The sequence below is a fragment of the Haloferax larsenii genome (genome assembly GCF_024730625.1).
Classification (GTDB): Archaea; Halobacteriota; Halobacteria; order Halobacteriales; family Haloferacaceae; genus Haloferax; species Haloferax larsenii.
In genome coordinates this window covers 2,016,880-2,071,776 of the sequence record NZ_CP078063.1, presented here as the reverse complement: position 1 = coordinate 2,071,776, position 54,897 = coordinate 2,016,880, and the positions used below count along the sequence as shown (strand labels likewise).

The 54,897-nt window shown below is 61.7% G+C and carries 58 protein-coding genes, 1 tRNA gene and 1 pseudogene (1 of these 60 only partly in view); 31 read left to right on the top strand and 29 right to left on the bottom strand.

From position 1 onward, the window contains the following. Window positions 1–96, bottom strand: the start of a protein-coding gene (gene arlF / locus KU306_RS10805; protein WP_074792317.1) for an archaellum stator protein ArlF. It extends 345 nt beyond the left edge of the window; only the first 96 of its 441 coding nucleotides appear in the window; its start codon is at window positions 94–96; its stop codon lies beyond the left edge, outside the window. Beyond that, a complete protein-coding gene (locus KU306_RS10800; protein WP_258301924.1) occupies window positions 80–1,540 on the bottom strand; it encodes a flagella accessory protein C in 1,461 nt (486 codons plus the stop codon). Before KU306_RS10800 ends, arlF begins: the two co-directional genes overlap by 17 nt. Window positions 1,541–1,859: 319 nt before the next feature. Here KU306_RS10800 and KU306_RS10795 point away from each other — a divergent pair, with 319 nt between their 5' ends. Next, window positions 1,860–2,600 carry an RAD55 family ATPase gene (locus tag KU306_RS10795; protein WP_007539586.1) on the top strand — a complete coding sequence of 247 codons (741 nt, stop codon included), beginning with the start codon at window positions 1,860–1,862 and terminating at the stop codon, window positions 2,598–2,600. Between the two features lie 255 nt (window positions 2,601–2,855). On the opposite strand, the gene KU306_RS10790 is transcribed toward KU306_RS10795, so the two are convergent. The 3 genes from KU306_RS10790 to KU306_RS10780 form a co-directional block, all read right to left on the bottom strand. Continuing rightward, a complete protein-coding gene (locus tag KU306_RS10790; RefSeq protein ID WP_258301923.1) occupies window positions 2,856–3,476 on the bottom strand; it encodes an archaellin/type IV pilin N-terminal domain-containing protein in 621 nt (206 codons plus the stop codon). Window positions 3,477–3,485: 9 nt separating this feature from the next. Next, window positions 3,486–4,121, bottom strand: a complete 636-nt coding sequence (locus KU306_RS10785) for an archaellin/type IV pilin N-terminal domain-containing protein (RefSeq protein ID WP_258301922.1) — start codon at window positions 4,119–4,121, stop codon at window positions 3,486–3,488. A gap of 266 nt (window positions 4,122–4,387) precedes the next feature. Then, window positions 4,388–4,726 (bottom strand): ArsR/SmtB family transcription factor, encoded by a 339-nt coding sequence (locus KU306_RS10780; RefSeq protein WP_004043733.1) that lies wholly within the window; start codon window positions 4,724–4,726, stop codon window positions 4,388–4,390. 130 nt (window positions 4,727–4,856) lie between these two features. Between KU306_RS10780 and KU306_RS10775 the strand changes: the two genes are divergently transcribed. The 6 genes from KU306_RS10775 (at window position 4,857) to KU306_RS10750 (ending at window position 9,761) form a co-directional block, all read left to right on the top strand. Beyond that, window positions 4,857–5,519: a DUF7500 family protein gene (locus KU306_RS10775; protein WP_007539580.1), complete on the top strand. Its 663-nt coding sequence runs from the start codon at window positions 4,857–4,859 to the stop codon at window positions 5,517–5,519. 150 nt (window positions 5,520–5,669) lie between these two features. Beyond that, window positions 5,670–6,038: a chemotaxis protein CheY gene (gene cheY / locus KU306_RS10770; RefSeq protein WP_007539578.1), complete on the top strand. Its 369-nt coding sequence runs from the start codon at window positions 5,670–5,672 to the stop codon at window positions 6,036–6,038. After that, entirely contained in the window at window positions 6,035–7,222 is a 1,188-nt protein-coding gene (locus tag KU306_RS10765) for a chemotaxis protein CheC (protein ID WP_007539577.1), read from the top strand. The genes cheY and KU306_RS10765 overlap by 4 nt, the downstream gene beginning before the upstream one ends. A gap of 24 nt (window positions 7,223–7,246) precedes the next feature. Continuing rightward, window positions 7,247–7,756, top strand: a complete 510-nt coding sequence (locus KU306_RS10760; RefSeq protein WP_074792311.1) for a chemotaxis protein CheD — start codon at window positions 7,247–7,249, stop codon at window positions 7,754–7,756. 332 nt (window positions 7,757–8,088) lie between these two features. After that, on the top strand, window positions 8,089–8,589 hold the full coding sequence (locus KU306_RS10755; RefSeq protein WP_007539573.1) for a FlaD/FlaE family flagellar protein: 501 nt from the start codon (window positions 8,089–8,091) through the stop codon (window positions 8,587–8,589). Between the two features lie 104 nt (window positions 8,590–8,693). Continuing rightward, a complete protein-coding gene (locus tag KU306_RS10750) occupies window positions 8,694–9,761 on the top strand; it encodes an actin-like salactin (protein ID WP_007539572.1) in 1,068 nt (355 codons plus the stop codon). 30 nt (window positions 9,762–9,791) lie between these two features. Here KU306_RS10750 and KU306_RS10745 read toward each other — a convergent pair whose 3' ends face one another. Then, entirely contained in the window at window positions 9,792–11,882 is a 2,091-nt protein-coding gene (locus tag KU306_RS10745) for a histidine kinase N-terminal 7TM domain-containing protein (protein ID WP_258301921.1), read from the bottom strand. Between the two features lie 266 nt (window positions 11,883–12,148). Between KU306_RS10745 and KU306_RS10740 the strand changes: the two genes are divergently transcribed. Next, window positions 12,149–12,592 carry a FlaD/FlaE family flagellar protein gene (locus tag KU306_RS10740; protein WP_007539564.1) on the top strand — a complete coding sequence of 148 codons (444 nt, stop codon included), beginning with the start codon at window positions 12,149–12,151 and terminating at the stop codon, window positions 12,590–12,592. Between the two features lie 24 nt (window positions 12,593–12,616). On the opposite strand, the gene KU306_RS10735 is transcribed toward KU306_RS10740, so the two are convergent. Further along, window positions 12,617–13,759, bottom strand: coding sequence for an acyl-CoA dehydrogenase family protein (locus KU306_RS10735; RefSeq protein ID WP_007539563.1), 1,143 nt, complete (start codon window positions 13,757–13,759; stop codon window positions 12,617–12,619). 163 nt (window positions 13,760–13,922) lie between these two features. Between KU306_RS10735 and KU306_RS10730 the strand changes: the two genes are divergently transcribed. Together KU306_RS10730 and KU306_RS10725 are read left to right on the top strand one after the other, a co-directional pair. Then, window positions 13,923–14,360, top strand: coding sequence for a universal stress protein (locus KU306_RS10730; protein ID WP_258301920.1), 438 nt, complete (start codon window positions 13,923–13,925; stop codon window positions 14,358–14,360). A 38-nt stretch (window positions 14,361–14,398) separates the two neighbouring features. Further along, window positions 14,399–15,196: an RIO1 family regulatory kinase/ATPase domain-containing protein gene (locus tag KU306_RS10725; RefSeq protein ID WP_007539559.1), complete on the top strand. Its 798-nt coding sequence runs from the start codon at window positions 14,399–14,401 to the stop codon at window positions 15,194–15,196. 86 nt (window positions 15,197–15,282) lie between these two features. Here the strand turns inward: KU306_RS10725 and KU306_RS10720 are convergent, their stop codons facing one another. Genes KU306_RS10720 through KU306_RS10700 form a run of 5 tightly spaced genes read right to left on the bottom strand, consistent with a single transcriptional unit; the run spans window position 15,283 to window position 20,269 of the window. After that, window positions 15,283–16,020 carry an ABC transporter ATP-binding protein gene (locus tag KU306_RS10720; protein ID WP_007539557.1) on the bottom strand — a complete coding sequence of 246 codons (738 nt, stop codon included), beginning with the start codon at window positions 16,018–16,020 and terminating at the stop codon, window positions 15,283–15,285. Next, window positions 16,017–16,826, bottom strand: a complete 810-nt coding sequence (locus tag KU306_RS10715; RefSeq protein WP_007539554.1) for an ABC transporter ATP-binding protein — start codon at window positions 16,824–16,826, stop codon at window positions 16,017–16,019. The genes KU306_RS10720 and KU306_RS10715 overlap by 4 nt, the downstream gene beginning before the upstream one ends. Then, the gene (locus tag KU306_RS10710) at window positions 16,823–17,965 is read right to left on the bottom strand and encodes a branched-chain amino acid ABC transporter permease (RefSeq protein ID WP_258301919.1); all 1,143 of its coding nucleotides are present in this window, start codon (window positions 17,963–17,965) and stop codon (window positions 16,823–16,825) included. Before KU306_RS10710 ends, KU306_RS10715 begins: the two co-directional genes overlap by 4 nt. After that, window positions 17,962–18,903 (bottom strand): branched-chain amino acid ABC transporter permease, encoded by a 942-nt coding sequence (locus tag KU306_RS10705; protein WP_049918561.1) that lies wholly within the window; start codon window positions 18,901–18,903, stop codon window positions 17,962–17,964. The genes KU306_RS10710 and KU306_RS10705 overlap by 4 nt, the downstream gene beginning before the upstream one ends. A 52-nt stretch (window positions 18,904–18,955) precedes the next feature. Beyond that, entirely contained in the window at window positions 18,956–20,269 is a 1,314-nt protein-coding gene (locus tag KU306_RS10700) for an ABC transporter substrate-binding protein (protein ID WP_258301918.1), read from the bottom strand. 183 nt (window positions 20,270–20,452) lie between these two features. Between KU306_RS10700 and KU306_RS10695 the strand changes: the two genes are divergently transcribed. Beyond that, the gene (locus KU306_RS10695; protein WP_007539546.1) at window positions 20,453–21,292 is read left to right on the top strand and encodes a proline dehydrogenase family protein; all 840 of its coding nucleotides are present in this window, start codon (window positions 20,453–20,455) and stop codon (window positions 21,290–21,292) included. A 15-nt stretch (window positions 21,293–21,307) separates the two neighbouring features. Here KU306_RS10695 and KU306_RS10690 read toward each other — a convergent pair whose 3' ends face one another. After that, the gene (locus tag KU306_RS10690; RefSeq protein WP_258301917.1) at window positions 21,308–22,027 is read right to left on the bottom strand and encodes a helix-turn-helix domain-containing protein; all 720 of its coding nucleotides are present in this window, start codon (window positions 22,025–22,027) and stop codon (window positions 21,308–21,310) included. 175 nt (window positions 22,028–22,202) lie between these two features. On the opposite strand from KU306_RS10690, the gene KU306_RS10685 reads away from it, so the two are divergent. Then, window positions 22,203–23,726, top strand: coding sequence for an aldehyde dehydrogenase family protein (locus KU306_RS10685; RefSeq protein WP_007539543.1), 1,524 nt, complete (start codon window positions 22,203–22,205; stop codon window positions 23,724–23,726). A 451-nt stretch (window positions 23,727–24,177) separates the two neighbouring features. On the opposite strand, the gene KU306_RS10680 is transcribed toward KU306_RS10685, so the two are convergent. The 3 genes from KU306_RS10680 to KU306_RS10670 all read right to left on the bottom strand — a co-directional run bounded on the left by KU306_RS10680 (window position 24,178) and on the right by KU306_RS10670 (window position 25,133). Next, a complete protein-coding gene (locus tag KU306_RS10680; protein ID WP_007539540.1) occupies window positions 24,178–24,612 on the bottom strand; it encodes an SRPBCC family protein in 435 nt (144 codons plus the stop codon). Window positions 24,613–24,655: 43 nt separating this feature from the next. After that, window positions 24,656–24,880: a DUF7123 family protein gene (locus KU306_RS10675; RefSeq protein WP_007539538.1), complete on the bottom strand. Its 225-nt coding sequence runs from the start codon at window positions 24,878–24,880 to the stop codon at window positions 24,656–24,658. Window positions 24,881–24,950: 70 nt separating this feature from the next. Then, the gene (locus KU306_RS10670; protein WP_258301916.1) at window positions 24,951–25,133 is read right to left on the bottom strand and encodes a DUF7525 family protein; all 183 of its coding nucleotides are present in this window, start codon (window positions 25,131–25,133) and stop codon (window positions 24,951–24,953) included. Between the two features lie 120 nt (window positions 25,134–25,253). Between KU306_RS10670 and KU306_RS10665 the strand changes: the two genes are divergently transcribed. Continuing rightward, complete coding sequence (locus KU306_RS10665) at window positions 25,254–26,444, top strand: LEA/WHy family protein (protein WP_258301915.1); 1,191 nt, start codon at window positions 25,254–25,256, stop codon at window positions 26,442–26,444. A 225-nt stretch (window positions 26,445–26,669) separates the two neighbouring features. Beyond that, window positions 26,670–27,047: a DUF7528 family protein gene (locus tag KU306_RS10660; protein WP_007539532.1), complete on the top strand. Its 378-nt coding sequence runs from the start codon at window positions 26,670–26,672 to the stop codon at window positions 27,045–27,047. Between the two features lie 47 nt (window positions 27,048–27,094). Here KU306_RS10660 and KU306_RS10655 read toward each other — a convergent pair whose 3' ends face one another. The 7 genes from KU306_RS10655 to KU306_RS10625 form a co-directional block, all read right to left on the bottom strand. Next, window positions 27,095–28,126 (bottom strand): phosphate signaling complex PhoU family protein, encoded by a 1,032-nt coding sequence (locus tag KU306_RS10655; RefSeq protein WP_007539530.1) that lies wholly within the window; start codon window positions 28,124–28,126, stop codon window positions 27,095–27,097. Between the two features lie 143 nt (window positions 28,127–28,269). Next, complete coding sequence (locus KU306_RS10650) at window positions 28,270–29,334, bottom strand: ATP-NAD kinase family protein (RefSeq protein ID WP_258301914.1); 1,065 nt, start codon at window positions 29,332–29,334, stop codon at window positions 28,270–28,272. A gap of 282 nt (window positions 29,335–29,616) precedes the next feature. Continuing rightward, on the bottom strand, window positions 29,617–30,309 hold the full coding sequence (locus tag KU306_RS10645) for a competence/damage-inducible protein A (protein WP_007539524.1): 693 nt from the start codon (window positions 30,307–30,309) through the stop codon (window positions 29,617–29,619). A 69-nt stretch (window positions 30,310–30,378) separates the two neighbouring features. Beyond that, window positions 30,379–31,164, bottom strand: a complete 786-nt coding sequence (locus tag KU306_RS10640; RefSeq protein ID WP_258301913.1) for a DUF5803 family protein — start codon at window positions 31,162–31,164, stop codon at window positions 30,379–30,381. Between the two features lie 4 nt (window positions 31,165–31,168). Next, entirely contained in the window at window positions 31,169–31,846 is a 678-nt protein-coding gene (locus KU306_RS10635; RefSeq protein WP_007539520.1) for a DUF2110 family protein, read from the bottom strand. Between the two features lie 3 nt (window positions 31,847–31,849). Continuing rightward, the gene (locus KU306_RS10630; protein WP_007539517.1) at window positions 31,850–32,380 is read right to left on the bottom strand and encodes a transcription factor TFIIE subunit alpha; all 531 of its coding nucleotides are present in this window, start codon (window positions 32,378–32,380) and stop codon (window positions 31,850–31,852) included. Window positions 32,381–32,551: 171 nt separating this feature from the next. Next, window positions 32,552–33,094, bottom strand: a complete 543-nt coding sequence (locus KU306_RS10625) for a tRNA (cytidine(56)-2'-O)-methyltransferase (protein WP_074792263.1) — start codon at window positions 33,092–33,094, stop codon at window positions 32,552–32,554. Between the two features lie 99 nt (window positions 33,095–33,193). Here KU306_RS10625 and KU306_RS10620 point away from each other — a divergent pair, with 99 nt between their 5' ends. The 4 genes from KU306_RS10620 (at window position 33,194) to KU306_RS10605 (ending at window position 36,439) form a co-directional block, all read left to right on the top strand. Further along, complete coding sequence (locus KU306_RS10620; RefSeq protein ID WP_007539513.1) at window positions 33,194–34,090, top strand: SDR family oxidoreductase; 897 nt, start codon at window positions 33,194–33,196, stop codon at window positions 34,088–34,090. A gap of 66 nt (window positions 34,091–34,156) precedes the next feature. After that, window positions 34,157–35,104, top strand: coding sequence for an NAD-dependent epimerase/dehydratase family protein (locus KU306_RS10615; RefSeq protein ID WP_007539511.1), 948 nt, complete (start codon window positions 34,157–34,159; stop codon window positions 35,102–35,104). A 60-nt stretch (window positions 35,105–35,164) separates the two neighbouring features. After that, entirely contained in the window at window positions 35,165–35,911 is a 747-nt protein-coding gene (locus KU306_RS10610; protein WP_258301912.1) for a DUF2797 domain-containing protein, read from the top strand. 99 nt (window positions 35,912–36,010) lie between these two features. Further along, complete coding sequence (locus KU306_RS10605; RefSeq protein ID WP_258301911.1) at window positions 36,011–36,439, top strand: hypothetical protein; 429 nt, start codon at window positions 36,011–36,013, stop codon at window positions 36,437–36,439. Here the strand turns inward: KU306_RS10605 and KU306_RS10600 are convergent. Next, window positions 36,436–37,563: a glycosyltransferase family 4 protein gene (locus KU306_RS10600; RefSeq protein WP_258301910.1), complete on the bottom strand. Its 1,128-nt coding sequence runs from the start codon at window positions 37,561–37,563 to the stop codon at window positions 36,436–36,438. The two genes, KU306_RS10605 and KU306_RS10600, sit on opposite strands and share 4 nt — an antisense overlap. Window positions 37,564–37,660: 97 nt before the next feature. Beyond that, window positions 37,661–38,722, bottom strand: a complete 1,062-nt coding sequence (locus tag KU306_RS10595) for a glycosyltransferase family 4 protein (protein WP_049918565.1) — start codon at window positions 38,720–38,722, stop codon at window positions 37,661–37,663. Between the two features lie 106 nt (window positions 38,723–38,828). On the opposite strand from KU306_RS10595, the gene KU306_RS10590 reads away from it, so the two are divergent. The 3 genes from KU306_RS10590 (at window position 38,829) to KU306_RS10580 (ending at window position 40,380) form a co-directional block, all read left to right on the top strand. Then, window positions 38,829–39,107, top strand: a complete 279-nt coding sequence (locus KU306_RS10590; protein WP_007539501.1) for a ribonuclease P protein component 4 — start codon at window positions 38,829–38,831, stop codon at window positions 39,105–39,107. Window positions 39,108–39,226: 119 nt separating this feature from the next. After that, on the top strand, window positions 39,227–39,475 hold the full coding sequence (locus KU306_RS10585) for a YhbY family RNA-binding protein (protein WP_007539499.1): 249 nt from the start codon (window positions 39,227–39,229) through the stop codon (window positions 39,473–39,475). Further along, a complete protein-coding gene (locus KU306_RS10580) occupies window positions 39,472–40,380 on the top strand; it encodes a mechanosensitive ion channel family protein (RefSeq protein ID WP_258301909.1) in 909 nt (302 codons plus the stop codon). Before KU306_RS10585 ends, KU306_RS10580 begins: the two co-directional genes overlap by 4 nt. 62 nt (window positions 40,381–40,442) lie before the next feature. On the opposite strand, the gene KU306_RS10575 is transcribed toward KU306_RS10580, so the two are convergent. Both KU306_RS10575 and KU306_RS10570 read right to left on the bottom strand, forming a co-directional pair. Beyond that, window positions 40,443–41,255 carry an HD domain-containing protein gene (locus tag KU306_RS10575; protein ID WP_007539495.1) on the bottom strand — a complete coding sequence of 271 codons (813 nt, stop codon included), beginning with the start codon at window positions 41,253–41,255 and terminating at the stop codon, window positions 40,443–40,445. Between the two features lie 75 nt (window positions 41,256–41,330). Further along, on the bottom strand, window positions 41,331–41,837 hold the full coding sequence (locus tag KU306_RS10570) for a redoxin domain-containing protein (protein ID WP_007539494.1): 507 nt from the start codon (window positions 41,835–41,837) through the stop codon (window positions 41,331–41,333). 256 nt (window positions 41,838–42,093) lie between these two features. Between KU306_RS10570 and KU306_RS10565 the strand changes: the two genes are divergently transcribed. The 3 genes from KU306_RS10565 (at window position 42,094) to KU306_RS10555 (ending at window position 43,805) form a co-directional block, all read left to right on the top strand. Then, the gene (locus KU306_RS10565; protein WP_007539492.1) at window positions 42,094–42,357 is read left to right on the top strand and encodes a Sec-independent protein translocase subunit TatA/TatB; all 264 of its coding nucleotides are present in this window, start codon (window positions 42,094–42,096) and stop codon (window positions 42,355–42,357) included. A gap of 92 nt (window positions 42,358–42,449) precedes the next feature. After that, window positions 42,450–42,522, top strand: a tRNA-Arg gene (locus KU306_RS10560). 389 nt (window positions 42,523–42,911) lie between these two features. Beyond that, window positions 42,912–43,805, top strand: coding sequence for a DMT family transporter (locus KU306_RS10555; protein ID WP_258301908.1), 894 nt, complete (start codon window positions 42,912–42,914; stop codon window positions 43,803–43,805). 11 nt (window positions 43,806–43,816) lie between these two features. Here the strand turns inward: KU306_RS10555 and KU306_RS10550 are convergent, their stop codons facing one another. Further along, complete coding sequence (locus KU306_RS10550) at window positions 43,817–44,347, bottom strand: DUF8173 domain-containing protein (protein ID WP_007539488.1); 531 nt, start codon at window positions 44,345–44,347, stop codon at window positions 43,817–43,819. A 315-nt stretch (window positions 44,348–44,662) separates the two neighbouring features. Between KU306_RS10550 and KU306_RS10545 the strand changes: the two genes are divergently transcribed. The 7 genes and pseudogenes from KU306_RS10545 to KU306_RS10520 all read left to right on the top strand — a co-directional run bounded on the left by KU306_RS10545 (window position 44,663) and on the right by KU306_RS10520 (window position 53,100). Further along, window positions 44,663–48,187: an ATPase, T2SS/T4P/T4SS family gene (locus KU306_RS10545; protein ID WP_258301907.1), complete on the top strand. Its 3,525-nt coding sequence runs from the start codon at window positions 44,663–44,665 to the stop codon at window positions 48,185–48,187. Then, window positions 48,188–50,230, top strand: coding sequence for a type II secretion system F family protein (locus KU306_RS10540; RefSeq protein ID WP_007539484.1), 2,043 nt, complete (start codon window positions 48,188–48,190; stop codon window positions 50,228–50,230). Beyond that, window positions 50,230–50,307 (top strand): annotated as a pseudogene (locus tag KU306_RS19060) (DUF7287 family protein); the annotation flags it as partial. The gene KU306_RS10540 and the pseudogene KU306_RS19060, both read left to right, overlap by 1 nt. Window positions 50,308–50,326: 19 nt before the next feature. Further along, complete coding sequence (locus tag KU306_RS10535) at window positions 50,327–50,938, top strand: DUF7288 family protein (protein WP_258303393.1); 612 nt, start codon at window positions 50,327–50,329, stop codon at window positions 50,936–50,938. After that, a complete protein-coding gene (locus KU306_RS10530) occupies window positions 50,926–51,909 on the top strand; it encodes a DUF7261 family protein (RefSeq protein ID WP_258301906.1) in 984 nt (327 codons plus the stop codon). The genes KU306_RS10535 and KU306_RS10530 overlap by 13 nt, the downstream gene beginning before the upstream one ends. Continuing rightward, window positions 51,906–52,355 carry a DUF7266 family protein gene (locus KU306_RS10525; protein ID WP_007539467.1) on the top strand — a complete coding sequence of 150 codons (450 nt, stop codon included), beginning with the start codon at window positions 51,906–51,908 and terminating at the stop codon, window positions 52,353–52,355. Before KU306_RS10530 ends, KU306_RS10525 begins: the two co-directional genes overlap by 4 nt. Beyond that, window positions 52,348–53,100 (top strand): DUF7289 family protein, encoded by a 753-nt coding sequence (locus tag KU306_RS10520; RefSeq protein WP_258301905.1) that lies wholly within the window; start codon window positions 52,348–52,350, stop codon window positions 53,098–53,100. Before KU306_RS10525 ends, KU306_RS10520 begins: the two co-directional genes overlap by 8 nt. A 24-nt stretch (window positions 53,101–53,124) precedes the next feature. Here KU306_RS10520 and KU306_RS10515 read toward each other — a convergent pair whose 3' ends face one another. Next, window positions 53,125–54,624: a DUF7289 family protein gene (locus KU306_RS10515; RefSeq protein ID WP_258301904.1), complete on the bottom strand. Its 1,500-nt coding sequence runs from the start codon at window positions 54,622–54,624 to the stop codon at window positions 53,125–53,127. Between the last annotated feature and the right edge of the window lie 273 nt (window positions 54,625–54,897).

The following is a 54,897-nucleotide window of genomic DNA, read 5'->3' as shown; positions in this document are numbered from 1 at the left end:
CTCTGCGGCGTTTGACGTCGCCGTGTAGAGGGTCCCCGTGGCGATGAGGACGCCGAGGAAGATAATCGCCGTCGAGCCACTAACACCGAATCCCATCCAGACCCCCTCCGTAGGCAACCAACTCTTCGAACAGCTGTCTGTCTGGGCCGTCGTCGGCAAGCCGGCTGATGTAGGCGAGACTCGTCTGGTGGTCCTCGATGTGAAGGTCGGTCTCTTCGACATCGTCGATGGACGCCGCGAGTTGGGCGACGTGGGTGTTGAGTTCGTTCTCGACGGCGCGCGAAATCCAGTCCTGCTCCCTGTACTGGCGGAGCGCGCGCGACGCACCGAGTGCGCCACCTGATTCGACGAGCGTCTCGACCCATTCGAGGACGAGTACTTCCGAGACGTAGTTCGCTGGCAGACGGGTCAAGTAGGCATCGGACGCTGCCACGTCGGCAGCCGTAGACTCCGGCTCCGGTTCTGGTTCCGGCTCGGAATTGAGTTCCTCTTTCGCCATCGCAGCGGAGGCGTACTCCGCCTCCAGCTCGTCGAGCGTCTTCTTGACGTCGCCGATGTCGTCGGCGTCGTCGTCGGACTCTGCGTCCGTCTCTTCCACCTCGTCTTCCGGTTCGGGAACGAGTTCCTCGTCGACGAGTTCTGCTTCTTCTTCGGGTTCCTCGTCGACTTCTTCGACGACATCCGCTTCGGGGGAGTCGTCTTCGACTTCGTCGAGTTCCGGTTCGTCCGCAACGTCGAGTTCGTCTTCTTCCGCCTCTTCCTCGAACGCTTCTTCCTCAAGGGCTTCTTCCTCTTCTTCGTCCCAACCGCCTTCCTCTTCGTACTGCTCTTTGAGGTCGTCGAAGCTTGCGCCGCCCGCACCGCCGCCGCCGGCATCGTCTTCTTCCTCTTCGTCTTCCTCGGGCAGTCCGCCGTCCATCGCATCGTCTTCGAGCGCCTCTGCCGGGCTCATCCGCTCGGATTCTGCCAGTTCGTCTTCGGCAGCCCGTTCGGCTTCTTCTGCTTCGGCTTCCGCATCGAGTTCGCCGAAGTCGTCGTCGAAGAACGTCTCGGCGTCGGCACTCGCAACCTCGGGGTCGAGGTGCTCGTCGTCTTCTTCTTCGCCTTCGAACAGCCCGAAGGCTCCGCCCGCGTCGAGTCCGCCCATCTCTCGGGCGTCGTCGACAAACGGGTTGATTCCGCGAGTGACCATCTCATAGATGTCGAGAAGCTTCCGAATGGTATCGTCTAGCTCCTCGACGGTCTCGCCGATTTGTTTGTTCTCTTCGCGAACCGTGTTCATCCCGGACGAGATGGCGCTAACTTCGTTCTCGAGTTCGCCGATTCGATCCTCGAGCTCTGCGATTTCCTCGTTGTTTCCGTCGTCGAATCCGCCGAATTCGTCGTCTTCGAATCCGTCGTCGAGGTCGTCGCCGAAGTCACCAAACTCGTCGGAGAGATCGTCTATATCGTCCTCAAATCCAAGTCCATCATCTGATGACATAGTTTCCTCCTCGGTGTCCGTTTGGTCCCCGGCGTCTGCCTCGTCTTCGTCGTCCATCCACTCGATTGTGGTGGTTGCCGCACCTCCGCGTTGGGGGCTGGGTGACCCGCACCAGCAGGGAGCTGTCACCCTTCCGGTCGTCGGACAGGCCGGGACGGTCCGACACACTCGGGGGAGCAGGTAACATTAGTCCAACCTACGTGAGTTGGTACAAGAAAGTTCCCGTCCCGTTATCAGTCGAGATATTTTCTACTTGTGTATTTCTGTCTCAGTGGATTTGTAATAAATCCTGCGGCGACCAAACGAACGGTGAGAAGAATTATCCGGCGTCGGAACGGATGGTCGTTCGACAACCAGCACTCGCCATAACACAACCATGACAGAACTAGTCAAAACCGGTGTTGAAGGACTCGACTCCATCCTGAACGGCGGGATCGTGAAGAATGCCGCGGTACTCATCAGCGGCAACCCCGGGACGGGAAAGAGTATCCTGGGGCTGCAGTACCTGTATAACGGCGTCGACCAGTTCGACGAGGGAGGTATCTACCTGACGTTCGAAGAGACGGAAGACGACATCCAGCAGGCGGCTGAATCCATCGGCTTCGACCGCTGGCAGGAGTACGTTGAGTCGGGACGAATCACCGTCTACGACAAGCACGCACTCCTCCGAGACGGCGACTTCTCCTCGACACTCGACCGGATTCTCGACGACCTGAGAGACACCAACTACGACCGGCTCGTGCTCGACTCGCTTACGATGTTCCAGCTCTTCTTCGAGGACGAGAAGGACCAGCGCCAATACCTCCTGAAGTTCATCGACATCCTGAAGGACAGCGGCCTCACTTCGCTTCTGACCACCGAGCAATCAGCCATCTTCCCGGAGACGGACATCGGTCTCGAAAACTTCCTCACCGACGGGAACATCTACCTCATCCAGAGCCCGGCTGGTGCGACGAGCAACCGGTACATCTGGGTCGCGAAGATGCGTAAACAGAGCATCAAAAACTCGATGTTCCCTCTCGAAATTGCACAGGGTGGAATCAAAGTCTACGAGCAGGCGGCAGGCTTCTCGATGGTCGGGGAGTCCCCGCCGTGGTTCGGCGAAGAGACCGAATAACGTAGCGACTTATCTTTTGTATCCCCGCGCCCCGACAGTGACAGCTATTGCTCAGCGTGACTCGCTACCGGGATGTGTCAGGGGAAACTCGTCTGTCGGTGAGAAGCGGCGCTGATTCACTCGCGGGCTATAGCACTCGTGTGTGTTCCTCACTGAGCTCTGCCACCGAACCAGCATAGTTCAGCGTACTACCGAGTGCTGCCGCTAACCGGTGTGAAAATAGGAAAAGTTCGAACGGAAGTTCGTTAGTCGCGCTTAGAGCTTGACCGGCTTGTCGCTCTGCTTGCCAGCCAGCTGCTGCGGCATGGTCAGGATGACCGTGGTGGTGCCGCCAGTGCGCGAGGTGATTTCGAGGCGGACCGTCTCGCCCGTTTCGAGACCGTCGTTGTCGTCAGCTGGCGTCTCTGATTCGATAGCGCCAGCGTTGATGACGACTTCGTAGCGGTCACTCATGCTGTTGAGGACACCGAACGAGTTGTCGTCGTCGGTGATCTCGTTGAGAGCGAACTGCGTACCGTCCGCGGTTCCAGATGCAGAGTTGTTGGTCAACTGCTGGACCTCGGAACCACTGAGGTACTTGATCGAGGTCTCGTTCATGTCGACGCTGCTGGAACCGGCAGCCAGGCGAACGGACATGTTGATGTACTTGATCGTACTGTTGTTACCGACCACACCGTGGCTGTTGAGCACTTCGACGCGGTTCGTGACCTTGTCGACGGACTCTTGCCCGGCGTCTTCAGCAGTTGCCTGCAGGAAGCCCGCAGTGTTGACGAGCACACCGGCTGCGATAGCCGCAACGAGGACCATCGCGATGAAGACGATGAGCGTACCGATACCGACCTGACCGCGCTTGTCGTTAGTAATATTTTCGAACATTAGTTCTCCTTAGAGTGCAACTGGGTCGCCGTCAGACTTACCAGCCAGCTGCTGCGGCATGGTCAGGATGACTTGCGACGTTCCGCCGTTGCGGGACGTGATTTCGAGCGTGACGGATTCGCCAGTCTGGAGACCGTTCTTCGAGGTCCCCTCGACGACGGACGTGTTGATGACGACCTCGAAGCGGTCAGCCTGACCGTTGAGGATCGGGAACGAGGTGTCGTCGTCGGCGATCTTCCGGACTGCGAACTCGTTCGGCGAGGCGTTCGTCCAGTCGATATTGTCTGCCGTCACCGAGTTATTGTTAGTCAGCGTCGTCGCCGTGTCGGCGCTGAGGTACTTGATACTCGTATTATTCAGTGAAACAGAACCTGAACCGGCCGCCAGGCGGACGGTCAGGTTCACGTTGTCGACCGTCGACGGCGACGTAGTCGCGTTGACGACACCGTGAACGCTGACGACGTCAACGCGGTTGGTGACCTTGTTCACAGATTGCTGTCCGGCGTCCTCGGCGGTGGCTTGCAAGAAGCCAGCCGTGTTCACGAGGACACCCGCCGCGATTGCGGCGACCAAAACCATCGCGATGAAGACGATGAGGGTCCCGATACCGACCTGACCCCGGTCTTCAGTGATATTTTCGAACATGGGTTGTCGTGGGCGGTCCCCCTCTCGCAAGAGAGGGATGACCTTCGTCCAATCACTTGGGCAGGTGGTACATAACGGTACGGACCACAATATCAGAACTGATATCAGAATTTTGTATGAGCCTAATATCCTAATTCTTCGCACACGCACACACGTATGATTGTGTGCGTACCACTATCACGACAGGTATGTGCGACGGACTCTCACACGGGCGGACTACTGAGACGTCCGCAACGGCCACCCGAATACGGAGTCAAAAAAGTGAGTTAGTCCTGCGTAATCTTCCGCCAGACGTCGTCGAGCTTGTTCTTCACTTCGGGCCGCTCGGTGACGCTCACAGTGTAGTCGTCCCCTTCGAATCTGACCACAATCTCGTCGACTTCCCGCCGGTAGACGTTCGTACGCCGGTGCTCGTCAGAGAGAACCCTGTCGTGGAGTTCGAGTAGCCCCGCTGCCGTTAGTTCCTCGATGCGACGGTAGCACGTCGCGATAGGAATGTCGAGCATTTCACTGAACTCTTGTGCCGAGTGCGGCTCGTCGGCTGCCCGGAGGATATCAGGGTTGTACTCGTTTCCCAGTGCAGAGAGGGTCCTGTCAGACTCCATAGATAGAATTTTATCGGTACGCACGGCTTGTCAATGTGTTGGTTACTGAGTTGGCAGATTCTCAGTACCAGTACTGGGTCTCGTCGGGTGTGGCGATGGGATTATATTTCGCCGCATCGTCATTCCACCGATGGCCGACGACGAGCGTCCGCAAAGACACCCACGCGAGCAAGGAGTCGTCGCCGCGGAAGAGTTGGATATCGACCGCGACGAGCGGGTTGCTCGGCTCGAATCTGGGAGATACGTCATCGCCACTGGGGACGCTACAGCGCCAGACCCCGCCGAACTCGAATCGGAGACGGAGTCTGACTCGGACGCAGCGCCCGACCGTGATACCGAGGGTGACCACCCGGAAGACGAACCCGAGACTGACGACGCTGCACCTGTCGCGGGCGAGCAGCGTAAACCGACAATTAAGCTGCCAAAGGACCCGCGCAAGCGAGCAATTGTCGCGCGCAAGCTAATCGCCGAGCGAGTCGGTGCGGCCAATGCCGACCACGCATTCGCCGTAACTGCGCTCGTCGACGGGTCGGTCGAACAACACGAATCTGTTTCGAACGAGGTGACTGATGTGTTCAGGTCTCTCTTGTTGTGGTACGCCGAGGTTGTTGGCGACGACAGTACACCACTAGACGAAGTACTCGGTATCCTCCTTCTCGCCTCGGAGGTGCAGGTGACGTACCCCGGGCGAGCAATCGAAGCCCTCGCTGCTGCGAACGGACTCAAGCGAACTGACTCTATCGGAGACCTCCTCGACGCCGTCGACGAATCTGGCGCGTCGTTCCCTCCCTGACAACCTCGCTCCCGTCTCACTCGGCGGTGACAGTTGACATCTGTAAATCGCCCGACGAGAGGGATGTCGCCGACTCAACCCCCGCGTTTCGTATCAGGGATGATAATGGGGTGGAAGGGTTTATGGTGTGATTTTCGGAAAAATGGAGGTATGGCAAGCAAGGTACTGGTCGTGGACGACTCTGCGTTCATGCGGAACCTCCTGAAACAGCTTCTTGAGGGCGAACACGAAGTCGTCGGCGAGGCCGAAAACGGCGTCGAGGCGGTCGAACTCTACCGTGAACTCGAACCCGACGTCGTCACGATGGACGTCGTCATGCCGATTCGTAACGGCATCGAAGCGACTTCCGAAATCAAGTCTCTGGACTCGAACGCGTCGGTGATCATGTGTACGTCGGTTGGACAAGAAGAGAAGATGCGCGAAGCCGTCGAGGCGGGTGCTGATGGGTACATCACCAAACCGTTCCAGAAGCCGAACGTGCTCCAGGCTATCGCAGACGTCATTCAGGCTGAGGCATGAATCTCGACGTACGTTCGCTTCGAACGTTTAGTCGTCTGGCCCACTCGGGCGCTGAAAAAGCCGCTGGCTCGTTGACGACGCTCGCCGGTATCGACACGTACGTCAACGTTACCAAGGTCGAACTTGGAACGAAGACGGACGTCGAACAGGAGTTCGCCGAACGCGACCTCGTGAGCGTTCACATCGGCTTCAGCGGCGGATTGGATGGTCGAACCGTGTTGGCGTTCTCCCCCGAATCAGCCGAGCGTCTCGTCGACGCGCTGATGCCCGGGATGGACGGTGCCGAGACCGGGACCGAACTCGCGACCAGCAGTCTGAAAGAGGTCGCAAACATCATGCTCGGCGGGTTCATCGACGGGTGGGCCGACTACCTCGATACGACTATCGACATCACGACGCCCACGTACGTCGACGACGACAGCGACGGTCCGCTCGAAAACCTCGAATCTGACGGCTTCGAACACGAAAGCGACAACGAACACATCCTCGTGTTCCGAAACCAACTCGAAGCCGCCGACGACGCAATCGAGTTCGACCTCTACATGGTCCCGTCGCCTGACTCCATCGAAACCATCGTCGATGCCAGCGGACAGCACGGTGCGCTGCCGGTCCAGTCGTTCGCTGCGTTCTCCGATATGATCGCCGACGGTGCAGACCAAGCGTCGGCCGACATCACCGCGATGACTGGCATCGACACGACTGTCGAGGTGAGCCGGATGAGCTTCGTCCCAATCGAGGGTGTCCCGATGTCGTTGACGGACTCAGTCCGCCGTGGTGTTGTCTTGGAGTTCTTTGGAACGCCCAGCGGCTACATCGCCATCCTGTTCGACGAACCCTCTGCCGATAACATCGCAAGTTCGCTTCTCCCGGGCATGGAAGGCGACGAAGCGATGCGACAGAGTGCAATCCAAGAGATCGGGAACATCGTGACGTCAGGCTTCCTCGACGGGTGGGCGAACACGCTGGGGACGACGATAGACATCTCGCCCCCGAAGCACGTCCACGACATCGGTTCGGCCATCGTTGACCCGCTGGCGACCGAACTCGCTCAGTCACAGGAGTACGCGTTCCTCATCGATTCGACCATCCGAACGGACGACGACGAGTTCACCTGCGATATCTACGCGCTTCCGAACGAGGAAGAACTCAGGAAGGCGCTCGAACAACTCTCACCCGCGGTCTGAACTGCCGCGGAGGCACCCCAAGTTATGCAAGTATACACCACGGACACGACGTCCACCCACTCAGCCCGAATCAAAGTGGGAATCGCGGATTACGCCTTTGGTACCGACGGTAATACGTTGACCACGAGCGGCCTCGGTTCCTGTATCGGCGTCGCCCTTTATGACGCGGAGGCGGGCGTTTCCGGACTCGCACACGCGATGCTTCCGGAAGCAGACCCTGATGGCGACCCGGCGAAGTTCGCCGACACGGGTATCGAGGCACTTCTGGCCGAGATGCGAGACGAAGGTGCCGACACATCTCGTATCGTCGCCAAACTCGCAGGAGGAAGCGCGATGTTCGACTTCGAGTCGAGTAGCGGCGGGAAGTCGATTGGAGAGCGAAATGTCGAAGCGGCACGAAAGACATTGGAAAAACACGGTATCGACATCGTCGCGGAAGATGTCGGTGGCTCACACGGGCGCTCACTCGAACTCGACGGGAAGACGGGAGACCTTCGAGTCCGAAGCGCCAAGACTGGCGACCAGACGCTGTAAGGTACCGACCGGGCACCCGAACGCTCATTTTCATGTCAGTTCACGGGTTAGCGACGCGGTACTCGCGCGTACTGACGAGGCCGTGGACACATAGAGGGGCATGGAGACCAGAGTGCTCTCGTTTTCCGTCTCTCGAAGACTGTCATTCAGAAAAGAATTTCTGCCCCCACTATCATAATTGATATCAGATTGGGTAATTTTATATCGCCGCCTTCGAATCGGGTAAACGACACGGTACGACGAACGCGTGTGACATCACGGACGGCGCGCTGCGCCTTCCAACCCAAGTCGGGGGACTTGGGGGGTCGTACCGTCGCCGTACGAGGTAATCTATGTATCTGGACCCGGACGACTACGACGCCCACGAACTCCGACGCATCGCCCGTGACACGCAACGCTCCCGTAATCGGAGCGACGGCCACCTAGACGACCGTAGCCCATTCCGATTCGACAATCCGCTCTTCGACAAGGGTCGACGACCGGCGTCGGAGGCACTTCGTTCGAGTCAACTCGAACAACTGCTACTCCACCAATCGCGTGGGGAAGACGACAGCGTCACGAAACCCTACCTGAAGTCCCTGCCAGACAAATACGGCGCAGAGCGCGTCGTCTTCGACTGGCTGGAGTTCCTCGTTCTCAAAGGCGGGTTCAAGCGCGCGATGGACGCGTTGCAGTACTACCAGACTGTCGGCTGGCTCACCGACGACGTCGAAGAACGGCTCCGTGACTACCTCCTTGGGTTCTCTGCGGAGGTCGAAGACCCCACTGAACTCGACGTCGACGACCACCTTCTCAGCCTGGTGTACGTCGCACGGCTCGCGTCGATGGTCTGAGTTACTGGACCGGGCCCAGTGTATTCCCTCGTCCAAATAGATAGCAATCTATCATTTTTCGGCTCACCGATACATCTTTGACAGTTGCGTCTGGGTGATAACGTATGCCAGAGGAATCCGAACAATCTGATGCATTCGACACCGAATCGGGACCGGTCCCAATCGGTGTGAAACTTGGAAGCACGCGAACTGTGCTCGCCTACCCCGACGAAGACGGGGAAGTCGAGACAGTTCGGACACTCACCTGTCTCGCGACGTACGAGGATGCGCTCACCGGCGACGAGCGCGTCCTGTACGGCGAGGAGGCAGCACGGCAGTACCCAGACCGCGTCCAGTTCATGCTCCGGTCTGGACTCCCAGAGGACGCCGACCGGGCGGAACTCACGAAGCAGTTCTTCGAAGAACTCTGTCGCAGTCGGGACCTCCCAGAAGACAGCGCGGTCGTGTACGCGATTCCGACTATCGACAACGCGCGCGGCCTCTCGAACCTCAACGACGTCATCGAGGGGAGTAGCATCGGTGGTGCGCTCGTCCGAAGCTTCCCCGAATCGCTCTGTGGGGCCATCCCCGCGATGGGCGATGACCTCGAAGCGGTCGACGAAATCTTCATCTCCGTCAACCTGGGTTCGACCAACCTGGAAGCGTGCGCGTACCGTCACGGCGAACAGCTGTCTCCCTTCGTCTCCGGGGCGGCGACCGGAAACGAGGTCGACCGCCAAATCGCGAATGCGGTCGAAGAAGAGACGCAAGGTCGCGTCAACATCGACCGCACCACGGCACGGGAGTACAAAGAAGAACACGCCGACTTCAACTCGTTCGAGGCGTTCACCGACATCATCCAACAGCCCGGTGGAGGCTCCCACGAGTTCACCATCGAACGGAGTGTCATGGAGCCGCTCGACGACTACCTCGACCAGGTGGTCGACGAACTCGCCAACAACTTCCTGTCCGAACTCGCCAACACCCACATGAAGCCGTACCAACTCGCGCTCTCTCGCCCAATCGTCCTCACGGGCGGGATGACGTGTATCCCCGGCCTCGTCGAAGAGTTCGAGACGCGCCTGAGCGAGGAACTGGGTCGCGACATCGACGCGACCACCGCGGAGCGTCCCGACCTCGCTGCGGCCGATGGCGCGTACCGTATCGCGGGGCAACTGGCTCGGAACCGCTGACACCGCGTCTCTAGGGACCCCGATTTTTCACTAATCAGACTCGACCGACGCCGTTTCCCGTACCGTCGCCTTCCCGTCGACGCTCCGGAGGCTGACGATGGCGACAGTGCCTCTGGGTTCGTTCTCGACGAACCTGAGTCGCCCGTGAGACCGGTCGACGATCCAGCGAACGAGCCACAGGCCGAGGCCGCTGATGTGCTGAAGCGGCGTCTCGATTCCCGATTCGAGCACCGAGAGTTCGGCGTCGGGAATCCCTGGGCCGTTGTCTTCGATGTGAATCTCGACGAAGTCGTCCGACGGCGCTGCCGGCTCGACGGAGACACTCACTTCCGGGAGCACCCTATCGTTGTGTTCGATGGCGTTGTCGATGAGGTTCTTGATGGCCGACTCGATGAGGTCGTCGGCGTAGACCCACTGCTCGTCGGGGAGGTCCCGATGTACGATTGCCCGCGGGTAGTTGGCGTCGATGCCGTCGAGTTCCTTCTCGATTCGTTGGATGACCTCGACTTGTTCGAGTTCAGCGGTTCCACGGTCGAGCGTCGTGTCGATGTGCCGCGTCTGCTCGCCGAGTTCGACCAGTGACGACGCCTTTCGCTTTATCGTGCGGGCGTGGTCTTTCGACTCGGCGGGGATGCGCTCGTCGAGCAGCAAGTCGGCGTGGCCGAGGATGACGTTCATGTCGTTCCGCAGGTCGTGGCGAAGCACACGGTTGAGCACGCGGAGACGCTGTTCGTACCGATACCGGTTCGTCACGTCACGCGAGTTGAGAACGATTCCGTTGACCGAGGGGTCGTCGAGGAGGTTGACGCCGACCGTCTCGAACCGTCGCCACGTGCCGTTTTTGTGGCGAATACGGAACTCGGAACGGACGGGTGAGTCGCCCTCCATTACTTGTTCGAAGTCCTCTCGGACGTGCTCTCGGTCGTCGGGATGGACCAGAGAGAACACAGGCTCACCGACGAGTGACTCCGGACAGAATCCGAGGACGTCTTCCATAGACGGGCTCGTGTACTGCCGAACACCATCCTCGTCGAGAACCGTGATGATGTCCCGCGAGTTCTCGATGAGCGCGCGGAACTCCTCTTCGGTCTGCCGCCGTTCGGTCACGTCGTGGAAGACGAGAAGTTTCGCCCGGTTTTGCGACTGTTCGCTCACCGCCCCGGAGCGAATCTCGAAGTAGCGCTTGTCTGTCCCGTCGCCGACCGCGGCTTCGAGTCGGTCACGCCCGTCGAGGACCTTTTGGACCACGTCGGGGCTCTTGATGACGTCGAGGACGGGTTGGCCGATGCACTCGGCTGCGGGGTGTTCGAGGACCGACGCCGCGGACCCGTTCGATTCGACGACCCTGTGGTGGTCGTCGAGGACGACGACGGCATCACGCATCTCGGAGATGATGGCATCCCGGGCGATGGGCGTCACGTCGAAGAGGCGGTACCGATACAGCGCCCACAGGATGATGCCAGCGCTGACGCCGAGTGACAGCGGAACCGGGTCGATTGGCAGCGATGGGTCCCAGAACAGTTTCCACGCCAACGCGAGGAGCGGAATCACGCCCGTCCCAACGAGAATCGCTGCTTGGCGTTGGTGGACGCCGTCGCTGCTCAGGAAGGTCTTTCCGATGACACTGACGCCGATGATGGAGGCCGCGGCGACGTAGCTGACGTGTCCGACCAACAGTGGGTCTGCATCGGTCGTGAGTCTGACCAGCATGCCCGAGCGAAGCAACTCGGGCGGGACGAACAGCCCGTGTGAGTCGCTCGTCAAGGCGAGCGCGATAGCCAGTGCCGGTTCGACTGACAGGAAGGCGACGACTCGACGCGTGAGCAGTTGGTCTTCGCCCGCGTAGACGAGCGAGAACACGAGCCAAAACGTCGGAAGCGTCGCTGCGCCGACCCAGGCGATTCGCGCGTAGAAGAGTTCACCCGCCGGTGACGTCGAAAGCAACTGGAATCCGTACGCAGTCAGCCAGAGCGCACCAGAAAGAGAGAGGAGGGCAAACGGTATTCTAACGCGACGAGAGTACAGACGGAAGCGCCCCAACACGACGATAGTGACCACCCCAGCGAGGACGCCAGAGGTGAACAGTGCGTACAAAAATGGCGACTGTTCGAGGTTGGTCATGGGTGGGTCGTGCGATGCATAGCAGTGTCTGGTACGATTTCGATAATCCGGTGTACCTCACACCGGGACGATATCGAAGCTGTCTCTAGAGTGTGACTTAAGCGGTTCGCCCCTAGTCTCAAAATTGATATCGACTCATTCGACAAACAGCGTCGGCTTTGCATCACGTTCGGCCACGTTCGGACGTGAGAACCGTCAACGAGGCGTCGAAACCGCCACTCGCGGTAGCCCGAACGCTTAATTCGGAGAAACGCACATCGACCTGTATGCCGCTCGACCCGCGTCGATATAATGTCAACGAACTCCGTCACGCCGCTCACGGTCGGAACCCAGCGGAGTTCGATTGGGTCGACGCACCAGTCGACAAGGAGTGGAACGACGTCGCGTACCAACGACTTCTCGCAGCGACGGCAGAGGTCGCATCTGACGGTCGTCCGTATCTCGATTCGATACCGCACACCCCGAATGCGGAGCAGGTACTCCTCGATTGGTGTGTCCACCTCGTCGAACGACTCGGTGGGCGCGGCTCACTCGAAATGGTCTCGTACTACCGAGACATCGGGTGGGTCGGCGACGACGCCCACGATACGATTCGAGAGCGCATTCTCTCGTTTACGACTCCGACGGACTTCGAGGACGCACCGACAGAAGAAGACCACGTACAGAGCCTCTCGTACGTGGTTCGCTTGTCGTCGATGGACGACGAGTAAACCGAAGCGTGCGGTTCGAGCCGCCTAAAGGCCGAGGTTGCGGCCGATGACTAGATGCTGTATTTCGCTCGTTCCCTCTCCAATCTCCATGAGCTTCGCGTCGCGGTAGAACCGCTGCGGGGCGAAGTCCGTCGTGTAACCGTATCCACCGAGAACCTGCACTGCGTCTTCGGCGACTTCGCGTGCCGCCTCACTCCCGTCGAGCTTTGCGAGCGCGGATTCGAGTGAGACGCGCTCGCCTTGGTCGTACTTCGTCGCGGCCTTGTGGGTGAGCAGGCGGGCGCGCTCGGTCTTTCGGTACATCGAGACGAGTTTGTCGCGGATGGCGTCGAACTCGGAGATAGACTGCCCGAACTGCTCGCGCTCTCCGGCGTACTCCTTTGCGTGGTCGTACGCACCCTGTGCGAGGCCGACCGAAAGCGCCGCGATGGAGATACGGCCGCCGTCGAGCGTCTTCATCGTCTGCTTCCAGCCTTCGCCTTCCTCGCCGAGGAGTCTGTCTTCGGGAATCCAGCAGTCGTCGAACGACAGTTCACAGGTCGGCGAGCAGTTCAGACCCAGTTTGTCCCAGACGGTCGTCACCTCGAAGCCGTCGTCGTTCTCCGGGTCGACGATGAACGTCGAGATACCGTCGTACCCCGCGCCGGGTTCGGTGACCGCCTTCACGAGCACCGAGCCCGCGACGTTCGCGTTCGTGATGAACTGCTTCGTTCCGTTGAGGACGTAGCCGTCTCCCTCGCGCTCGGCGACGGTGTCCATGTCGCTCGCGTCGCTGCCGGAACCGGGTTCGGTGAGTGCCCACGCACCCATGTGCTCGCCCGTCGCGAGGGGGCGGAGCCACTTTTCTTTCTGTTCCGGCGTCCCGAACATGTCGAGTGGCTTCGACGCGAGGCTGACGTGGGCGGCGTAGGAGAGACCGATACCGCCGGAGACGCGGCCCAGTTCCTCGACGACGAGCGCGTACATCAACTGGTCGCCGCCGAGCCCACCGTACTCGGCGTCGACGGGGACACCCATGACGTCCAGTTCGGCCAGCTGGTCGAAAATCTCCTGTGGGAACCGGTGTTCGTCCTCGATATCCTGTGCGATTGGGGCAATCTCCTCCTCACAGAACTCGCGGACGGTGTCACGAATCATCCGGTGCTCGTCCGGAATGTCGAAATCCATGGTGGCAATTTTCGCGTCCGAGACATAAAGTAATCGAACGACCATGTAGGATTCCGAGGACGTCCACGCTCGGGACCGAGTGCGCTTCGACCAGTCGGGCAGTAAGTCCCACTCCGTGGGAACGGCCAAATGGCTCTTTTGAATCACTCCCGGATGTACTCGTATGTACGACCACATCCTCTTTCCGACAGACGGGAGTGACTGTGCCGACGAGGCGCTCGGACACGCAATCGAGCACGCACTCCAGTACGATGCAACGTTGCACGCACTCTACGTCGCCGACGTCCGCGAGGTCGGACACACCGCACCCGCGCTCTCACCCGACCGAATCAAAGACGCGCTGTACGACACAGCGAACAACGTCCTCGAAGACGTCGCGAGCAAGGCGCGAGCCGAGGGCGCGGACATCGAGACCACAATCGCCGAGGGGACGCCGGCCAGCGTCATCCTCGACCACACCGAGCGCGACGAGGTCGACCTCGTCGTGATGGGGACCCACGGCCGGAGCGGACTCGACCGATACCTGCTGGGCAGCGTCGCCGAGCGTGTCGTCAGAGGGTCTTCGGTCCCCGTGCTGACGGTGAGACAAGCCGACGAATAGCCCACGCTCTTAAGCCACCCCTCGTCTTACGAGGGTGCATGGACCTCCGCCGGCTCGTCCGCGGCCGTGTGGGGTGGCCCCGTCTGGAGGCGGTCGCCCGCGAACTCGCACGGCGGTACGACCGAGACACTCTCTCCATCCGCTTTCTGGAGGCGGACAACTGGCTTTCGACCCCGATGGTCGTCAACGACGAGTGGTTCGTGAAAGTCATCTCACGACAGAACTCGCTCGTTCACTCGCTTTTCACCACGGGGCGGAATCTCGGTGCGTTCTCCAGCGGGACAGAAGGCTTCTTCGAGCACTTCGGGACGCCCCTGCAGATGGCCAAACACGAACTCGAAGCGACGAAGCACCTCAGAGACATCGGCCTCCAGGCACCGGCTCCGGTCGAAGCCTTCGAAGTCGAGGGGTTGGGCGTCCTCGTCCTCGAATACCTCCCGAACTTCCACACCCTCGATTCGGCCCCGCGAGACGAGATTGTCTCGTTGGCTCCTGAGCTGTTCGCGTCGCTCCGCCGGATGCACGACAACCATCTCGCTCACGGCGACCTTCGAGCCGAGAACGTTCTCGTCCGCGACGATGGTATCTACTTCATCGACGCGACGAACGTCAACGACGAGGGGATGCACGACGCGCGGTCGTACGACCTCGCGTGCGCGCTCGCCGCGCTGGAACCGCTCATCGGCCCGAAGGAAGCGGTCGACGCGGCCGCAGCGTCGTACGGAACAGACGCGCTGCTCGATGCGGTCGACTTCCTCGATTTCGTCAACATCCGCCCCGACCACGACTTCGACGCCGCGGCGCTCAAAGGGCAGATAGAGACGCGCGCGTCCTGACAACTCGGGGGAGGCAGCAGCACGCATGTCTCAGTGGGAGCAGCACGCACGTCCGATAGAAAAAGTGGTCGCGGCCGGAACGTTCTCTACAGGTCTTCGGCGCCCTCGTAGTCCGCACCACCCATGTAGAGGCGCGAGACTTCGGGGTCGTCGAGGAGACCGTCTGCGTCGCCCTCGTAGGCGACCGTCCCCTGGTCGAGGACGTAGCCGCGGTCGGAGATTCCGAGGCCCTCGCGAGCGTTCTGCTCGACCATGAGGACCGCCGTCCCGAGTTCGTTCACCTTCTGTACGTCTTCGAACACCGACTGCACGATGTTCGGTGCGAGGCCGGCGGACGGCTCGTCGATGAGGAGCACTTCGGGTTCCATGACGAGCGCACGCGCGAACGCGAGCACCTGTCGTTGCCCACCCGAGAGCGTCTTCGCCTTCGCGGTCCGCTTCTCGTCGAGAATCGGGAACTGGTCGTACAGTTCGGCGATTCGCTCGTCGAGTCCCGAGGGGCGGGCGACGCCGCCCATCCGGAGGTTCTCCTCGATAGTGAGCGACGAGAAGACGTTGTCGACCTGCGGGACGTAGCCCATGCCGGTTCGGACGAGGTCCGCAGGGTCCTCGCCGGTGATGTCTTTTCCGGAGAGGTCGACCGACCCGGTCCACGGCTTCAGGAGGCCGAAGACGGTCTTGAGGACCGTCGACTTCCCGGCACCGTTCGGGCCGATGATACAGACGATTTCGTCGTCGTTGAGGTGGAGATTGAGGTCGCGGAGGACCTGCACTTCTCCGTACCCGCTGTCGACGCCGCTCACGTCGAGTGCTCGCTCCGTCATGGGCCAGCACCTCCGAGGTACGCCTCGATAACGCGGTCGTCCGTGCGAACCTCCTTCGGCGAGCCTTCCATCAGCACTCGTCCTTGGTCGAGGACGATGATGGGGTCGGCGAGGTCCATGATGAATGGCATGTCGTGTTCGATGATGAGGAAGGTCTGACCCTCCTCGTTGAGTTCGCGGATGAACCGCTTGATGTCATTTGCGAGCGTCGGGTTGACACCGGCGACAGGCTCGTCGAGGAGCAGGATGTCGGGGTTCGTCGTGAACGCCCGCGCCAACTCGACGAGCTTCAACTGCCCACCGGAGAGGTCGGTCGATGGCTGGTCGATGAGGTGGGAGATTTCGAAGCGTTCGAGCAGTTCTTCGGCCTGTTCGATGTTCGCACGCTCTTCTCGGGTCACGTCGTCAGCCGAGAAGAAAAGCGGGAGAATCGACTCGCCGGTCTGTGGACCGGGGCCGACGAGCATCGCTTCGCGGACGCTCATCCCTTCGAGGCGACGTGGCGTCTGGAACGTCCGAACGAGCCCTTCGTGGGCGCGCTCGGGCGGCGTCATGTCGCTTACGTCGGTCTCGTTGACGAACACGCTGCCCGCGTCAGCCTCGTAGAACCCGGAGATGAGGTTGAACAGCGTGGACTTCCCCGCGCCGTTCGGGCCAATCATCCCCGTGATGGTTCCGCGCTCGATTTCGATGGAGACGTCGTCGGTGGCGACGAGCCCACCGAACGCCTTCTCCAAGCCTCTCGTCTTCAACACCGGGTCGTCTTTGTCGAGGTGTGCACCCTCGTAGACGCCGTCGTTGCTCATTGGTCCTTCCCTCCGTCGGACGGTCCGCCCGACGTGGTGCCGTCTGTGACGACACCTCCGTCGGACGCCGCGGCACCGCGGCTAGCTGCACTCGATTCCTTCTGCGCCGACGGCCAGATGAGTTCGTCCTTCGGTGGGAGGAGCCCATCCTGCCGGTAGCGCATGATGAGGATGATGAGGACGCCGACGAACAGCAACCGAAGCGGTGCCACGTCGAGTCCCAAGTTGCCGATGAAGGCGATGTCGTTGAGGAAGCGCGTCCCCTCGCGGATGGCGATGACGACGGCCGCGCCGACGACTGCCCCGCGGTTCGACCCGGTCCCGCCGAGGATGACGGCAATCCAGATGTAGAACGTCGTCAGGGGGACGAGGTCGGAGGGGTCGATGTAGAGGTTCAGATGCGCGTAGAACGCGCCGGCGATTGCCATGACGACGCTGCCGACGACGAACGCCTGCATCTTGAACCGGTAGGTGTCCTTGCCGAGCGCCTTCGCGAGGTCCTCGTCGGACCGGATGGTCCTGAGAACGCGCCCCCACGGCGACCGATGGATGCGCCGGAGGAACAGGTAGCTGACCGCGAGGAGGACGACGATGATACTCGCCGTCGTCGCGGCACCGGTCAGCGGAAGCCACTCGAGGAGTGACGGGATACCGCTGATACCGCTGGACCCCGCGGTCCATTGGCGTTCGTTCAGGATGATGAGACGGATAACCTCCGCCAGTCCGAGACTGGCGATGGCGAGGTAGTCCTCGCGCAGTCGGAGCGTCGGGATACCGATGAGTATCGCGACGAGTGCACTCACGACGATTGCCGCGAGGAAGCCGAAGACGGGGTGCAGTCCCATACCGAGCGGCGAGTTCGGTGCGGTCAACAGCGCGGCGCTGTAGGCACCGAGCCCCCAGAACGCGGCGACACTGAAGTTGATGAGGCCCGCGTACCCCCACTGGACGTTGAGGCCCAACGAGAGCAGCGCGTACATGCCAACCAGTGCGACCTGGAACAACAGGAACCGCGGGCCGATGACGCCGGCGAAGACGCCGACGACGAGCAGTGCCGTAATGACGGCGAGCGCCGCGAAGATGCGCCGCTCTGTCGGGTCACGCACGAGGGTGTCGTTCACCCAGGTTGCGACGCTCATCCGCTCTCACCCACGATTCCGCTCGGTTTGACGAGCAAGATTGCGACCATGATGACGAATGCAACTGCAGCGGCGTACCGCGACCCGACCGGGATGATGCCCCACTGGTTGAACAGGGGGACGAGTTCGTGGACCATCCCGATGACGAGGCCGCCGAGCATCGCGCCGTAGACCGACCCGATGCCGCCGAGGATGACTGCCGCGAACACGATGAGCAGGATGTCGAAGCCCATGCGCGGCCGGACGAGTTCTTCCAGTCCGAGGAAGACGCCGCCCGCGGCGGCGAGTGCGCCGCCGATGAGCCACATGGCGATGATGACCTCGTCGGTTCGAATGCCACTGACTCGTGCGAGGTCCGCGTTGTCGGCGGTCGCGCGCATCTTCCGTCCCAACGTGGTTCGCGTCAGCGTCAGGTGGAGTCCGGTCACGAGCACCGTCGCGAGGATGACGACGACGAGGTTCCGCGGCGTGACCGCGACGCCGAACGACTCGCGAATCCACGGAATCGGTCCCTGTCGGGCGACGCCGTAGCGCTCGGAGTCGGACCCGAACGACAGGAATATCGACGCCCGATAGACGAGCGCCACACCGATACTCGTGATGAGCAACCCGATGGACCCCGAGTCGTTCATCGGTTGGTAGATGATGCGGTCGGTGACGACGGCGATGACTGCTGCGGCGACCATCCCGAACGCGAGCGCGAGGAAGAACCACAACGGGAGGCCGAACAGACCCATATCGCCGAGCATGGGGCGGAAGATAGCCACCGAGAACAGTCCGGAGAACGCCCCGACGGTCATCAGGTCTCCGTGAGCGAAGTTCGCGAAGTCGGCGATGCTGTAGACTAACGACAGGCCGATGGCCGCGAGCACGATGATGCTCGAAAACACCACGCCGTTGACGATATACTGGAAGGGGCTGATTTGAAGTGGTATCACTGCGCTCCCCCTCCGACATCGGTCAGTTGGCGCTCGGTCCCTACGTGCATGTCTAGCTGGTGATGTAGTCGCCGAATTCGTACTTGTGGTCCGCGACGCTGTAGACCTGGTAGAAGCCCGGCGGGTCGCCGTTCTCGTCGAGGTCGACAGGACCGCTGACGCCCTGATAGTTGATGTCGCTCGCCGAGCCTCCGTCGCGGAGTACCTCGACGGCCTCGGCGAAGTTGAACACTTCTTGACCTTCTGGCCGGGTCACGTCGCGGACGACCTCTGCGAGTGCGTCACTCGAGAACTCGCCAGCGGCTTCGATGGCGAGTGCGGCGACGGTGACAGCGTCGTAGGCGTACGCGGACCACACCGTCGGCGATGCGTCGTAGGCCGACTCGAACTCGGAGACGAAGTTCTGGTAGTTGTCTTGGTCACTCGGGGCGCTCTCGGTGATACCCTTCATACCGTCCATGCTGCCTGCCGGCGTGTTCTCGATGATAGAGTCGGCGATGGTCGACTCGGCACCGTAGTAGTCGACTTGCGTGTTGTAGCCCTGGTCGAACCCTTCGTTCGCCATCACGGTGAACTCGTTCGCGTAGGTGATGAACACCCACGCGGAGGCGTCCGTCGAGGCCATCTCGGTGAGAATTCCACTGTACGACGACTGCCCCTGGTCGTGGGGTTGGTTGTATTCGACGGTCCCGCCGAGGTCGGATTCGAACGTCTCGGCGAACACGTCCGAGAGGCCGGTCCCGTAGTCGTTGTTGATCCACGTCACGGCGACGGTGTCGTGGCCGTCGTCGTTGACGAGGTTGGCGAGCGCCTGTCCCTTGGCTGCACCGGACGGACTCATACGGAGCAGCTCCGGGCGTGTCGTCAGTTCGGGACTCGTACTGTTCTGGCTGATTTGGACGACACCAGCGTCCTTCGCGACACTGTCGTGGATGGCGATGGAGACGCCGGACCCGACAGACCCGATAAGGAGTGGGACGCCGTTTTGGTTGACGAGCTTCTGTGCTGCGCTGACGCCGCCTTGATTCGTACTCTCGTCGTCCTCGACGGCGATGTTGAGTGGCGTCTCGTCTTCGCCGATACCGACTTCGTTGATGGCTTCGACTGCCAGCTTGCGACCACGCGTGTTCCGCTCACCATACGGTGCGAGCGACCCCGTGAGCGAGTCGACCATCCCGATGGTGTAGGAAGACATGCTTCCGCTGTCGTCGCTTGCGGTCGTGGTGTCCTCGCCGCCATCACTGCCGCCACCGCCACCGCCGCCGTTCGACTCGGTGGGTGTCGATTCCTCGTCGCTTTCGAGACAGCCCGCGGTTGCGCCGACAAGTGAAAGACCTGACAGCTTAAGCAGTGTTCTACGATCCATGTCTTGCGGTGTCATAACAAGGAGTTCTCAACGATTGTCGTAAATATACCTGTAACCGTCCATGGTCGGTACTGGCCGAAGCAGAGCTATGTCGGCCGATTACGTGTTTTGATTCGGTAATTTTCGGGCAGAATAATTTGGTAGGGTCACCCTTTAGGCACACACTCAAAGTAGACCGATTCGATGATTCCCCCCATCGCGAACAATTTCGTGGCGGGTGAGACGGCCGACGACGCGCTCTCGCACGTCGAGTCGCTGAACCGTGACGGTATCTGTGGAATACTGAACCTCCTCGGTGAACACTACAGTGTTCGCCAAGGGGCCGACGAGGACGCGGCCGCATACGTCTCGCTCGTCGAACAACTCGGAGCAAGTGACCTCGACGGTTGTATCTCCGTCAAGCCATCGCAGATTGGTCTGGACGTCGGCGACGACGTGTTCCGCGAAAATCTCGACCGCATCGTCGACGCCGCCGCGGCGGACGACGTCTTCGTCTGGGTCGACATGGAAGATTATACGACGACTGACGTAACGCTCGACGCGGTCGACGACCTCGGACACCAGACCGACGGCAGCGTCGGCGTCTGTGTGCAGGCGAACCTGAAGCGAACGCCCGACGACCTCGAACGTCTGGCAGACGTCCCCGGCAAGGTCCGCCTCGTCAAAGGCGCGTACAACGAACCGGCGTCGGTCGCTTACAAGAAGAAAGCGAAGGTCGACGAGGTGTACAAAGAACTGCTCGAATACATGTTCACCGAGTTCGACGACGGCATCGCCGTCGGCAGCCACGACCCATCGATGTTGTCGCACGCGCGCGACCTCCACGGCCAGTACGGAACGCCGTACGAGGTCCAGATGCTGATGGGCGTCCGCGAAGACGCACAGCGTAACCTCGTCGCCGACGACGTCGAGATGTGGCAGTACGTCCCCTACGGTGACAAGTGGTTCCAGTACTTCTACCGTCGCGTGCGCGAACGCAAGGAAAACGCGCTGTTCGCGCTGCGCGCAGTCACCGGTATTTAACCGGGCGAGCCGGCTTTACTGGGGGTCCAGTAACTTCGCTTCCGCTTTCCTGAGATGTTCGAGTAGCGTAGTCTTCGAGATGTCCATCTTGGACGCGAGTTCCCTGGTCGATATCTCGCGGGGCCACCGGTAGTATCCTTCCTCTCTTGCCAGTTCGAACGCCTCGCGCTGACTCCGAGTGAGCGTGTCTAATCGCCGACCCCGCTCGGGCTCTGCGCCTTCTGTCGAAGAGATGGAGTCGACTCGGATGTCGGCGTCCGTGCGGTCCATCACCTTGTCGATGCGACCCTGTATCTCGGTGCGCTCGCCGGCGAACCAGACCTGCCACTTCTCACGGCCGCCTTCGATTTGTGTGGGTGCGCTGTGGACGAACCCCTGTTCGAGGAGTCGCGGGCAAATCATATCGCTCGGGTCGTATTCGAGGAAGAACTCGCGCGCGACCGACCCGGGTGCGACCCGTCGGCCGCGGGGGTCGAACCGCTCTTGGAGTTCGAGAACGTCGCCCGTCAACTCCGAATCAGCAATCGTATCCAAGAGCGTCTCGACCTCGTCGATGGATTCGCCGTACGCCGTAAAGAGTCCGTTTGCCCGTTCGATTCCTGCTGTCGGTGCGTCGTAGATTGCGTGTGCCAGTATGCCGCCTCTGTGCTCTTCTGTGGCTTCTATCGCCCAACAGTTCGGATGCCAGAGGTCGAGCGTCAGGCGCGTGCCCTGCCCAGCCATGCGCTCGCTCATACGGCCGCATTGTAGACGGGGATGTAAGACGTTGTCTATGCTCAGGGAGGGCGAATAGTTGCTGAACGAACAGAACGCTCGTCGAACTATGGCGATAATACATCATAGTAGAAAACACTTCCCTCCCATGGACGGTGACGGGGTTATTAATGTAAGTTCCGCAAATATCACCACTATGGCGCAGGACGTATATCAACACTATATCGACGGCGAATGGGTAGACGGCTCCGGGGAGGAGACGTTCGAAAGTGAGAACCCAGCGACCGGTGAGACGCTGGCGACGTTCCGACGCGGCACACCGGAAGACATCGACGTTGCCATGGAGGCGGCCGACGAAGCCTTCGAGGAGTGGCGCGAACTCTCGCACATCGACCGCGCGGAGTACCTGTGGGACATCTACCACGAACTGCGCGAGCGAACCGAGGAACTCGCCGAAATCGTGACCAAAGAGTGTGGCAAGGAGATTTCCGAAGGCCGCGCCGACGTCATCGAAGCCTACCACATGGTCGAGTGGGCCGCAGGCGACGCCCGCCACCCCAAGGGCGACGTCATCCCAAGCGAAATCCCGAGCAAGGACGCCTACATGCGCCGCAAGCCCCGCGGCGTCGTCGGCTGTATCACCCCGTGGAACTTCCCGGTCGCAATCCCGTTCTGGCACATGGCCGTCGCGCTCGTCGAGGGCAACACCGTCGTCTGGAAGCCCGCCGAGCAGACGCCGTGGTGTGGCCAGATTATCGCCGAGATGTTCGAAGACGCCGGTATCCCGGACGGCGTGTTCAACATGGTGCAGGGCTTCGGCGACACCGGTGCCTCCATCGTCGACGACGAGCGCACCGACACGGTCCTCTTTACGGGGTCCGCCGAAGTCGGCCACGAAGTCGCCGCGAAGGTCGCCCAGCAGCCCGGCACGCTCGCCGCGTGTGAGATGGGTGGTAAGAACAACATCGTCATCACCGAGAAGGCAGACCTCGACATCGCGGTCCACTCCGCGGTCATGTCGTCGTTCAAGACGACCGGTCAGCGCTGTGTCTCCTCCGAGCGCCTCGTCGTTCACGAGGACGTCTACGACGAGTTCAAAGAGCGCTTCGTCGAACTCGCGAAGGACGTCTCCGTCGGCGACCCGCTTCGCGAAGACACCTTCATGGGCCCCCTCATCGAAGAGGGACACCTCGAAAAGGTCCGCAGCTACGCCGAACTCGCACAGAAGGAAGGCGTGAACGTCCTCGTCGACCGCACGGAACTCGACGACGACGAGATTCCCGACGGCCACGAAGACGGTCACTGGGTCGGCCCGTTCGTCTACGAAGCCGACGCCAAGGAAGACCTCCGCTGTACGCACGAGGAGGTCTTCGGTCCGCACGTCGCGCTCCTGAAATACTCCGGTGACATCGAAGAGGCCGTCGAGATTCAGAACGACACCGACTACGGTCTCGCCGGTGCCGTCATCTCCGAGGACTACCGCCAGATTAACTACTTCCGCGACAACGCGGAAGTCGGTCTCGCCTACGGGAACCTCCCGTGTATCGGTGCCGAGGTCCACCTCCCGTTCGGTGGCGTCAAGAAGTCCGGCAACGGCTACCCGTCGGCCCGCGAAATCATCGAAGCGGTCACCGAGCGCACCGCGTGGACGCTCAACAACTCCAAGGAGATCCGCATGGCACAGGGCCTCTCCGCGGACATCAAGACCAAAGACGACTAACACGGCGTTCACTCACGGCCCCGCACTTTCTTTCTTCGACGCTCGACGGCGAGTGACGACTCGACCGGAACGCCGACGCCAACTCACACGCGAGACGCGTCGCTCACCACAGAGACAGTACCGAAAACGACAGAGACGACATCGAAAGGGCGGAGGAGGAAGCCCTGTGGTCTCAGGTCACCCGTTGGCGAGGTGAGGTGAGACGAGGGGTGGGAACGCCCCCACCGGGCTTGGGGGCGTGAAACGACGTGGCCACGTCATTGGATGCCACAACGGACCCCGATACGTTGCGGCGGGTGCGGCGGATGTGGAGTCGCCGACGTCTGGCGAGAAAAGCGCCTGTTGCGTCGGCGAATATCGGTTAGGAGTGAATGTTGATAAACCCACCGCAACACCCCATCACGTGCCGCATGCCAATCCGTACCGCGTGAATTTTGCGGGTCGTCCGGACTCAGGCGGTCGCTTCGAGTTCCTCGCGGAGCGCCGCTTCGAGGTTCTGTAGCTCGCGGTCCAGGTTCCGCTCGAAGAACGTCTCGACGCCCGGCAGACGGCCGTCGACGACGAATTCGTTGACTAACCGGCAGCCGTCGTCGCCGTCGGACTCGATGGTGTGCTCGCCGGAGACGTGCATGACGCGCGACCGCCCGACGAACCGGACGTGGGTCGGTGGTTCGACGTCGACGTCTTCGGTCTCGACCGTCACCGTCGAGCGAACGAGGGGAATCGGAAGTTCGAGATACCAAGTCGCACGCCGACCGTCGTCGGAGATGTCGTACCGGTCGACGACACTTATCGAGCCTGCTCGCTTCGCGGGGTCGGAGATGAATTCCCACACGCGCTCACCGGGGGCGTCGAACTCGAACGTTCGTTTCACGCGGACGGTCATGGGTTACCCTCGTTACTCCAAAGTAAAAAACCGCGGAATCGACCTAGCTGAGGGTGACGCGCCACGTCGTCGAGCGGGCGCGACCCCACTTTTCGATTTCGACGTCTTCGGACTTCTCTGCGAGTCGCGGCAGCCGAACACCGACCTGTTTAGCCGTCAGCCCGATGGCCTCTGCGATGTTCTTTGCACGGAAGTAGCTCTCTCCGCGACTAACACTCTCTTGGAGGTACGTGAGAATGCGCTTTTCCTCGTCGGTGAACTCGTTCATCCTCGACTCGCCTAGGGAACGTGACTTCTTAACGATTACCCGTCAGAGCGACCGGCCGCCCGAATGCGCTTTACTTGAACATGTGGGCTCCCGCCACCGCGAGCGAGGCGGCGACGATAGCCACAGCGAATCCGGCTGCTTTGGTCAGTTGGTCGGGTCCAGCGACCATCAGCCCAGCACCGACGAGCGTGAGCACGCTGAAGAGTGCTGCAAAGCCGATGGACTTGTCCGATTGCACCGTCTTCGTCTCCATAATCCCGACGTTCGTGGGTGCCCACTTAGTTCATTCGACACTCCGTGCGTCGTGTGGGCACGGAGCAAATACGTCGTCGGCCGTTCGACCTTTGTACCACCGTCTGTGTGAGACAGTACAATGGGACTTGTGTCAGCAGTACTCGGCGGACGCATTCGTATCGTCCTCGTCGCGCTTCTCGTCGTCGCCGGCGGTATCGGCGGCGCGTACGCGATGGGAATCATCGGCGCACCGAGCGTCGACGGCGTCGACAACCGATTCGCCGGCGTCAACGAGACGGCGACCGTCATCGAGACCGACATCCGCGTCTCGAACCCGAATCCGATTTCGGCCAACCTCTCCGGGATTTCGGTCGACTACTCGGTGTCGATGAACGACATTCGAATGGCCGACGGCTCGAAAGACGGCGTCTCTATCGGGCAGGGAACGACCGCAGTGCCCCTCCGGACCGCGCTCTCGAACGAGCGCATCCCCGACTGGTGGGTGTCGCACATCCAGAACGGCGAGCACACCGACCTCGCGGTGAACGCCACGGTCACGTCCTCGACGCTCGGCCAGTCGTTCGAAGCACCCGAGATTACCCGGTCTATCGACACCGACCTGCTCTCGGCGTTCAACTCCACGGAGACGCGCGAGGTAAACGCGAGTGCGCCCGTCGTCTCCGACCCGGTGCTCTACATCAACGAGACGCGCGCCGAATGGGGCGAGACGACCGACGAGCAGACCGCACTCGACCTCACGTTCGTCGTCCACAACCCCAAGCCGTACCCTGTCGCAATCTCCGAACTCGGCTACGGAATCTCGATGAACGACGTGACGGTGGGCAACGGAACGACCGAATCCGAGTACGTCATCCCGCCCGAATCGACCGAGACAATCGAGGCGACCACCTACATCGACAACGAGAACCTCGACGATTGGTGGGTGACCCACATCCAACGCAACCAGACGACCGACCTCCGCATCGAGTTCGACGCGAAGATTGACGCCGCGGGCACGACGTTCTCTGTCCCGCTCGACGCGCTAACCTACGAGAAGACGTTCGAGACCGACATCTTCGGTAACAAAGCTGCCTCCGAGTCTGGCGAGTCGGCGACGACTGACTCGGAGACGACCGAGACGGGCGACTCGGAACAGACGACGACCGCATCGGAGGCTGATACGCAAACGACGACGGCCGAGGGGCAGACCACGTCGTCGCCGACTGACTCGCCAACTGCGACTCCAACCCCAACCACCGAACCGACGCCTACGGCGACGACCACGGAGTCCGACTCGGGAACGACTACGACTGACGACGGGTTGTTGTAACTCCCCTCGAATCGTCACACTCTCACCACTATCTCCGATTTGCCTACTATTCGTCGGCCAATCCTGTCCCGGTCGATAGTTCTTTACAGTGGGACGCAATAGCAGTGTGTATGACACGGAGTACCCACGCTCCTGATCGAGTTCTTCTCCCGTGATGAGAACCCCGTAACCGTCGAAAGCGACGACGAACGCATCGTCGTCTCCATCGATGGTCAGACCTGTGAATTGTCCCGAGACGCCGCTGCCGACTTGCAAGACGCTATCGGCTCGGCGTTGACAGAGAAACGAGAGTTCTTCCGAACTGCTGGCGAGTACCGACAGGACGGCAGCTACGTCGTCTCTCGGCGCGGTGCCGACTCGACTGGCAACGCGAAAGTGTTCGCGAGTTTCGAGGAACTGCGCCGTCTGTACGACCGACTGCCGGAGACGTTTACGGCCGAAGACGTCGGGCGAACCGGTATCACTGGCTCACGGCGGCACATGATAATCAGACACTTCGGCGAACACCCGGCGTTCGACTGCCGAATCGCCCGTCGAAATCCCCTGACCGGCGAGAAGGAGTCGCCGGAGCAAAATACCGAAGTCGAGTTGGTCGCTGACTGAGTCTGCGGCGGCCGAGTCGGTGACCGACTCGGCGACTTGCGACCGACTCAGTGAAGCGTCACGTGCTCAGACTCTTTGTTGAGCGACAGGTTCGCCGCGATTTCGGCGTTCCGCATCGCGTACTGTGCAGTCTGCTGGAGACTGACGAGGACCTCCCGAATCTGGAGAAGTTTCTGGTTTTCCATCTCGGGGAGGTCGTTGAGGATGTCGCGCTCGCGGTCACGAATCTCCCGGAAGAGTTCGCGACACTCGATGGTGAGGTCGTAGTCGCGTTCGACGACCGCGCGAACGGCGGTGGTCGTGATTTCGTCCACGTGGTCCGTGAACTCGCGGATGCGCCGCATGGTCGACTGGTCCACGTCGATACTGTGGCCCTCGGCGTCCATGACGATGTTCGCGATGTCCTCGGCGTTGTCGGCGGTCAGTTCGAGGTTCTTTGCCACCGACCGGTAGCCGATGAGCGGGAACCCGGAGTGGAGACCGACCGCTCTCGCGAGGTTGGGGTTCTGGTACGACGTGAAGATGAGACGGAGCAACAGGACGAAAATCTTGTTCGCCTGTCGCTCACGGTTGAGTGCGCGTTGTGCGAGGTCAGGATTCCCGTGAGCGAGTGCCTTCACGGCCTCGCCGCGCATCGTACTGCCCGTGTTCTCCAGTCGTTCGAGCAGGTTGTCGAGCGTGAAGTCCTCCGCATCGACCGAACACCGGATGGCGATTCGCTCCGGCGTCTCCTCGATGACGCCGAGTCCCATAAGCTGTGTTTCGGCTTTGTAGACGGCGTTGATGTGGTCTGAGTCGAGTGCGCCTTCGCTCTTTTCGATGTGGATGACGCGGCGTCCGAGTACGTACTGTGCGACGATAGCCCGTTCGAGCGCCTCCGCGTTGAGTTTGTCCGCTCGAATCGTCGCGGTCGAATCTTCGGTGCTCACCGACTCGGGAAGAACGGTCAGCGTTCCTTTCCCGCTCGTTCGTATGGAAACTTCGTCGCCTTTCTCGACGTCGTGTTCCCGTGCCCACTCCGCTGGGAGTGTCATCGCCAGCGTCGACGGCCCGAGACGCTGGACTTTCCTTGTCTCCATGCGAGTCATCACCCTTTCTATGACCTTAAACCCCACTATACGCCAACCTCGATGAATAATGTATGGGGATGAGATTGGTCAGCGTGAAATCGTCCTCTTTTCGCTCCCCTTCGGCACACGAAAAATCACTCTTCGGCCGGAATTTACACGATTTTCATCATCCGGCGCTCGACTCGGCCGACGCGAACTTTGGTCCACCCGTGGAGTTCCTCGTCGAGGTCGGGGTCGTCGGTGTCGACGCGGAGCACGGGTATCGTATCGAGTTTCGACCGCGAGGCGACGACTCGCACGTCACAGCGGCGAATCACGTCCGGTGAGAGCTGCGGGTTTCCGCGACCGAAGACGAATCCCTGCCCGCCGATTGGCGTGACGACGATGACGTTTTTCTCGCCGAGGTTCGCCAGAATCTCGGCCTCGGTGGCGTCGCGGACGAGCACCTCTCCGTCGCGATACAGGTCGACACCCAGCGGTGAGCCGTCGATTCCGAGTTCGGTTTTCACCGCGCCGACGGTGCTGCCGGGACCGAGGACGTAGGTGACTCCGTCGCCCCCTCGGATGTCGTCTGCGACGCCCGCGGCGAGTGCTTCGACCGTCCCGCCGCCGGTCTGTTTCGACGATTGGAGGTCCTCGGCGACCGGGACGTGCGCGACGGCCCGGAGTTCCGGGCGGACCTCGCCCGAGCGGTAGTCGTCTTCGTCGATGTCCATGACCTCTCGCGCTTCGGTTCGTTCGAACGTCGTGGCCGCGACGGCGGCATCCTCAGGTGAGACAGCAAAGACCGAAGAATAGACTTTCACTCCCGCCGGGACGCCGAGCATCGGAATCTCTCGACCGTCGAGTGCGTCTGCGACATCTGCTGCGGTTCCGTCGCCCCCGACGAACAGGACGAGGCCGACGCCCGCCTCGACGAAGGCTTCGACAGCCGCCATGGTATCGTCGGCGGTCGTCTCCTCGCCCGCTGGCTCGCCGAGCACGTCGGGGTCGAAGCCCGCCTCGCGCGCGAGTGATGCACCCATCGGGTCGCCCCACGCGAGGAGGGTCGTTTCGGGGGCGAGGTCGGCGAGGCGAGAGAGAGCGCGACGTGCCCGTTCGGGCGCTCTGGGCTCGGCACCGCGGGCGCGGGCCTCGTCGACCTTCCCGTCGGTCCCCTTCAGTCCGACTCGACCGCCCATGCCTGCCACGGGGTTGACGACGACACCGATTCGCATACCGGACCCAACGGCGGGGCGGAGAAAAATACCGCGATGCACGGTGGTCCGCGCTGTCGGCACACTCACTCGAAGTCGACTGTCGCCGGAACCTCACTGTTTAAGGGGGCCGCAGCGGCAACTGTCACGTATGATTCCGTTAGAAGCAGCCGAGCAGGTGTTACCGACCTCGGAGACGGCCGGTGTCGTCCTCCTTGCGAGCGTTGTCTTGACCGCTGGGTGGCTCTGGTACCTCCAGCGCTAACGCAGGCGACCGATTTTCGCGACGGACCACCCTGCCGACTACTCTTCGTGAGACTCTACACGCTCTTCGAGCCACGCGACCGCCGCTTCCACCGTCGATTCGTCTGTGGCTGCAAGCTTCACTCGGACGTGGTCGCCGGGGTAGCTGCCGACCCGCACGTCGAACTCGGACTGTAACGCTTCGAATCGCTCGATGAGTGAACTCTCGGGCTCCGACGTGTGGACGAACCGGACGTGGTTGGTTTCGCCAGCGAACTCGTCGGCGATACGACCGAACATGGTCTTCATCTCGTCTGGAACGCCCGGAAGCACGTAGACTGAGCCGACGACAGCGCCCGGCGCGACACCCGCCTCGTTCGGAAGCATCCGCGCCCCTGCGGGGAGGTCTGTCGTTCCCTTCACCAAGTCCGCCGCAGAGTAGCCACCGTTCGTTTCCAGCCACGTCGCTGCTTCCTCGTGGGGTTCCAACTCCCGACCGAAGGCGGCAGCGACAGCGTCCATGGTCACGTCGTCGTGGGTCGGTCCGAGACCACCGGTGACGATGACAGCGTCGTATTCGGCGTGATATTCGTTGACGACGCGGGCGATGGCGTCGACGCGGTCCGGGAGCGTCGTCACGCGCTCGACGGCGACGCCGCGCTCGGTCAACTGCGTACACAGCCACGTCGCGTTCGTGTCGACGGTGTCACCGGCGAGGAGTTCGTCTCCGACAGTAACCACAGCAGCCTTCATACCCCGCGGTAAGGGAGTGACGAGCAAAAAGGCGTCCGCCCCGGCGAGGGGTGGAGAAAGCGAGCCGTCTCAGCCCATTCCCGGCGGCGGCCCGCGTCGGTCGTCGTCGTCGACCTCGACGTCGAGACCGAGTTCTTCGCGCCGTTCACGAAGCGCCTCTATCTGCCGGCGGTAGTAGAGCATCCCAGCCCCGCCGACGAGTATCGAGACGGCGGCGATGACCGCGAAGATGCCGAGGTCACGCTGCAGGTAGAACTGCACGACGACGTTCCGCGTGGTGACGTTCGTCCACTCGATGTGGAGTTGGTCGCCGACGACTTCCGTCTCGTAGCCGCTCGGTTGGACGGAGCCGAAGATTGGGAAGTCGACGCGGCGGTTTGGCGGTAAGACCACCTCGTAGGACCCCTCGACGAGCACCGGGAGCGCGAACCGCTTCGGCGTCGACGACGAGGTGAACGCGAGCTTTCCGTCGCCGTTCGCATCTGCCGGAAGCGTGACGTTCGTGATGCGGTTGTTTCGCGTCACGTCGCCGCCGCGGGCGCGGAGTTCCGTCCCGTTGACGACGGTCCCATTTTCGTATCTGTACCGGAGTGCCTCGACCGACAGCGGCGTTCGACTGCCGAAGCCGTCGAACCGGTACAGTTCGAGCGACGAGGCGTTCACGTCGTAGACGGCGCGGAAGCGGCCGTTGTCTTGGACGGTGATGTGCGCGTCGGCGTCGGATTCCCACGCGTAGGTCTCGGCCGGATCTGCGTCGAGGCGGTCGCTCGCGACGCTACTTGTGCCCCCGAGACACCCGGCGGTGACGAGGAGGAGGGCAAGCCCGGCGAAACCGACGAGGAGTCGCTTGTTCATCGTCCTACTGGCCGATGACGCACTTGAGTTCTGCCGGCAGGTACGAGCCGATACTCGCGAGGAGTCCCGGCCCGTCCGTCTCGTCGCGGCAGATGATGCTCTGTTCGAGCAGTCCGAGTCGCTCGACGGTCACGATGTCGTTCGCGTGGCCGGCGCGGTTCACCGTGGCGCGAACCTCGCCGCGGGTGGCACTGTTGACGTTGACGCGGTCAGTGCCGCGTGTCCACTCGTAGAGGCGGTCGATTTCGTCGTCCGCGAGCCGCGAGGGTTCGTCCTCGCCGCCGTAGACGAACCGAAGCGGGACGTGCTGGACGAGTCCGAACCTGTCGCGGACCTGCGTCGCGGACCCGCGTCCGAGACCGAGTTCGTCGGTCGGGACGCGAACCTCTTGGCCCGCGTCGAGGACGATACCGTCGTCGTCCCAGTGTTCGAGCGTTCCGACGTACTCTTCACCCGCAGAGAGGTGTGGCGTCACCTCGCCCCACGTCTCACGCAGGACGTTCCGCGCGACAGTTGCGTCGTCGCCCGTGATGGTGACCGAGATGAAGTCGTCGTCGCGCACGCCGATGTCGTAGTCTACGTCGAGGTCGCCGATGTCGTTGGCGACGAGCGATTGGAGACTGTCGAGCGCACGGTTCCGTGCGTCGCCGTCGATGTAGCACTTCGTTGCGAGTACAACCATCGATTAGTTTGTACCCGTCACTTCGACGTTAAGCTCGTCTCGGAGTTCCGTGATTCGGTGCTCCATCGCGTCGACGAGGTCGTCGTTATCCATCGGTTCGAGCGGTGCGCCGGTCTCGGGACACTGGAAGCCGAGTTCCATTGCCTCGGAGAACTCGAAACGGATACCCGCCGGTTCGGAGAGGTAGAACTCGTGGTTCCGTTCGTATTCGAGGCGGTCTTCGAGCGCCTCCAGCAGGCGGTACATCTCCTCTTCGAGGTTCTCCGGGATGTTCTCGTAGTGGAAGGTCCAGAGATAGGTGAGCCACCCAGAGTCCTCGTCACGAACGCGCCGGTAGGAGGCGAGGTCGTTCTCGTAGAGAATAAAGAGTGCACGACGAACGTCGTTAAGCTCGAGACCGAGCTCTTCGGCGAGTTCCTCGTCGGTTACCTCACCGTCCGGGGGTGCCGCAGCAACAGGCATCCCCGTCGGTCCGACCAACTCGTGGAGGTACTTTTGGATGACAGGGTCGTTCAGCAGCTCCTCAAAAGCCATTGTCGAAATTGGCGTCAGGAACGCCATTAAGTCTTATCACTCCCCCGCACGCGTGGGACCCGCGCCGTGTGCCAATACGCCGACGAGTCGCCCCGTGCCGAACGCGTTGCACGCCGACGGTTCGTGCCGTGTGGCACCACCGGCGACTTACTCGGCTACTCGTCTACTCGGCTACTCGTCTTCGGCGGGAACGACCTTCTTGCCCGTCTCCATCGGAACGACGCGGTTCTCGGCGTCTTCCCACTCGCGGTCGAGTTCACGACCGTCGAACAGGCGGTCGAGGAAGACCGCGAGGCCCGCGACCTCGGAGTGCGGTTGGTTCGTGACGCCGACGTTCCAATCTGCTTCGTCGTACACTTCGAAGGGAACCTTCTCGCCACCGACGACGACGAGAAGCGGCTCTTCGGCGTGCGCATCGCGGATGTCTTTTTCGACATCCTGCACGCGTTCGCCGTACATCGTCAGGTGGACGATTTTCCCCGTCCAGTTTCTGATGACGCCGTTGAGGCCCTCGGTGAGTTCGACGTCGAACGGGCCGCCGAATCGCCCGGTGATGTCTTCGACTGTCTCCTGTGAGTGGCCGGCGTTGTCCGGGAAGATGACCCGGTCGGCACCGAGCGCGCGCGCAGTCAAGCCGACGTGCGTCGTCATCCGGTCGTCGCGTCCCGGCCGGTGCCCGTACCGGAGGACGGCGACTTCGGGTTCGTCTTGCATACTGTCCCGGAGATGGCCGAGGAAAGTGGTGCTTTCGGAACGCGGGCGCGGTGTTTCATCCTACTGAAGTTTATCACCGACGACGCTCCATCACCTCCCATGGGTCACAGACCGGAAGTCGAAGCCGGAGTCGAAGACTGCGACCTCACGGGGGAGACAGCTCTCGTCACCGGCGCAACCTCGGGTGTCGGCCGGGAGACGGCGCTCGCACTCGGACGACTCGGGGCGACCGTCTTCGTCCACGGGCGCGACCGCGACGCGGGTCGGCGCGTCGCCAGCGAAATCGACGACTCGGGCGGCGAGTCGGTGTTCTTCAGCGCCGACCTCGCCGAGATGGAGCGAGTTCACCGACTCGCCGACGAAGTTCGCGACCGAACCGAGCGTCTGGACGTCCTCGTCAACAACGCCGGTGGGCACTTCCCGACCGGAGAACTCACCAGCGACGGCGTCGAGAAGACCTTCGCCGTCAACCACCTCGCACCGTTCGTCCTCACGCACGACCTACACGACCACCTTCCGAGAGACGGCCGCGTCGTGACCGTCGCCTCGGAAGTCCATCGGCGCGCTGATGGCGCGTTCGACGTGACCGAAATCGGCGACTACGACGGCCTCGGCGCGTACGCCCGGTCGAAGGTAGCGAATATTCTCTTCACGAGGGAACTCGCGCGTAGACTCGACGGCCCGACGGCGAACTGCTGTCACCCCGGATTCGTCCCGTCGAGTGGTCTCTGGCGCGACGCGTCGCTTCGGGTTCGGCTGGGCGTCGGCGTGCTCGCTCGATTGCCGCGATTCCTCACCAGTGGCTTCGTAAACTCCCCTGCGGAAGGCGCAGAAACGTCGGTCTATCTCGCGGCGTCGCCCGAAGTCGACACCGTCCGGGGCGCGTACTTCTCGGCCTGCGAGCGTGCAGAGCCGTCTTCGACCGCCCGCGACGACACACGTGCTCGGAAGCTCTGGCAGTCGAGCGAGGACTTGACCGGAGTCTCGTGGCCGTGAGAGGCGAGTCAGTGTGAGCGAGAGGATGGGGAAACGGACTTACCACTCGGCAGACTCATCTTGGGTATGTCTCTGGAACTCTCCGACAAGCGCATCCTCGTGACCGGGGGTGCGGGTCTGGTCGGCTCTCACCTCGCGGCCCGCCTCGCCGCCGACAACGACGTTCTCGTCGCGGACGACCTCTCGAAAGGGACACGTGAGCGCGTCCCCGAGGGCGTCGAGTTCGCGCAGGCGGACATGTGCGACCCCGACGACGTGGCCGAAGTCGTCACCGAAGACCTCGATATCGTCTTCCACTTCGCCGCCTACACGGACACGAACTACGGGAACCCTCGCCAACTGTTCGAGGAGAACACCGAGATGACGTACAACGTCCTCGAACGGATGCAGGAAGTCGGCGTGAGCGAAATCGCCTTCACGTCCTCTTCGACGATTTACGGCGAGGCTCCGCGTCCGACGCCGGAAGATTACGCCCCGCTCGAACCCATCAGCATCTACGGGTCGTCAAAACTCGCAGACGAAGGCCTCCTCTCGACGTTCGCCCACTCCTACGACTTCACGGTCTACATGTACCGCTTCGCCAACATCGTCGGCCCGAAACAGCGCGGCAACGTCATCCCGGACTTCATCGAGAAGTTGCTGGAGAGTCCCGACACGCTCGAAATCCTCGGAAACGGCCGACAAGAGAAGTCCTACCTCCACGTCGAAGACTGCGTGGACGCGATGTGCCACGTCGTCGAGAACGCCGACCGCGAGTACAACGTCTACAACCTCGGCACGCGGACGACCACCTCGGTGACGACCATCGCGAACATCGTCGCCGACGTGATGGGTCTCGACCCCGACTACGAGTACACCGGTGGCGACCGCGGGTGGACCGGCGACGTGCCGAAGATGCGTCTCTCTATCGAGAAGCTGTCCGCGCTCGGGTGGGAACCGACCGCCTCCAGCGACGACGCAGTTCGTCGGGCGGCCGAAGAACTCTACGCTGAACTGCAAGCCGAGTACGAGTAGTCCGTACTCGAACCGGCCGCGAGCGAGCCATCTTTTTACCACCGATTCCTATCCCGTGTCGTGCAGGTCGTCGGCTACGATACCGGAACCCCCGCGCTGTTCGTGAGCACGAGCGACGGCCTCGATTCGGTGACGCTCGAATCGGGGACCGACCTCGACTACCGCCTCGAAAACCGCCACTGCGCGGGGACGATTCACGACGACCGCCACGTCGCCTGCGAGAACGAGGGCGCGCCGTACTGTCCCGACCACCGGAGCACGTGGGTCTGTGCGAAGTGTACCGGGACGTGTCTGAAAGACGAGATGGACTGCTTCGAGGACCACGCCGTGTATCTCGCGGCCTTCGCCCCCGATACGTTCAAAGTCGGCGTCACCCGCGAGTGGCGTCTGGAAACACGCCTCCGCGAGCAGGGCGCAGACAGCGGTGCTCACATTCGAACCTTCTCGGACGGCCGCGTCGCTCGGGAGTACGAAGCCGAACTCGCGTCGGAGATTCCCGACCGAATCCGCGTCCCGACCAAAATCGACGGCCTCGGTCGACGGGTCGACGCCGAGGCGTGGGACGCGCTCCTCGCGGAGTTCGACCCTCTCGATACCTACGACTTCGACTACGGGGTCGACCTCCGGGAGGCCCCGGTCGCCGAAACCATCGCCACCGGAACCGTCCGCGGCGTGAAAGGTCGCGTCCTCCTGCTCGACAATGGGGGCACGACCTACGCGGTCGACATGCGCGACCTCGTCGGTTACGAACTCGCCGAGGGCGGGACCGAACGGGCACTGCAGTCGAGTCTCGGGTCGTTCGGGTGAGAGACCGGCAGACGCCGGTCGGGTGGCTCGCGTCCGACTCTCGTCTCGGAATCTTCAGAGACCGTCAGCACTTTCCGCGTGGACGGCCAATCCGCCCCCATGGCAGACGACGAACCCGCAGACGAGACGCAGGCTCCCGACGAGGGTGAAGAGGGCGAAGAAGAAGAAAAGTCGTTCCGCGAGCGGGTCGAAGAGATTCGCAAGCGTCGCGAGAAGGAACGAGAAGAGGGCGACCGACCGAGTCCCGAAGAGATGATGGGCGGTGGCGGCCCCGGTGGCATGGGCGGCGGCGGCAACCCCTTCGCACAGATGATGAGCGGTATGATGGGCGGCGGCGGCGGCCCCGGCGGAATGGGCGGCGGCCCAGGCGGTATGGGTGGTGGCCCGAGCGCCGGCCCGCGCGACCCCGAACAGGGAAGCGGCAGCGACGAACAGCTCGTCCGCGAGGTTCGACAGCTCCGAGACGAAGTTCGTGACGTGAACCGCGAACTGCGCCGCATCGCCGACGCGCTCGAAGACCGCGACTAACGCTTTCGACGCGCCTTCTTATTCGCCGTCAACCGGTCGTAGAGCGTCGCCAGTCGGTCGACCGAGTGTTCGACGCTCACCTCGTCGCGCCGGTCGAGACAGTTCGAACTGAGTGTCTCGCGCTCGTCGAGTGCGCGCCGAATCGCACGGCTGAACCCCTCTGTGTCTCCTTGCTCGTAGTGGTAACCAGTCCGCCCGTCCACGACCGTATCTTCGAGTGCGCCGGCGTCGACGCCGACGACAGGAGTACCGCAGGCGTTGGCCTCCAGCGCGACGAGTCCCTGTGTCTCGACCGGGCTCGGGAAACCGAACACGTCGAGCGCGGAGTAGAACGCCGGGAGTTCCTCGCGGTCGAGGAAGCCGAGGAACCGCGCGTCAACGTCGAGGTCCGCGGCCAACGCTTCGAGGTCGTCGCGGGCGGGGCCGTCCCCACCGAACACGAGCGTCGCGTCGAGGTCGGCTGCTGCGCGGACGAGTTCGTCGAGTTCCTTCTCGTAACCGTGTCGCCCGGTGTATCCGACGAGCGGGCCACTGCCGAGGTCGTATCGCTCGCGGAAGTCGTCGCCTGCGACCGGCGAAAACTGTTCGACGTCGATGCCGTTCGAGAGGACGACCACGTCGGAATCGACGCCGAGGACGTGACGGAGGCGACGCTTCGCGTCCTCACTCGGGACGATGACGGCGTCCGCGCGGTCGAAGAACCAGCGTTCGTAGCGCTCTGCCGTCCGTTCGACACCGCGCTCGATGGCCCCGATAGAGCTGAGATACTCGGCGTACTCGGCGGTGGGCGTGTGATACGTCGCAACCAGCGGGATGTTCTTGCGGCGAGCGAGCCGTAAGCCTGCCAGTCCGAGTCCGAACGGCGTGTGCGCGTGCACGATATCGGCGTCCTCGACGGCCTTCGGGACTCGCGGCGCGCCGATTCGGAGCCCTTCGTAGAACGGGAACGGAAGGCTTCGAACCCCGTACTCGCCGGATTCTGGCGTGTACTCGTCGTCGCGCGGGAAGACGACGTCCATCCGACCGCCGCGACGGTGCCACCGCTCGCGCCACGTCTGAATAGTGTAGGTGACGCCGTTGACGGTCGGCAGGTACGTGTCGGTGAACGCGGCGACCGACTGCATAGCGGGTTCTGCTACCCGAACGGGATAAACCGTTGTGACTTCCCGCCAGTATGTCAGTTTGTGACACGGCCGGCTAAAAGCGACTGCCGACAGCGAATCAGTTCGCGAGAGTGCCGTCGAGAAGTTCCTCGTACGTCTCGACGAGGCGGTCGCCGACGCGGTCGAGACTGTGCTCTGCGGCCGTCTCCTTGGCGTTCTCTCCGAGACGGCGGCGGAGGTCCGGGTCGCGTTCGAGCAGTTCCAGCGCCCGCCGGAACTCCTCTTTCGTTGAGCACTTCAGGCAGTCGTGGCCGTGGGTGTAGAACTCCTCGAACACGGGGATGTCGCGGATGACGACCGCCTTTCCGCACGCCATCGCTTCGAGGACGGCGATGCCCTGATTCTCGTTTTTCGTCGGGAAGAGATACACGTCGCCAGCACCGAACGCGCCGCGGATGTCGTCTATCCACCCGGTAAACGTGACGTTCTCCGGTGGGTTTTCGACCCAGTGTTTCACCGTCTTCGAGGCGTGCGGGCCGGTGTCGTACGGGCCGAACCACGCGAAGTCGAAGTCCGTCTCTTGGGCGAGTGTACAGAACGTTGTCAGCCCCTTCCGCTCGAAGACGTTTCCGACTGCGAACACTGTCATTCCGTCCAAATCGTACTTCTCGCGATATTCGTCGCGGAAGTCCTCGAAGCCGTCCAAGGAGTCGATGTCGACGCCGTTCGACATCGGCCGAATCGGCGCGTCGACGGGGTACGATTCGAGGACGCCCTTCGTGTACTCCGACGGGCAGAGAACCACGTCGGCTTGCGAGTAGAACCACTTGAGGTACTTCCCGAGGGCGGGTGCGACAGCGTTCGATCCACGGAAGCTCTCGGCGAAGTCCTCGCGGGTGACGTGCGAGTGGAGGACGAGTGGGATGTCGTTTCGCTTGGCGTGCCGCGCGACGGCGACTGAGCCGGGGCCGATGAGGTTGCAGTGGGCGATGTCGTAGTCGCGGAAGACGCCCCCACCGTTGGCCAGCGCTGCGGCCGCGTCGACTGGTGAATCCGGCCACGGCGAGGTGACAACCTCGACGTCGGTGGTCGCCAACGCCGCTCGCTGTTGGTCGGTCGCGGTCCCGATGCCGCTCCGGTCGAGCTGCGAGGCGAGTTCGAGGTAGTTCAGTACGCGCACGGTCGGCGTTTCTTTCGGGTGGGATTTGACGCTACCGGCTTCTCGGTCGTCTGATTCACTCCTGGAGTTCGGAACGTCTTTGTCTCGCCCCCTCTCCCCACCTATCATGACCATCGCGGAAGAGCGCATCGAGAGACTCCACCAACTCGCCAGCGAGGCGGCCGCCGAGCGCGACACCGACCTCGCGCGCGAGTACGTGCGTCTCGCTCGCCGTGTCGCAGAGCGTAACCGATGCGGCCTTCCCACGGAGTTCCGCCGATTCACCTGCGACGAGTGCGACGCCTATCTCCGGCCGGGCGTCGACGCCCGCGTTCGGACGCGAGCAGGCGGCCACGTCGTCATCCGGTGTGAACACTGCGGGGCGACGAAACGCTACCCGTACTGATTCCGACCCACCCGAGCAGCCCCAAAATCGGCCGAACCGTCCGCAAATCGTGGTTCGGATACCCATACGGCCGTCAAAGCCTTACTATTGAAGGTCTCTCACACGTAGTAGAGTCCACAATGGACACCCAAGAGCTGCGGAAAGAAGCTCACGACCTCGACGTCACCGTCTGGGTTGGCAAGAGTGGAATCGAAGCCGTCACCGGCGAACTGAACGACCAACTGGCCGAACGGAACCTCGTCAAGGCGAAGTTCCTCCGCGCGGCCCTCGGGGGCACGACTATCGACGACGCCGCCGCGGACCTCGCAGAGCGAGTGAATGCCGACCTTATCGAGACACGAGGGAAGACGGCCGTCTTCCATCGATGACCCTCGCTGCGCTTCCACTCCAACTGCAGGGAGACGGTGGCGCTATCGGTCGCTTCCTCGCGGAAGCGAACATCCCGTACGCACAGCTTCTTGGCTCGGTTCTGAGCTTTTTCGTCACCTTCCTCGTCGTCTACATCGTCGGGAAGGTCGTCCTCTCGTCGGTCGTCTCTCGGTATCTCGACCGGCGCGGGGCCGACGAACACGCCAAGAAGCCCCTGATGAAGCTCGTCACCGTCGTGGTCGCGTTCGTCGCTATCGCGGCCGGGTTCAGGATGGCGGGCTTTCCCAACATCCTCCAGTCGCTCGCGACGATTGCGGCGGCCGGGACGCTGGCGATTGGCTTTGCGATGCAGGATACCATCTCGAACTTCGTCGCTGGTATCTTCATCTTCACCGACCGTCCCTTCCGCATCAACGACTGGATCGAATGGGACGGCCACTCCGGCATCGTCGAGGACATCTCGTTCCGCGTGACCCGTGTTCGGACCTTCGACAACGAACTGCTCACGGTCCCGAACTCGCAGCTCACCGACGGGGTCATCAAGAACCCCGTCGCCAAGGACAAGCTTCGTCTACAGGTGCCGTTCGGCATCGGCTACGACGACGACATCCAGCAGGCGACTGACATCATCCTCGAAGAAGCACAGGCGCACGACGGCATCATGGACGCCCCTGAACCGTCGGTCCGCCTGACGGAACTCGGGGACTCGGCTGTGGTCCTGAAGTCCCGTATCTGGATTGCAAACCCGAGCCGCGCGGACTTCGTCAAGACGCGCGGCGAGTACGTGACGGCAGTGAAAAAGCGGTTCGACGAAGAGGGCATCGACTTCCCCTACCCGAACCGGACCCTCAGTGGCGAACTCTCCGTCGCCGGGATGGACCGAGTCGTGCAGTCGAACGACTGAGGCGCTCCCGCCGGAGCGACACCCAATCGGTCGAATCTTTTTCCGGTGCAGCAGTACGCGGGTTACAGTTCGATACGCTCGACCAGTTGGTCTTCAGACCGCGTGTTGACGGCGACGATTCGCACGTGCTCTTCGAGCCCGGAGCCGTCGAGCTTCGCCTTCAGTAGGTTGTCGACCTGGTAGACGCCGGCGGCGTTGACCATCTCGATTTCGACGAGCACTGGTGATTTGTCGCCTTCCTTCAGCGTGACGTTGCTGATTGCCTGGCTGGAGAGCGTGTTGATGCCGCGACCACCCTTCTCGTACGGGATACGCGACCGACCGTGTTCCATGTCGAGCGCGTCGGCGACGCGGATGACGCCCGCTTCGAGCGTGAGTGGGTCTTCCTCACGGTGGTGACAGAGAATCGCGTGGAGGACCTCTGATTTCATCCGAACGGCCTCGACGGTGTCGTAAAACTCCGGGAGGAAGCGGTCGAGTACGTCCGAGGCCAGCGGAATCGAGTAGTACGCGTGATTGTCGCGGTGGACGATGTGGCCGATGTCGTGGAGTCGGGCAGCGAGTGCGACGATGACCGCTTCGTCTGCTTCGTCCAGCCCGTGGTCGGCTGCGCCGTTGAACTCACAGCCGCCGCGTTTGAGTAGGTCGTAGAGTCGAAGTGCGCGATTGAGAACGATTTCGATGTGTTTGGGCCCGTGGTCGTTGTAGCCCTTCCGCGTGACTGCGTTGATGTTCTGGGCTTCGAGAAGCGCGTTTACCTCTTCGTCTTCGAGGAGTACGGGGAGGACTTCGTTGAGTTTCTCGTCGGGGAACGCGTGGTCTGCATCGGGGTCGTAGACTCGGCCGCCATTGATGGCCTCTTCAGAATGACTCATGCGCCCTACGATAGCGCTACGACCAAAAAAGGACTTGGGCTGTGAAGTACGTACGACAGCGTATCTCAGGGGAGCTTACGCCGAGTCAACGGGGGCTTCGGCTTCTGCCTCAGAGGCCGCCGCTTCGACTTCGTCGTAGTCCGGTTCGACGCCGGGGTCGTCACTGACCCACTCGTAGGTGACTTCGCCGTCCGCGTTCACGACGAAGACAGCACGCTTTGCGACGTTGTAGACGCCGAGGTCCGCGAAGTCCATGTCGATGCCGAACGCATCGATGATGTTGCGGTTGGTGTCGCTGATGAGGTCGAAGTTGAGGTCGTTCTTCTCCGCGAACTCGGAGAGCGTAAAGGGCGTGTCGATGCTGATGCCGTAGACCGTCGCGCCGACGTCGTCGAAGTTCGCCATCTGGTCGCGGAAGGTGCACATCTCGGTGGTGCAGACCCCGGTGAACGCGGCGGGGAAGAACGCGAGGACGATGGGTGCGTCGTCGAGGTTTTCAGAGAGCGTGAACTCCTCGATGTCGCCGTCGATGTCCGTTTTCGGTGCCGTAAAGTCAGGTGCAGTGTCGCCGACAGATACCATACAATAGAGGGGATTGACGGCACCTACTTTACAGCTACGGCATGCGGTCTTCGAGACTGATTAATCGTGACTTATTTGTGCCATATGCTACCATCATTCACAACAGAGTCTGGCCAGAAGATATTTTACGCATTTCGGGGTCGTTCGGCCCTCAGCGCACGGCACACGGTACGTCCGAATGCCCGACATTCGTCCGTTCGTGAGGTCAGTGAAGGCAAAAAGCCTATAATTAACACAGGGTTAGGCAGAAACAGCGATGTTCGAGACCATCACCCCCCTGTTCCCGGGACTCCCGGGCGGGCCGGAGCTGCTCATCGTCCTCCTCGTGCTCGTCCTGCTGTTCGGCGCGAACAAGATTCCGAAACTTGCGCGCTCTACCGGGCAGGCCATGGGCGAGTTCCAGCGAGGACGCAACGAAATCGAAGAAGAACTGAAGCAGATGGAAGGCGACGAAGACGACGAAGACGTCACCGAAACGAAGACCGAGACGGCGACCGAGTCGACTACCACGTCCGAGTAGTCACTGCAGCTCTTCTTCATCTGCTCCGTCTAACCCCCCACAGGGGGGGCGAACCACGCGATTTTTGTCCAGCCCTGAGAGAAATCACGGGAGGGCGTGTGGCCTAGTGGACAGGGCGAGAGGTTCCTAACCTCTCGATCGCGGGTTCGAATCCCGTCACGCCCGTTATCGTGACGAGCGGAGCGAGTCCGATAACGTCTCGTGCGGGATTCGCAACCCTGCAAGTCGCAGCGCCGAGCGTAGCGAGGCGACCGTCTTGCTCCGGTTCGAATCCCGTGAACGGAGTTCACGATATGCAGCACCGCGCGCTGCATTCCCGTCACGCCCGTTCAGTCGCGTTGCTCCTTCACGGGCGTTCCTGACTCTCGTTCGCTGACTCACGGCTTCGCCGTTCGTCTCACTGCGGCGCTCCGCGCCGCACACCGCTCACGAGAGTCCCGTCACGCCCGTTTTCTGGCGAACGGCAGTGAGCAGTGAACACGGCACAGGGATGACGAACCGGTCGCAACTGCCCGAACCGATACGCTCACCACCCACACCCGACGACACCTTGTGTGACCCGGTACCGAAACGCTGCTGCTTTTCTCCTTCTCGCCGCGCTCTGGGGTGCATCGTATCCGGCGGTCAAAGCTGGCTTAGCCGGCATCCCACCGTTGCTCTTTGCCGCGCTTCGCTTCGACCTCGTCGGACTGCTGGTCCTCGGATACGGTGCGGCTCGAAACCAGCGGTGGCGACTCAGCCGCTCGGACCTCCCGAGTGTCGTCGCGGGCGGGACGCTCTTTATCGCCGTCCACAACGGTCTTCTGTTCATCGGACAGGGCTACGTCACCTCTGCCGTCAGCGCCGTGGTCCTGAGTTCGATTCCGGTACTCTCGGCTGGGTTCGCCCGTCCGGTGCTCCCCGACGAGCGACTCAGTCCAATTGCGCTCGCAGGTATCCTGCTCGGGCTGGTCGGCGTGGTCGTCGTCGCTAACCCCGACCCCAACGCTGTGAGTTCGCCGAGCCCGCTTGGAGTCGGAATTCTGGTGCTGTCGGCGTCGGCGTTCGCCCTCGGTGGCGTCGTCACCCGCCCGCTCCGAACGACGCTTCCGGTAGCGGCGTACCAGGGTTGGCTGATGCTCCTCGGTGGCGGGCTGCTCCACGTGATGAGTCTCGTTCGAGGCGAGCCACAGCACGTCGACCTGACGCCGACAGTCGTCGCCGCGTACGTGTATCTCGTCCCCTTCGCAGGTGCGGCAGGGTACCTACTCTACTTCGAGTTACTCGACCGACTCGGCCCGATAGAAATCAACCTCGTCGGCTACGTCTCGCCGGTCTTCGCGGCGGTCGTCGGGTGGGCAGCACTCGACGAGGCGCTCGCACCCTCGGTCGCAGTTGGGTTCGCGATTATCGTCGTCGGGTTCCTGCTCGTAAAACGGAACGCGATTCGTGCGGAACTGAGTGGGTGAAAAGCTTCGAACTAGTTGTTGCGCCAGTAGTAGACGAGTGCACCGACACCGACGGTGTTGACGACGAAGTTCGTGATGCCGCCGACGACGGGGATGGCAGCGAGCACAGTCGCGGCGAACGCACCAACACCGAGGTGTCCCCAGCGGGACGTGTCGACGTTTGCGGCGTCGAGGAGTCGCTCACCGACGAAGATAAACACGATTGCGCCGCCGAACAACGAGACGAATATCATCACGATGACGAGCGGGATGGCGAGGAAGATGCCGATCAAGGTGATGACGAGAGCGATGATGACGAAGATGAACGCGACGAAGACACCGAGTCCCCAGAGGAACGACGGACCGGGCTTCTCTTCGACTGTGTCGATTACGTTCTCGGTGAAGTCCGGTGCGAGTACGAGTAAGAGTGCTCCGAGGACGAGCGTTCCGAGGAACGTCCCCGCGGCGGATATCGTGGAGCCGAAAAAGCGGGTGAATGCACTGGGGTCTGTCGGCGGTGCGATTGGCGTCTGCTGAAGGACGACGAGTGCGAGTTGGTCCATGGCAGAGTCATCTCAGAGAGATATCATAGTTATTCGCACCAGCTCGAAAGTGATGAGCCGGACCACTCGACAGAGGTTGTGACAAGTCTTAACACAGCGAGTGGTCGAAGTAACAATCCAAAGACAATTCATCGCTGTTTATACGTGGTTGGGTCTCTCGATTACTCCCGGTAAACATCCAATTAAACGACTGAAATGTCCGTCTTCGAGCGACTGGTCCACTAATAAATGGTTATAAAAAAGACACTTAAACGTGCTTAAATTGTGGATTATCTGAGAAAAAGACTTTTCCATCACCCCGGATACCGGACCACAATGGCAACCGAGGACGCCGATGGAACCGAACCCAAGGCGTTGGAGGGGGACGCGGAGTCGCCTATCGAGAGCGACGCCGATTCAACGCAGGAGGGGTCGAACGCCCGCGTCGGTGAGTACACGTGGGCCGATTTCCTCGACGAGTTCGGTGACGATGGCGATGTCGAAGCTCTCTACGGATTCGACCCTCGCACCCGTGCCGACGTTCCGGGAAGTTCTCGCTGGGAAGACGGCGAAGAGCGAGACATCCCGACTCCTGACCGCGACGATTGGACCGAAGTCAGTCTCGACCCCGAGACGTACCTCGACTTCCACCCGGTCGAGGTCAGCGAATTCGTCGGCAAGCGAGGTGCACACGCGAAAGATATCCACGAGCAGTTCGAGGCGTTCTGCGACCCCGAGACCACACCCGTCGTCAAAGACGAGTGGATGTGGGAACACTACAAGCGCGAGTATTACTACGAGGACGACGGTTCTCGCCCGCGCGACGCCGAGGGGAACATCGAGCGCTTCGACAGCGAAGCCGCCCTTGGATTCGACCCGTCGGTCATCGAGAACGCACTGGCACGCGGCGGAAAGCGAGCGAGCGAACTCGACGAGGTCGTGGACGAACGGACCGTCGACGTCAAGCAGGATTTCGACGAGGACGAGTTCTTCACCAGCGTGGACGGCACCACCACGTTCGCGAACCGATACGACCTCGAAAAGTCCGTCCCGATGGAGAAGAAGACGCACTTCAGAGAGGTCGAACGCTACTGGGTGAACAAACCGTACTCGTTCGTCATCATCTTCCACTCCATCAAGGAAAACGAGAAGAAGTACTACGTCGTCGAACCCTACCTCAACCGCATCGAAGACGACTTGACGGAGTTCCTCACCGGAAAGCTTCGGACTGCAATCAAATACGGCGACGAGGGGCTCGTCAGTGGCGAAGGCGGCGAAGACAACCGCGGACGAGTTATCGAAGCCCAGACGTACGAGTTGCTGTCGCGGTACGACCTCTACGACGCGCCGGCGACCGAGCGTGCCGCTGCAACCGACGGCGTGAACGACGGTGCAGAGAGCCTCGCTGAGCGACTCGGGTTGGGTGGGCTCTTCGGCGGGAGCAAGACGGCCGACCCCGTCGAAGAAGGTGCAACGCCCCCGAAGGATGCAGACGCATCGCAGGAAGACGAAAGTGAAAGCGACCCTGTGACGGAAGCCGACGACACGCCCGCCAGTACATCGTCGAGCAAAGACTCCGGCTCACCACTTCTCGGTGGTGTCGCAAACCGCCTCGGCCTCGGCGGACTGTTCGGGGGTCGTCCCGAACACCGGAGTGATGAAGAACCACTCGGGGGAATCGAGGGTATCGCCGCACGCCCCGAACCGGCGGTCCTCGCCGACGACACCGCAGAACTCAACGACTACCAGGTCAAGAAGCTCCAGTACTACCTTCGGCGCGACTTCATCGGCTACGAGCGAATCGACGGCATCAAACACGACATCAACGTCGAAGACATCTCGTGTGACGGCTACAACTCGCCGGTGTTCGTCTACCACTCCGACTACGAGCAGATTATTTCGAACGTCTACCACGGCGAGACCGAACTCGACGACTTCGTCGTCAAACTCGCCCAGCGCTCCGGGAAGGGCATCTCGAAGCGACGCCCGCAGGTCGACGCGACGCTCCCGGACGGGTCACGCGCGCAGTTGACCCTCGGACGCGAGGTGTCCGACCACGGGACGAACTACACCATCCGGCAGTTCAAGGACGTGCCGTTTACGCCAATCGACCTCATCAACTGGTCGACCTTCTCGCTCGAAGAGATGGCGTTCCTCTGGCTCTGTATCGAGAACGACAAGAGCCTCATCTTCGCCGGGGGCACTGCGTCCGGGAAGACCACGTCGCTCAACGCGGTGTCGCTTTTCATCCCGTCGAACACGAAAATCGTCTCTATCGAGGACACCCGCGAGGTCGAACTCCCGCAGCGAAACTGGATTGCGTCGGTCACGCGCCCCTCGTTCGCTGACGACGACAAAGGCGACGTCGACGAGTTCGACCTACTCGAAGCGGCGCTCCGTCAACGCCCCGACTACATCGTCATGGGCGAGATTCGCGGTGAGGAAGGGCGGACGCTCTTTCAGGTCATGTCCACGGGACACACCACCTACACGACGTTCCACGCGGACTCCGTCGGCGAGGTGCTCAAGCGCTTTACGACCGCGCCCATCAACGTCTCGAAGACGATGTTCACGGCCCTCGACCTCGTGTCGATTCAGACGTCGACGCGGGTCGGCGGCAACAAGGTCCGCCGGAACAAGTCGCTCACCGAAATCAACCACTACGACCCCGAGAACGACGAAATCAACGTTCAGGACATCTATCAGTGGCAAGCGGAGGCTGACGAGTTCCTCCAGATGGGGTCGTCGAACACGCTCGAAGAAATCAAGTTCGACCGCGGGTGGAACCAAGAGACGCTCGACTTGGAGATGTTCAAGCGACAGGTCGTCCTCGCGTACCTCATCGACCGCGGTCTCAACACGTACACGCAGGTCGCCGCGACGTTCCAGGCGTTCATCAACGACCAGGATACCATCCTCGGCCTGATGGCGACCGACGACCTCGAACGCAGTCTCGAAGACCTCCGCGAGATGGAGTCGGTTCACATCAACATTGACCCCGAAAGCGAGGAGATGGTTCCGCGGCCCGACCCACCAGAACACGTTCGAAAGCTCGCCAAGGAGATTCTCAAACGGGCCGAAGAGGAACTCTTCCCCGACTACCGCGGGCGCGACGTGGGCGACGTCGCAGAAGCGCTCTCACACATGCGGAGCGAACCCGACATCGAGGCGGAACCGGGCGACCGAGCCGAAGTCGACACGCTCGATGACCGTCTCGACGCGCCGGCGCTCGACGAGGGCACCGACCGAAACGAACTCGAAAGTGGCGACGAGACGCCCGCGCTCGACGAAGACGACGGGCCGTCCTCTCTCGAAGGCGAGTCGGAGACGCCGGCGCTCGAAGCCGGGGCTGACGGCGACGACGAGGACAGAGATAGCCCGGCCGACAGCAGTGTCCCGGCCGACAGCGATGGCCCGGACGACTTCTTCGACGCGCTCACGAGCGACGAGTTGGAAGACGCTGCTGACGAAGCCGGAATCGACATCCCGGACGGTGCACACTTCCCGGACCTCGACACCGACGATGTCGACCTTGAGGACTTCTTGGGTGCGTTCGACGTGAATCAGCCACCTGCGAGTAGTGGTGGGTCGCAGGCGGCCGGAGACAATGCGGACACGCCTGTCGATGCCGATGGTGGGGAGACAGTCTCCGACGCGAGCGAGTCGGACTCGTCACCGGATACCGATAATGTAGACGACGCCAACGACACCAACGACGCCCCCGGCGAATCCGCTGGCAACGAGCGCGACGACGTGTTCGGCGAGTTCGAATTCGCGGAGACCAGCCCTTCGTCGGATGACTCAGAAGAAGCGTCTGAATCGGAGTCCGAGTCAGACGACGAACCCAGGGAAGGTGAGTAGATGAGCAGTCTCGACGCAAACTCTTCGTCAGGGCTCGACCGGGACACCGACACGCTCGGCGACGCGTTCTATCCGCTTTTCAAGATTCTGTTCGACGAGGATGGAGAGTTCGTCGCCGACGTCGAAGAGAAACTCAAACAGGCCCGAATGCCCGACACCGTCGAGCTGTATCTCTCACGCGCACTCGCAGTCGGCGTCCTCGTCGGCCTGTTTTTGTGGCTCGTCGGGATGCTCGTCGGCTACGGTATCTTCGCCTTGGGCATCCTCTCCGCGTCGGAACTGAGCCTCGGCATTCCCGTTGCGAGCGAATCGACCGCGAACCTGCTCCGCTCGCTCGCGATGCCTGCCGCAGTCGTCATCTCGGGTCTCGTCTTCGGCACCCTCGGATTCGCGATGGGCTTCGGGACGCTCGTTGCGATTCCGTATTCGACGGCGTCCGCGCGGAAACGCGAGATAAACATGCTGCTCTCGGACGCCATCTCGTTCATGTACGCCCTCTCGGTCGGTGGACTCAACCAACTCGAAATTCTGGAGGCGATGGCCAAGGCGGACGACACCTACGGGGAAGTCGCCCGCGAGTTCCAGAGTATCGTCCAAGAGACGGAGTACTTCGGCACCGACTACCGAAACGCGATTCGCCAGCAGGCACTCATCACGCCCTCACACGAACTCTCGCAGTTCCTGACGGACATGCTCTCTATCGTCAACTCCGGCGGTGACATGGAAGGGTTCCTCGACGACAAGAAAGACAAGCACCTGCGGACGGCGAAACAGCAGCAAGAGCAGACGCTGGATACGATGGAACTGTTCGGAGAGATGTACATGACGCTCTCTCTGTTCCCGCTGCTTCTCATCATCATCCTCGTCATCATGAGCATGCTCGGGAAGGCACAGCAGGAACTCCTCTATGCGACCGTGTACGGTCTCATTCCACTCACCGGCGTCGGGTTCCTCGTGCTCGTCTCGACGGTCAAGCAGGACGAAATCGGCGACGGCTACCTCTCACCAGGGGATGGGAGCGACCGCCTCGAAGGGTCACAGCGGGAGGGGCTCGTTCACATGGGGCTCGTCGAAACGTACATCGGCGAGTTCAGCATCTTCTCGCGCATCAAGAACCGCGAGGGGACGTTCAAGACGAAGCAGTTGCTGCGGCGACCGCACATCTTCTTCAAGCAAAACCCGCTTTTCACGCTCGTACTCACGGTCCCCACCGCGGCAGTCATCGTCACCGTCGCGGCCCTCGGCGGGTCTGCGCCGACTTCGTGGGACGGAATGGTCAACCGACCCGTCTGGGGGACGTTCATCTGGTTCTACGTCCCGGTGTACCTTGTCGCGACTCCGTTGGCCATCTTCCACGGCTGGAACGTTCACTCGCGGACGGCCATCACCGGAAAGCTCTCGGACAACCTTCGGAAGCTTTCGAGCGCGAACGACACGGGACAGACCCTCCTCGAATCGATCAAGACCGTCTCCGATACGTCGTCCGGAAAACTCGCCGACGAGTTCGACGTGATGCACGCGAAGGTTCACTACGGGATGAGCCTCAAAGAGGCGCTCGTCGAGTTCAACAACAAGTACCACATCCCGCGACTCGCCCGGACGGTGAAGCTCATCACCAAGGCACAGGAGGCGTCGAGTCAGATTACGGAGGTGCTGACCACCGCTGCACAGACCTCCGAGAACCAAGACGACATCGAGCGCGAGCGCATCGCCCGGACGCGCATGCAGGTCGCCATCATCCTCATGACCTACGTGACGCTCTTGGCCGTGATGGCGATTCTGAAGACGCAGTTCCTCGACGTGATGTCCGGACTCACCTCGCAGGCGTCGGGAAGTAGCGGTGGCGTCAGTGGTGGTCCGAGCTTCGGCGGCGCTATCGACTCCGACCTGCTCTCACTGCTGTTCTTCCACGGCGTCACGTTGCAGGCAGTGCTCTCTGGGTTCATCAGCGGGTACATCCGCAACGCCGACCTGCTGGCAGGTGTCAAGTTCGTCGTCATCCTCCAGACGCTCGCGTTGGCCGTGTGGACGGTGGTCGGCTGATGGACCGTCGTGACCGTTCTTCGGGACGCGAGCGACGTCGAAGCCGCGCGCAAACGACCATCGACTACGCTATCGGCGTCGGTATCTTTCTCCTCGCTGTCGCGTGGGCAAGCATACGCCTTGGAAGCGTTCGTCGCCGCGACGGTCCTCCTCGCGAGTGTCACGTTCGCCTTACAGGTGACTGCGGTCACGCCACTGACCGCCAGTACGTCGAGCCAGCACATCGAAAATCAGCAAGCCGCTGTCGTGCAGGGGCTCCTCGATGCCGCGGCCGAGAACGGAACGCTCGAACGGACCGTGCTTCTCTACAACGGGAGTAGCGAGACGTTCTACGGCGTGGGCGAAGAAGACCGGTTCGTCACTGGTGGCCCACCAACCGCATTCGGAACGATGCTCAACGAGACGTTCCTCGACCGCGGAATCGCATTTAACGTTCACATCCACTACTTCGAGGGGAGCAAGAGCCGACGGTCGAAGACGCTCGTGTACATGGGTTCTCCGAGTGACCACGCGGTCTCCGGAACGTCGCTCGTCACGCTCTCCGACAGCGACGAGCTTCACGAACCAATCGACGGGGCAGCGATTCCGACGGGGACGAACCTCAGCGCGGTCGAGAGCGACCCGAATACGTCGTTCTACGTGGGCGACCGGAACTCCGGACCACTCTGGGCTCCGGTGGAGGTGGAGGTGGTCGTATGGCGGATGTAACCCCACGAGAAACGTTCGCCGCCGACGACCGTGGACAGTTGTTCCTCGTCACGGCACTCACCATCGCCGTCTTACTCGTCGGTCTGGCACTGACGCTCAACACCGCAATCTACACCGAGAACGTCGCGACGCGAACGACCGACACGCAACTCGACGATGCAACCTCGTTCCAGCAAGCGCTCTTTTCGGGCGGTGGCGAGGTGCTGGACAGCGCCAATCGAGCAGGCGGAGGCGAATCGACAATCGAGTCGCAGTTCCAGTCGTCGATTACGAACTGGAGCGTCGAAACAGCCTCGTTGAGTGCCGTCTACGGTCGCTCAGTCGATGTCACTTACACGGGGACGATGACCGGAGGAGCACGCATCCATCAGGACGATTCGACCCGTACCTTCACGAACGAGACCGCTGGCGACACGTGGGTCGCGGTCACCGACGAGGAAGTCAGGAACGTCCGGTTCAACGTCTCTCGAACCTCGCTCGCCGGAAACGCAGGCGATGCGTTCCACTTCGTCATCGACGACGACGGAGTCCTCGGCGACGCCGTCGTCGTCTCGTTTCACGACGACGGGACGAACGTGGTCGTCACCGTCGAGAACGACACCGGTGTCGTCGGAACCTGTGCGGTCGAGCCGAAGGGTACCGACGAGTCACTCATCGTCGACGTGACCGGCGGCACTGTCGGTCCAAAGCGGTGTCTCCCGTTGGATACGATTCACGAGACGTTCGACGGCAACGTCCACGTCGTGTTCGAGAACGGCGACGAAGCGACTGGCACGTACGAGTTCTACACGACGACGAAGAACACGGGCGTCTCGTCGCTCGTCACTGGTCCCCACTACGCTGGGACTGGCAGTGGGTCGTGGCCCGTCGCGGAAGAAGCGCTCTACGACGCAAACGTGACGTACGTCTTCAGTACCGACGAGACGACCGTCGAGAAGACGATTCGGCTCGCGCCGGGTGAGATAGCATGACGACGCGCGGCGTCTCGACCACGCTGGGGTTCGTGCTCACACTCACCATTACGGCGATTCTCGTCTCCGGGTTGATGGTCGCCGCCGGCGGGTTCGTCTCCGGCGAGCGCGAACGCATCACGGAAGCCGAACTGGAAGTCATCGGACAGCGACTCGCTGCAAACCTCGAAGCGACGGACCGAGTGGTCGCGGGGTCCGACGACCAGACCACGGTGCGCATATCGAGTCGGCTCGAACTCCCGCCACGAGTCGCGGGAACGACGTATCGCGTCACTGTCGAGCCCGATGCGAGCGGGGAGAGTGAACTCGTCCTCGAATCGTCCGACCCAGAAATAACCGTCCGAGTCCCGTTCGTGAATCGAACGCGACTCGCCGGTAGCTCGGTCGATGGTGGCGACGTCGTCGTCGACTACGACGGGACGCAACTGGAGGTCACCGATGAGTAGCCACCGCGCCGTAAGCGACACGCTGGGCTTTATCTTCGTGTTCTCGCTCGTCCTCTCGACGGTCGCCGTCGTCAGCGCCGTCGGCATGGGCGGGTTGCAGGATACGCGAGACGTCGAACGAATCAACAACGCAGAGCGAGCGTTCGACATCCTCGACGACAACATGGACGACATCTCGCGGCGAGGCGCACCGAGCCGAGCGACCGAAATCAAACTGGCAGACGCGAGACTCGCGTTCGGCGACCCAGTGTCGATTTCGGTTCGCTGGGAAGGAAACGGGAAAAACGGGACGAACATGACGACGACGCAGCCAATCGTCTATACCGCAGACGACTCTGACGAACGACTCATCTACTCGTACGGGGGTGTCTTCAGGGGCACCGACGATTCGATGACGTTCGTCCAAGAGCCCTCGTTCACGCTGCGCTCCGATTCCGTGCTCGTCTCTACCTTCGAGGTCAGACAGGCGACCGACTCGGTGAGCTCAGTCGGTGGGTCAGGGACGTTCCTGGTCCGTGCCAGTCGGTCGAAGTCGAGGTTGACGACCGCTCGAACTGACGGGCCGTACACCGTGACGATTAACGTCTCGTCACCACGCGCGTCGATTTGGAAATCCGAACTAGAATCGTACGACGACGTCGATAGCTGTTCGCTGGTCAATAGCTCGTTCACCACGTGTCAACTGACCGGCGTCGACGACGTGCGCGTCGTCAAGACCGGAGTAGACGTCTCGTTCGTCGACTGACGCTCGCGAAAAGAGCTCCCGATATCAGGAGACGTCAACTTCGACGCGATTTTCGGTGACGTGCAGGAACGTGATGAAGCGCCCGCCTTCTGCTTGGTCGTACACGAGCGAACCACTCGATGCTCCCTCGTCGATGCGCTCACTGCCACCTGGACCGTCGGTCACGGTGAGTTCGAACCGCGGCGAGATGAGTGACAGATAGTGGTTGGTAAGGTGATTCAACGTCTGTTTGTCACCCGCAGTGTACGTCGTCGGTCCGTCGCTCGGGTGCTGGTCGAACGTCACTGACGACGGGGTGCTCGAACTCTTGATTTCCGGGCCGAAGTACCACTTGTTGTCGCTCCCGGTCATCGTGATGTCGCCGTACTCAAGGTCGATGTTCGGGCTCGTGAGGTCGATGTTGAGCGTCCCGGGGTCCGTGCTGCAATCGACGCTTACGTCGGGGTTCGTCGTGGGGTCGATATTGGATTTCTGCCACCCCTGATACGTGCCCGATTGGTTGCTGTAGTAGATGCTGATGTCGATTTCCCCGTTGAAGCCGCCGTTGTTCTTGCACTTGCCGTCCGAGTAGATGTGGAACTCGATGTCCTCGTCGGGACCGTCGTGGTACATCGACCAGTGCATGTTCTGGAAGTGCGGTTTCGCGGTCAGATTAAGCGTGTACTCGCTGACGTTGTGGTCGCCCGCCATCCCGCGGACGTTGATGGAGTTTCCTTCGTTCGGCATCTGGAAGTCGCCGACGAGGCCGAGCGTCTCCAACTCGACGCTGACCGACTCGTTCGTGTGGTCTATCGACATGTTTCCCTCGGTTCTATCGTCGAAGAACTGTGCCCATCCCTTGTAATGCGGGCTGACGACGGTCACTTCGACGGTTCCGTTTCGAACTGGGTTCGAGTACGTCCCCGAGGTGTTCGCGTAACTCACGCTCGAATTCGGATAGACGGGGTCTGCTTGCTTGCGTTCAGTTATGTCTGCGACCGCGTTACGCCCCGACCCACCGGACCCTGTCAGCTGAATGAGTGGGAACGTCAGCGTCGCACCACGGTAATGGAACTCCGGCGGTGAGACCATCGACGTTCCATTGTCCTCTGTCCGCCAGACGCCACCGCCCTCGTACGCGATTGTCACGTCACCTTCGCGATACTCGATGCTCCCGAGCGTCTCGTTGTATATCTCTTGTTCGGACCCGAAGTCGTCGTAGTCTTTGTGCGTGACGATTAACCGCGTCGTATCGTCACGGACGACGTACTGGCCGTCGTTCGACCCACCGAGTTCGACAGATTGCGAGCGCGAATCACCGAGCGCCGTAATCGCCATCTTCGAGTCGAACAGGGTCATCGAGTGTTCTGCGCGGGCCGTATTCGACGCTTGTTTCGTCTCGTCGAGTGCTGTCGCACCGAGCGTAACGACGGCTGTCGTGCCCAGCACGGTGATGCCGAGGAGGATGACGACAGCGAGCGGGGATGTTTGTCCCGACCGGTCGCGCACGACGCGGTAGAGCCACGGGACGCGGGGCCGACTCATTGCACCTCAGTAGGAAACGACGGGTCAAAACCTCACGGGGTTCCTGACAGTCTGTGAAGGAGAATTTTGACGAAGTAGTGATAGTACTCGTCTCCCGGATTATCGGTGGTCAACAGCCGCGCAAACGCGTGGGTTGCGGGCGCGGTGTCTGGTGTATACAGAGAGATTGTCGATAGCATCGACAGAAGTTGATGGATTCGCCGGGAGTCACGTGAGCAGAGTGAGACGGCATCGCCGTCTCACAAGCCATGCGGGCGACTTATAGGTCGCCCG

What these genes read in the sequence shown, in the direction of transcription:
- KU306_RS10800 (WP_258301924.1), bottom strand. Translation starts at nt 1,540, where the DNA reads ATGGACGACGAAGACGAGGCAGACGCCGGGGACCAAACGGACACCGAG.
- KU306_RS10795 (WP_007539586.1), top strand. Translation starts at nt 1,860, where the DNA reads ATGACAGAACTAGTCAAAACCGGTGTTGAAGGACTCGACTCCATCCTG.
- KU306_RS10790 (WP_258301923.1), bottom strand. Translation starts at nt 3,476, where the DNA reads ATGTTCGAAAATATTACTAACGACAAGCGCGGTCAGGTCGGTATCGGT.
- KU306_RS10785 (WP_258301922.1), bottom strand. Translation starts at nt 4,121, where the DNA reads ATGTTCGAAAATATCACTGAAGACCGGGGTCAGGTCGGTATCGGGACC.
- KU306_RS10780 (WP_004043733.1), bottom strand. Translation starts at nt 4,726, where the DNA reads ATGGAGTCTGACAGGACCCTCTCTGCACTGGGAAACGAGTACAACCCT.
- KU306_RS10775 (WP_007539580.1), top strand. Translation starts at nt 4,857, where the DNA reads ATGGCCGACGACGAGCGTCCGCAAAGACACCCACGCGAGCAAGGAGTC.
- cheY (WP_007539578.1), top strand. Translation starts at nt 5,670, where the DNA reads ATGGCAAGCAAGGTACTGGTCGTGGACGACTCTGCGTTCATGCGGAAC.
- KU306_RS10765 (WP_007539577.1), top strand. Translation starts at nt 6,035, where the DNA reads ATGAATCTCGACGTACGTTCGCTTCGAACGTTTAGTCGTCTGGCCCAC.
- KU306_RS10760 (WP_074792311.1), top strand. Translation starts at nt 7,247, where the DNA reads ATGCAAGTATACACCACGGACACGACGTCCACCCACTCAGCCCGAATC.
- KU306_RS10755 (WP_007539573.1), top strand. Translation starts at nt 8,089, where the DNA reads ATGTATCTGGACCCGGACGACTACGACGCCCACGAACTCCGACGCATC.
- KU306_RS10750 (WP_007539572.1), top strand. Translation starts at nt 8,694, where the DNA reads ATGCCAGAGGAATCCGAACAATCTGATGCATTCGACACCGAATCGGGA.
- KU306_RS10745 (WP_258301921.1), bottom strand. Translation starts at nt 11,882, where the DNA reads ATGACCAACCTCGAACAGTCGCCATTTTTGTACGCACTGTTCACCTCT.
- KU306_RS10740 (WP_007539564.1), top strand. Translation starts at nt 12,149, where the DNA reads ATGCCGCTCGACCCGCGTCGATATAATGTCAACGAACTCCGTCACGCC.
- KU306_RS10735 (WP_007539563.1), bottom strand. Translation starts at nt 13,759, where the DNA reads ATGGATTTCGACATTCCGGACGAGCACCGGATGATTCGTGACACCGTC.
- KU306_RS10730 (WP_258301920.1), top strand. Translation starts at nt 13,923, where the DNA reads ATGTACGACCACATCCTCTTTCCGACAGACGGGAGTGACTGTGCCGAC.
- KU306_RS10725 (WP_007539559.1), top strand. Translation starts at nt 14,399, where the DNA reads ATGGACCTCCGCCGGCTCGTCCGCGGCCGTGTGGGGTGGCCCCGTCTG.
- KU306_RS10720 (WP_007539557.1), bottom strand. Translation starts at nt 16,020, where the DNA reads ATGACGGAGCGAGCACTCGACGTGAGCGGCGTCGACAGCGGGTACGGA.
- KU306_RS10715 (WP_007539554.1), bottom strand. Translation starts at nt 16,826, where the DNA reads ATGAGCAACGACGGCGTCTACGAGGGTGCACACCTCGACAAAGACGAC.
- KU306_RS10710 (WP_258301919.1), bottom strand. Translation starts at nt 17,965, where the DNA reads ATGAGCGTCGCAACCTGGGTGAACGACACCCTCGTGCGTGACCCGACA.
- KU306_RS10700 (WP_258301918.1), bottom strand. Translation starts at nt 20,269, where the DNA reads ATGGATCGTAGAACACTGCTTAAGCTGTCAGGTCTTTCACTTGTCGGC.
- KU306_RS10695 (WP_007539546.1), top strand. Translation starts at nt 20,453, where the DNA reads ATGATTCCCCCCATCGCGAACAATTTCGTGGCGGGTGAGACGGCCGAC.
- KU306_RS10690 (WP_258301917.1), bottom strand. Translation starts at nt 22,027, where the DNA reads ATGAGCGAGCGCATGGCTGGGCAGGGCACGCGCCTGACGCTCGACCTC.
- KU306_RS10685 (WP_007539543.1), top strand. Translation starts at nt 22,203, where the DNA reads ATGGCGCAGGACGTATATCAACACTATATCGACGGCGAATGGGTAGAC.
- KU306_RS10680 (WP_007539540.1), bottom strand. Translation starts at nt 24,612, where the DNA reads ATGACCGTCCGCGTGAAACGAACGTTCGAGTTCGACGCCCCCGGTGAG.
- KU306_RS10675 (WP_007539538.1), bottom strand. Translation starts at nt 24,880, where the DNA reads ATGAACGAGTTCACCGACGAGGAAAAGCGCATTCTCACGTACCTCCAA.
- KU306_RS10670 (WP_258301916.1), bottom strand. Translation starts at nt 25,133, where the DNA reads ATGGAGACGAAGACGGTGCAATCGGACAAGTCCATCGGCTTTGCAGCA.
- KU306_RS10665 (WP_258301915.1), top strand. Translation starts at nt 25,254, where the DNA reads ATGGGACTTGTGTCAGCAGTACTCGGCGGACGCATTCGTATCGTCCTC.
- KU306_RS10655 (WP_007539530.1), bottom strand. Translation starts at nt 28,126, where the DNA reads ATGGAGACAAGGAAAGTCCAGCGTCTCGGGCCGTCGACGCTGGCGATG.
- KU306_RS10650 (WP_258301914.1), bottom strand. Translation starts at nt 29,334, where the DNA reads ATGCGAATCGGTGTCGTCGTCAACCCCGTGGCAGGCATGGGCGGTCGA.
- KU306_RS10645 (WP_007539524.1), bottom strand. Translation starts at nt 30,309, where the DNA reads ATGAAGGCTGCTGTGGTTACTGTCGGAGACGAACTCCTCGCCGGTGAC.
- KU306_RS10640 (WP_258301913.1), bottom strand. Translation starts at nt 31,164, where the DNA reads ATGAACAAGCGACTCCTCGTCGGTTTCGCCGGGCTTGCCCTCCTCCTC.
- KU306_RS10635 (WP_007539520.1), bottom strand. Translation starts at nt 31,846, where the DNA reads ATGGTTGTACTCGCAACGAAGTGCTACATCGACGGCGACGCACGGAAC.
- KU306_RS10630 (WP_007539517.1), bottom strand. Translation starts at nt 32,380, where the DNA reads ATGGCTTTTGAGGAGCTGCTGAACGACCCTGTCATCCAAAAGTACCTC.
- KU306_RS10625 (WP_074792263.1), bottom strand. Translation starts at nt 33,094, where the DNA reads ATGCAAGACGAACCCGAAGTCGCCGTCCTCCGGTACGGGCACCGGCCG.
- KU306_RS10620 (WP_007539513.1), top strand. Translation starts at nt 33,194, where the DNA reads ATGGGTCACAGACCGGAAGTCGAAGCCGGAGTCGAAGACTGCGACCTC.
- KU306_RS10615 (WP_007539511.1), top strand. Translation starts at nt 34,157, where the DNA reads ATGTCTCTGGAACTCTCCGACAAGCGCATCCTCGTGACCGGGGGTGCG.
- KU306_RS10605 (WP_258301911.1), top strand. Translation starts at nt 36,011, where the DNA reads ATGGCAGACGACGAACCCGCAGACGAGACGCAGGCTCCCGACGAGGGT.
- KU306_RS10600 (WP_258301910.1), bottom strand. Translation starts at nt 37,563, where the DNA reads ATGCAGTCGGTCGCCGCGTTCACCGACACGTACCTGCCGACCGTCAAC.
- KU306_RS10590 (WP_007539501.1), top strand. Translation starts at nt 38,829, where the DNA reads ATGACCATCGCGGAAGAGCGCATCGAGAGACTCCACCAACTCGCCAGC.
- KU306_RS10585 (WP_007539499.1), top strand. Translation starts at nt 39,227, where the DNA reads ATGGACACCCAAGAGCTGCGGAAAGAAGCTCACGACCTCGACGTCACC.
- KU306_RS10580 (WP_258301909.1), top strand. Translation starts at nt 39,472, where the DNA reads ATGACCCTCGCTGCGCTTCCACTCCAACTGCAGGGAGACGGTGGCGCT.
- KU306_RS10575 (WP_007539495.1), bottom strand. Translation starts at nt 41,255, where the DNA reads ATGAGTCATTCTGAAGAGGCCATCAATGGCGGCCGAGTCTACGACCCC.
- KU306_RS10570 (WP_007539494.1), bottom strand. Translation starts at nt 41,837, where the DNA reads ATGGTATCTGTCGGCGACACTGCACCTGACTTTACGGCACCGAAAACG.
- KU306_RS10565 (WP_007539492.1), top strand. Translation starts at nt 42,094, where the DNA reads ATGTTCGAGACCATCACCCCCCTGTTCCCGGGACTCCCGGGCGGGCCG.
- KU306_RS10550 (WP_007539488.1), bottom strand. Translation starts at nt 44,347, where the DNA reads ATGGACCAACTCGCACTCGTCGTCCTTCAGCAGACGCCAATCGCACCG.
- KU306_RS10545 (WP_258301907.1), top strand. Translation starts at nt 44,663, where the DNA reads ATGGCAACCGAGGACGCCGATGGAACCGAACCCAAGGCGTTGGAGGGG.
- KU306_RS10540 (WP_007539484.1), top strand. Translation starts at nt 48,188, where the DNA reads ATGAGCAGTCTCGACGCAAACTCTTCGTCAGGGCTCGACCGGGACACC.
- KU306_RS10530 (WP_258301906.1), top strand. Translation starts at nt 50,926, where the DNA reads ATGGCGGATGTAACCCCACGAGAAACGTTCGCCGCCGACGACCGTGGA.
- KU306_RS10525 (WP_007539467.1), top strand. Translation starts at nt 51,906, where the DNA reads ATGACGACGCGCGGCGTCTCGACCACGCTGGGGTTCGTGCTCACACTC.
- KU306_RS10520 (WP_258301905.1), top strand. Translation starts at nt 52,348, where the DNA reads ATGAGTAGCCACCGCGCCGTAAGCGACACGCTGGGCTTTATCTTCGTG.
- KU306_RS10515 (WP_258301904.1), bottom strand. Translation starts at nt 54,624, where the DNA reads ATGAGTCGGCCCCGCGTCCCGTGGCTCTACCGCGTCGTGCGCGACCGG.